The organism is Pseudomonas sp. FGI182 (assembly GCF_000511325.1).
Lineage (GTDB): Bacteria > Pseudomonadota > Gammaproteobacteria > Pseudomonadales > Pseudomonadaceae > Aquipseudomonas > Aquipseudomonas putida_Z.
In genome coordinates, this window is the sequence record NZ_CP007012.1 from 4998430 (window position 1) to 5054376 (window position 55947).

Here is a 55947-nt window from a genome sequence, read left to right on the forward strand (position 1 = left end):
CAAAAGGCCGCCTCTACCAAAGTCACCCTCCTCAGCCCTGCTTCGCACCCTTGTTTATTCAATGGCCCGAACATGATCAACGCGCAATTACTGCAATCCATGGTCGATGCGTCCAATGACGGCATCGTGGTCGCCGAACAGGAAGGCGACGACACCATCCTCATCTACGTGAACGCGGCCTTCGAACGCCTGACCGGCTACAGCCGTGACGAAATCCTCTACCAGGATTGCCGCTTCCTGCAGGCCGACGACCGCGACCAGCTTGGCCGCGCCCGCATCCGCAAGGCCCTGGCCGAAGGCCGACCGTGCCGCGAAGTGCTGCGCAACTACCGCAAGGATGGCAGCGCTTTCTGGAACGAACTGTCGATCACCCCGGTAAGGCGCGACGCCGAACAGCGCACCTACTTCATCGGTATCCAGAAAGACGTTACTCGCCAGGTCGAACTGGAGCGGGAACTGGCGCAACTGCGCGTTCGTCCGAAACCCGACGAACGCACCTGAACCAAGTACGCCAAGCACGGTCAATCCCGTTGAAGAAATCGCCATCGAGTTCGATCATGCAAGCAGAAGCGCTCCTGACCCAGGACGAGCTGGATTTCATACAGAACATGCAGCATTCGCCGCAGTTGAACCTGGCCGACCCCATGTCGAGCCTGCTGGTCAATGGCGACCGCCGCATCCAGAGCTTGCTTACCCGCTTGGTGGCCAACGAGCAGGTAACCCTGCAGGCCCAGTTCAACAACCAGCAGATCAGCTTCCCGCTGCAACTGGTGGAAGACGAGTTCCATGCCCTGCACCTGCAACTGGGCTCACCGGAAATCTACGAAGACGGGCCCATGCTGCGCCCCTGGCGCCTGTCGATGGAGCAGCCGAGCGCGCTGCTCGATGCCCATGGGCAGGAAAGCGGCCTGTGGGTTCGCGATATTTCGTTCAAGGGTACATTGCTGGAAGTCCGTGGCCTGCCAGCGGCACCAGCCCGCTTCGAACTGCGCTTCGCCCCTGGCGGCATCCCCCCCATCGAACTGCATGGTGTGCTGGGCCGGCGCATCGGCCCGGACCTGGCCGCCTACGACCTCAGCCAAAGCCCGGCCGAAGAGATCGAACGCCTGCGCGACTACATTCTCCAGGCCCATCGCCGGGCCCACCCCGAGCTACACACTCAGGTATCGAACTGACCGGCCAGAAACTGCCGCAAACGCTGGCGCATCACACTACCCTGTGCGCCCAGGCAGGCGATCGGGCTGCCAGCCAGGCTGTCCTGTGCCAGTTCCGCCGCTTCACCCGCCAGTAACAACGGGCATTCCAGCCCTGCCACCAGGCGCGTCAGGCGCCGGGTGAGTTCCGCCGTGGGCGGCTGGTGGGAGAACAGCACCAAGGCATCCGGTTTCAGGCGCTCGCAGACCAGCGCCAGTTCTGCCAGCGGCTGCCCGCTCGCCAGTGGTGTCACGCCAACTTCATCACTGCCCAGGATCAGGCTGGTCACCAGCAACTCCAGTTCGTGGCACTGCCCCGGCAACGGTGCCAGCAGCACCATGCGGCTGCGCAGTACACGGGCAAGTTGCAAGCGAGCGAACACCCGGCCACGCAGGAACTGATCGAGGAACAGCCACTCGCTGGCCTGCCCGTAGCCGCCCTGCCCGACCGCCAGGTCATGCCACACCGGCATGAACACTTCGCTGAATACCTGGTCCAGGGTGCAGGCGGCAAACACTTCGTCGAACAGGCGGTCCAGGCCGGCCAGGTCAAAACGTTGCAGCGCCTGGCGAATCTGCTGCTGCCAGCGCACCCAGGCGCCCGTCGCGCCACCTGCCTGCCCGGCTAGGGCATGGTCGCGGGCGAGGATGCTGGCGACCTTGCTTACCGCCACGCCGCGCTCCAGCCAGCCAAGGATGCGGCGGATGTCATCGATGTCGGCCTGGGAGTACAGGCGGTGACCACTGTCGGTGCGGGTTGGCTGGATCAGGCCATGGCGGCGCTCCCAGGCGCGCAAGGTCACGGCGTTGACGCCGGTCAGGCGGGAAACCTCACGGATCGGAAACAGGTCCTGCTGCGCGAGGCTCGCATCGATTACCGGGTTCAGTCCCTGTTCGTTCATCTGCAAGGGGTACCCTGTGTGCCCAAGTTGAACACCTAGTCTACTACGGCAACCGTTTGCCGGCTGACAGTTGCCGAAGATCGCACATGGGCGATAATCCGCGCCCGATTCTTGCATGCACGCCTGCGTCGCCCACCACCCCGGGCCACACAGCCAAAAGGGCCGGCTACCCGCCAGCCCCGTTGCCAGGAGATACACGATGTCTACCCCACCCGTCACCCTGATGGTGTCGCGCCGCGCCGCCCATGGCCGCTACCAGGACCTGCTGGCCTGGCTGCATGAAGGCGAACAGCTGGCCACCGACTTCCCCGGCTACCTTGGCTCGGGCATCCTGGCGCCACCCCGCGACAGCGACGAATTCCAGATCATTTTCCGTTTCAGCGACGAGCCGACCCTGCATGCCTGGGAGCATTCCGCCTCGCGCCGGGCCTGGTTGCAGCGCGGCAACGGCTTGTTCGAACGCCCCAAAGAGGCGCGCGTAAGCGGCATCGACGACTGGTTTGGCACCAATATGGTGCAAAAACCACCACGTTGGAAGCAGGCCGTGGCCATCTGGCTGGCCTTCTTCCCCGTCTCGCTGGTGTTCAACCTGGTGTTCGGCCACTGGCTCGCAGCACTGGACCTGGTGCCCCGGGTACTGCTCAGCACCCTGGGCCTGACGCCGGTGATGGTCTACCTGTTCATCCCCCTTTCCACCCGCCTGCTGGCCGGATGGCTGCATGCATCCCCGGCCCCTGCTGGCGCCCTGCGCAGCCGCTGAGGCCAGGCCGTACACGCGGTAGACAGTTCGGGTATGCTGGGCGGCAACCAAAGGACAGACAAGTTGACCGCCCCGAACATGAACAGCCCCATTCTCGTTACCGGAGCCAGCCAGCGCGTCGGGCTGGCCCTGGCCCTTGAACTGGCACAGGCCGGCCATACGGTGGTCAGTGCCAGCCGCAGCGTCCAGCCACAGGCGGCCCACCCGAACATCGTGCAGTTCCAGGCCGACCTGTGCCAGGCGGCCGACCGCCAGGCCCTGATCGACTATCTGCACAACCATTACGACGGCCTGCGCGCGATCATCCACAACGCCTCGCTGTGGCTCGACGATGGCCTTGACAACCTCGAGACCATGTTCCGCCTGCACGTCGAAGCGCCCTACCACCTCAACCTGGCCCTGGGCGACCTGCTGGCCAAGGTGGAAAAGGCCGACATCATCCACATTTGCGACGAAACCTCTTCACGCGGCAGCAAAAGCCACATCGGCTACGCCGCGACCAAGGCCGCGTTGCAGAACATGGTGCTGTCGTTCGCCGAAAAATATGCGCCCAAGGTGCATGTGAACGGTATCCTGCCGGGGCTGCTGATCCTCAAGGAAGGGGGTGACGAAAGCTACCGCCAGCAGACCCTGAAAAAGGCCCTGCTGGAGTTCGAACCCGGCGCCGGCCCGCTGATCGAGACGGTCAAGTACCTGCTCGCCAGCCAGTACAGCACCGGCAGCCAGGTGGTCATCAACGGTGGCCGCCACCTGAAGAACCGCATGACCTGAGAGAAGCCCATGACCCCACAGCAACAGCTCGAACTCGAGGCCGCCGCGTTCCGGCGCCTGGTCGAACACCTGCAGAAGCGCACCGACGTGCAGAACATCGACCTGATGAACCTGTCCGGCTTCTGCCGCAACTGCCTGTCCAAGTGGTACAAGGCCGCGGCTGACGAGCGCCAGCTCGACCTGAGCCTGGATGACGCCCGCGAAGCGGTGTACGGCATGCCTTACGCCGAGTGGAAAGCCCAATACCAGAAAGAAGCCAGCGCCGACCAACAAGCGGCGTTCGAAAAAGGAAAACCCCGTGACTGACCTGAACACCCTGCGCGCCAGCCTGGCCAGCGGCCAACACGTGTTTGCCGACACCCTGGCGTTCATTGCCGACAACTACAGCTACCAGCCACAGGCCTTCGACAATGGCGGCGTGGCGAATGCGGCCGGGCAGAACGAAGGTTCGTGCAAGACCCTGGGCCTGGCGCTGCTGGAAGGGCTGAGCGACCAGGAAGCACTGCTGGCCTTTGGCGAGCACTACCGTGACGTGGTGGCCACGCCCGAGGGCAGCGACCATGGCAATATCCGTGCGCTGATCAAGCATGGGCTGGCGGGCGTCAAGTTTGCCGAGCTGCCGCTTGCGCGCAAGGCTTGAGATAGCCGGGGCTGCTTTGCAGCCCATCGCGACACAAGGCCGCTCCTACAGAAGACCGCGTTCCCTTGTAGGAGCGGCCTTGTGTCGCGATAGGGCCGCAGAGCGGCCCCAAAATCTCGAAACCAACCTCAGCTGATGATGGTTCCCGGCACCCCACCCGCCAACCCACCCTGCCGCAACCACTGCAAGGCCACCGGCCACAAACTTTCGCGAAAGCGGTCATGGAAGAACGCGAAATGGCCAATTTCATCGACCGAGATATCCACAGGCGCAATGCGCAGGTGCTGGCGCTCGGCGCCCTGCAGATAACCCAGCAAACGCTCGGTCGCCGCCACGGTACCAAAGGGGTCATCGGTCAGGCTGATGGCCAGCGTCGCCGCCCGCACCTGGGCGAACGGTAGTGCCTCCAGTGCACGCCCGCTGGGGCGGTGCTCATAGCGCGGGGTACGGGTGGTCCAGTCGTGCACCACGCCGGATGGCGTGTCCTCCAGCCAACCCAGGCGCTTGCCGGGAAAGTAACCGAACACCCGGGTGAGCAGCGGCATTACCACATGCCACTTGCCGAACAGCTGCCAACGCTGGTCAGCCGCGTAATCGCGCCAATAGGCGAATTGCGCACCAACCATCACCACCCGGCGAACCTTGCTCGCCGACGGTGCCAGCCCCACTGCGCAGCCGCCAAAACTGTGCCCCACCACATCCACCGGCTGGCCGGGGAAATGTTCTGCGGCATGCACCAGCATGGCTTCGAAATCCAGCCGGCCCCAGTCGCTCCAGGATGCCTGGAAGCCACGCAGCGAGGCCGGGCGGGATTCGCCGATGCCACGGTAGTCGTAGGTCAGCACATCGCAACCTTGGGCGAACAGGTAGTCGGCGAAACGCGAGTAGTAGCGGCAGCGTACCGAGGTGGCAGCGTTGATGATCACCAGCGGGCGCTGGGGGTCAGGTCGGGCGTGGCGCCAGCGGAAGCCGCCGAGGCTGTAGCCGTCGGCTGCGGTGTGGCGAAAGGCAGTGGCGGGTTGGGTGAGGCTGCTCATGGCACATTCCCTGTTGTTGTGCGCCAAAGCTAGCAAAGATTTTATAGCCTGTACCGGCCTCTTCGCGGATAAACCCGCTCCTACAGGTACTCCATTTCCCTCAATTTAAAAGGGATCCCTGTGGGAGCGGGTTTACCCGCGAAAGGGCCGGTACAGGCCGACAGCGATTACAGCTCGACGCAGTCGAACTTCACATCGGTAGCCACGTCTTCGTCGTAGTTGACGTCAGCGCGCTCGAAGCCGAACAGGTTGAGGAACTGCTTCTTGTAGCCGGCATAGTCGGTCAGCTCGAACAGGTTCTCGGTGGTCACCTGTGGCCACAGCGCCTTGCAGGCGTCCTGTACGTCATCACGCAGTTCCCAGTCGTCCAGGCGCAGGCGGCCCTTCTCGTCGACCTCGGCCGGCGCGCCGTCGGCACGGTACATGCGGTCGCGATACATGCGGTCCAGCTGGTCCTGGGTGCCTTCGTGAACACCCTTCTCCTGCATGATCTTGAACACCATGGACAGGTACAGCGGCATCACCGGGATGGCCGAGCTGGCCTGGGTAACCACCGACTTCAGCACCGCCACGTTGGCGCCGCCCTTGACTTCACCGGCCAGTTTCTTGTCCAGGCGCAGGGCGGTTTCGTCCAGGTCCTGCTTGGCCTGGCCCAGCGCACCGTGCCAGTAGATCGGCCAGGTGATGTCGCTGCCGATGTAGCTGAAGGCCACGGTGCGGGCGCCTTCGGCCAGCACGTTGGCGCCAGCCAGGGCGTCGATCCACAGCTGCCAGTCCTGGCCACCCATGACGGTGACGGTGTCGGCGATTTCCTGCTCGGTAGCCGGCTCGATGCTGGCCTCGATGATGGTGTCCTTGTTGGTGTCGATGGCGGTCGACTTGTACGGCTGGCCGATCGGCTTCAGGGCCGAACGCACCAGTTCACCGGTCTGCGGCAGCTTGCGCACTGGCGAGGCCAGCGAGTAGACGACCAGGTCGACCTTGCCGCCCATTTCGTTCTTGATCAGTTCGATGACCTTGGCACGGGCTTCGTCGGAGAAAGCGTCACCATTGATCGACTTGCTGTACAGGCCTTCGGCCTTGGCGAACTTGTCGAAGGCTGCAGCGTTGTACCAGCCAGCGGTGCCGGCCTTGGTCTCGGTGCCTGGCTTTTCGAAGAACACGCCCAGGGTGTCGGCCTTGAAGCCGAACGCCGCGGTGATGCGGGCTGCCAGGCCGTAGCCGCTGGAAGCACCGATGACCAGGACCTTCTTCGGGCCATCCTCGCGCACGCCCAGCTTGCGGGTGGCTTCGATCTGGTCACGGACGTTGAGCTCGCAGCCCTTCGGGTGAGTCGTGGTGCAGATGAAGCCGCGGACCTTAGGATGAATGATGGCCAATGTCTGTACCTCGTCAGGTTTATGCCGGGGGAAGCGCCGCCTTGGGCGATTCCGGTTGATCAGAGGGTAAGACTACCCCCGCAGGTTATCCGACACATATTACGGGGTGATCTTGGGGATGCAAAACGGTGGATTACCTGTACCGGCCCTATCGCCGGCAAGCCAGCTCCCACAAAGACGGCGCAAAACTTGAGCCCTGTGAGGGACCTGTGGGAGCTGGCTTGCCGGCGATAGGGCCAGTGCAGGCAACATCAATCTGACAAGAGAGCCCCTTTCAGCCATTCCAGGAACTGCCGGGCCAGCGGATCATCCTGGCTATCCCGATGCACCAGGCACGCCCACGCCGGCCCACGCACGCGCTGCGCCGACAAAGCCTGCAAACGCCCCTCCTCCACCGCCCGCCGCGCCAGCAACTGGCTGACCAGGGCCACCCCCAACCCCTCGCTCGCCGCATCCAGCAGCAGCCCGGGGTCGGAAAAATTCAGCCCCTTGCCCTGCTGCCCCACATCCTCGCCACCCTCCAGCTGCCAGTGGCTCCAGTCCATCTCGCGCTCGCCATGCAAGGTGGTGCGCCGCGACATCGGCGTCTGCAGCAACGCCGGGTGGCAGGCCGGGTACAGCTGGTCCTGGTGCAGCACGTTGAAGCTGCACTCGGCCTGGGCACTGAGGTCGTCGCGGATGGCCAGGTCGATGGTCTCGGTCGCCATGTCCGGCACCTCGAAACTGGTGAACAGCCACAAGTCGACATCCGGGCAGCGCTGGTGAAAGTCGGCCAGCCGCGGCAGCAGCCAGTGCCTGGCAAAGGCCGGGCTGGTGTTGACCACCAGTTGGTTGGGCTTGCGGTACTGGTCGAGCCGGCGAATGCCCACCGCCAGGTGCTGCAGCAGCGACTGCGTGGTGCTGAGCAGGTCGTGCCCGGCGTCGGTCAGGCTCACGCTGCGGCCACTGCGGTGGAACAGCGGCTGCTCCAGGTAGGTTTCCAGGCTGCGAATCTGCTGGCTGATGGCCGACTGGGTCAGGTTCAGCGCTTCGGCGGCCTTGTGGAAGCTGCCCAGCCGCGCAGCGGCTTCGAAGCCGCGCAGGGCATTCAGGGGTGGCCAGTGTTTGAGCATGATTGATAAGCCCCGCTGATCAGATGTGCGCTAAATCTATCGTTTGTCGCAGGCCAAGCCTAGCCATAGCATGGACATCAACACCCGCGACGGCGGGCTTCGTTGATAAAAATCCTTAATTGATCGGAGTTCTCTATGCACCTGTCCCTCGACAGCGGCTGGCGCATGCCCGCCGAATGGGCCCGCCACGCTGCCACCTGGATGGTCTGGCCACACAACCAGGCCCTGTGGGAAAGCGGCTGGCACGTGCGCCTGGCCGACGTACAGCAGGACTACGCCCGGGTCGCGGCGGCCATCGCCCGTTTCGAGCCGGTGAAGATGGTGGTCGACCCTTCGGCCTTGCAAAGCGCACGTGCCCTCTGCGGCGCCAATATCGAACTGGTCGAAATGGCCGTGGACGACAGCTGGTGCCGGGACAGCGGCCCTAGCTTCGTCTGCCACCCACAGCATGGCCTGGCCGGCCTGAGCTGGCGCTTCAACGCCTGGGGAGGCAAGTCGCAACACGGCCAGGACCGCAGCCTCGGCCGGCGCATCCTCGACCACTTGGGCCTGGATGGCTTCAGCACGGCGCTGTGCAACGAAGGCGGGGCGATTCATGTGGACGGCGAAGGCACCCTGATCACCACCGAGTCGGTGCTGCTCAACCCCAACCGCAACCCTGGCGTGAGCAAGGCCGAGTTCGAGGCCTGCTTCGCCCGCTACCTGGGCATCCGCAAGACCATCTGGCTACCGGGCGACCCACAATACATCACCGGCGACATGACCGACGGCCACGTCGACGGTGTATGCGCCTTCGCCCGCCCTGGCGTGCTGCTGGTCGACGCCACCCATGACCCGCATTCGGTGTACGCCGAAGTCGTGCGGGAAAACCGCCGCGCCCTGGAACTGGCCACCGACGCGCAAGGCCGGCACTTCGAGCTGCTCGACCTGTATGAAGCCAGCGCCGCCGTCGACCAGGACGCCGAGGTATTCTGCGCCTCGTACACCAACTTCTACATCGCCAACGGCGCGATCATCATGCCGGCCTATGGCATCGCCGCCGACCAGGAAGCCGCCGCGCAACTGGCCCACGCCTTCCCGGGCCGGGAGATCGTACCGGTGCGCATCGACCACATCGCCCATGGCGGTGGCGGCATTCATTGCATCACCCAGCAACAACCCGAGGTGCAGCCATGAGCCTGCTGCGCATCGCCACCACCCAGATGCCATGCAGCTGGGACCTGCCTGGCAACCTCGACCGCGCCGAACAGCTGGTTCGCCAGGCTGCCGCCAAGGGGGCCCAGGTGATCCTGCTGCAGGAGCTGTTCGCCACCCCGTACTTCTGCATCGAACAGGACCACCAGCACCAGGCACTCGCCCAGCCCTACCCTGCCAGCCCGATCCTGCAGCGCTTCGCCGCACTGGCCGGCGAGCTGGGCGTGGTGCTGCCGCTGAGCTGGTACGAGCGCGCCGGCAATGCCTTCTTCAACTCGTTGACCGTGGCCGATGCCGATGGCCGCCTGCTTGGCGTCTACCGCAAGACCCACATCCCCAACGCCATCGGCTACCAGGAGAAGGAATACTTCAGCCCCGGCGATACCGGCTTCAAGGTCTGGGACACCGCCTTCGGCCGCCTGGGCATCGGCATCTGCTGGGACCAGTGGTTCCCCGAGACCGCCCGCTGCCTGGCACTGATGGGCGCCGAAGTGCTGCTGTTCCCCACCGCCATCGGCTCCGAGCCCGGCTGTGCCGAACTGGACTCGCGCGACCACTGGCAGGTGGCCATGCGCGGCCACGCCGCCGCCAACCTGTTGCCGGTGGTGGCGGCCAATCGGGTGGGCGAAGAAGTCGCAGCCAGCGACGCATCGTTGGCCATGCGCTTCTATGGCTCGTCGTTCATCTGCGACCACAAGGGCGCCATGCTCGCCGAAGCCGACCGCGACAGCAGTGGCATCTGGCTGCACGACCTGGATCTGGCCGGCATGCGGGAAGACCGCCTGAGCTGGGGCATCTACCGCGATCGCCGCCCGGAGATGTACGCACCGCTGCTGACCCTGGACGGCACCCACCCACACACCCTGAGGGCATGAGCATGAAACGCCACGTTCTGGCCGCCTTGGCGCTGGCCGTCTGCGCCTGCCAGGCTCAGGCCGAGCAGCCCGTGCTGCGCCTGTACAACTGGGCCGACTATTTTGCCGAGGACACCCTCAAGCAGTTCACGGCCGAAACCGGCATCCAGGTGATCTACGACGTGATGGATGGCAGCGAAGTGCTCGAGGCCAAGCTGATGTCCGGGCGCAGTGGCTACGACCTGGTCTTCCCCGGTGATACCGTCGCCGAGCGCCTGATGCGCGCCGGCAGCCTGCAGCCACTGGACCACAGCCGCCTGGAGGCCCTGGACGACATCGAGCCCGGGCTGCGTCAGCTGCACGCCCGGTACCCCAAGGCCAGCCAGGCGACCGTGCCCTACACCTGGGGCACCATCGGCCTGACGGTGAATGCCGACAAAGTCCGCCAGCGCATGCCCGATGCACCGCTGGACAACCTCGACCTGCTGTTCAAGCCGGAGCTGGCAGCCAGGTTCGCCGACTGCGGTATTTCGGTCATCGACTCGCCCGACGAAGTGCTGGCAGTGGTCCTCAACTACCTGGGCCGCGAGCCACGCAGTGCCAAGCGCGAGGACCTGGCCGCAGCCAGCGAACTGCTCAAGGCGATTCGCCCGTACGTGCGCAAGTTCCAGTCGCAACCAGTGACCGAACTGGTCAACGAGAACCTGTGCCTGTCACTGGGCTACAGTGGCGACGTGATCCAGGCGCAGCGTACCGCCGACGCCGCGGGCAAGCAGCTCGACTTCCAGTACCGCGTGCCGCGCCAAGGCACCACGGTGTGGATGGATACCATGGCCATCCCGGCCGATGCCAAGCACCCGGATTACGCCTATCGTTTCATCAACTTCGTCATGCGCCCGGCGAACATGGCGGCCATCAGCAACTTCACCGGTTACCCTACCGCCAGCGCCAAGGCACGCCAGGCAGTGGACCCGCGCATGCGCGACAACCCCGATATCTACCTCGACCAAGCCACCTATGCCCGGCTGATCCCGGGCCGCGATATCCCACAGGCCGACATGCGTGCACGCATGCGCGTGTGGACCCGCTTCAAGACTGCACAGGACTGAGCCATGCCAAGCCGTAGAACCTTCCTGCAACTTTCGCTCGCCGCCGGCCTCGGTGCCAGCCTCGGCCTGCCGCTGGGCCTGGCCCGCGCCGAAGAACCGGGGCGCTGGTTCATGCCGGACGAAGGCGAGCCGCAGCAACGCGCATTCATCGCCTTCGGCGCCCAGGATGCGATCTGGGAGGACTTCACCGCCGATGTGCAGGCCGCCCTCGGTCGCATCGCCCAGGCCATTGCGCGCTATCAGCCAGTGACGGTGTTCTGCCGGGCCAGCGAGCGCGAACTGGCCGAGCAACACTGTGCCAGCCAGCGCACAAGTTTCGTCGAGTGCGAGCTGGACGACATCTGGATGCGCGACATCGGCGCCAACTTCGTCGTCGATGATGACGGAGCCCTGGCGGCGGTGGACTTCAATTTCAATGGCTGGGGCAACAAGCAACGTCACCGCAACGATGCCCAACTGGCCAGGCGCGTAACCACGCTGGCCGGTGCCCGCTACCAGCGCAGCGACCTGGTGGGTGAAGGCGGCGCCATAGAGGTGGACGGCCACGGCACGGGCATCATGACCGAGAGCAGCTGGGTCAACGCCAACCGCAACAAGGGCTGGAGCAAGGCCGAGGTCGAGGCGGAGCTCAAGGAACGGCTGGGGCTGAGCAAGATCATCTGGCTACCGGGCATCGCCGGCCAGGACATCACCGACGGGCACGTGGACTTCTATGCCCGCTTCGTCAGGCCGGGGGTGGTGATTGCCAACCTGGATAACGACCCGGACTCGTATGACTACGCCGTGACGCGCAAGCACCTGGAGATCCTCAAGCGAACCACCGATGCCGAGGGCCGCAGGTTGCAGGTGCACGTCGTGTCGCCGCCGCTGCACGGGCGGCGCAACAGGTTCAGCAAAGGCAATGACGACTTTGCCGCTGGGTACATCAACTACTTCGTGATCAATGGCGCGATCATTGCGCCACAGTTTGGCGATGGGGCAGCGGACGAGAAAGCGCGGGGGCTGCTGGCGGCGTTGTATCCGGGGCGGGATATCGTACAGCTGGATATCGATGCCATTGCTGCGGGGGGCGGGGGGATTCACTGTGTGACCCATCAGTGCCCGGCGGTGTAGCAGGTGTTGCCTGTGCTGGCCTCTTCGCGGGTAAACCCGCTCCCACAGGTACTGCGCAAACCTTGAGTTTTGCACAGTCCTTGTGGGAGCGGGCTTGCCCGCGAAGAGCCCGCCACAGTCAATCGCGGTGCCGACGGCGCCCCGTGATCATCGACCACGGCAGGTTTTCCCGCATGCGCACGCTCTCGTAGATGGCCGCCAGCACATGCACGCAAACCAGCACCAGCAGCGCGTTGGCCAGCCAGCTGTGCAGGTCCATCGGCCAGTCGACACCAAACAGCGCGTCCACCTCCTGCGACGCCCACCCGGTAAGGCCCAGGCCGGCAATGCAGGTCAACATCAGCATCATCACCAGGGCGCCAATCGGCGAATGCCCCATGTGATGGTCAAGCTCCCCATGCAGCAGCGCCCGGGCATGCCCGACCAGGCTTGCCGGGGTTGGCCAGAAGTCGGCCCAACGCGCGCTGCGTGGCCCGACAAAGCCCCAGATCACACGCACCACCACAACGGCCAGTGCGTAGTAACCCAGCCACTGGTGCCAGTCTTCACCTTCTTCGTTGAAGAAGTAGTTGGCGAAGAACACCACGGCGATCGACCAGTGGCACAGCCGCAGTAGGGGGTCCCACAGCTGTACCGTGCCGTCGCTGTTCAATCGTGGTACTCGGTCTTGACTGCCTTGCCCGTCACTGGGTCATGGTAGATCTCGACCTTCTTGCCATCCTTGTCGAAACCGTAGATCTCGTAGCAGTTACCCTTGGTGACCTTGAACTTGTTGATCTTGTAGCCCTGCTCCTTGAGCTGCGCCTGGAATTTTTCCTGATCCTGCCAGGTGCTTTTGTCAGCGGTGGTGCATTCGGTGGCCGCGAATGCGGTGCTGCTGGCGATCAAGAGGGTCATGGCGATCAATGTACGCATGGGCATGAACTCCATTCAGATGAGTGTAAAAGCGCATCCCTCAGCATAGTTCTGCAGGCCGCTTTACGCTCATTCATTTGCTTTACACATCAATCGCAAAGAAAAACAAACTTAACAAATGAGCCAAAGCCACCGATGCTTGAGGCATCACGCCCATCGCACGGAGAACAACAACATGAACGACGTGGTCATCGTCGCCGCAACCCGTACCGCCATCGGCAGCTTCCAGGGCGCCTTGGCCACTGTGCCCGCAGTAGACCTCGGTGCCGCAGTGATCAAACGCCTGCTGGAACAGACCGGGCTGGCCCCGGCGCAGGTCGACGAAGTCATCCTCGGCCAGGTGCTTACCGCCGGTGCCGGGCAGAACCCGGCACGCCAGGCCGCGATCAAGGCCGGCCTGCCCTTCAGCGTACCGGCAATGACCCTGAACAAGGTTTGCGGCTCGGGCCTTAAGGCACTGCACCTGGCCGCTCAGGCCATCCGCTGCGGCGACGCCGAGGTAGTCATCGCCGGCGGCCAGGAGAACATGAGCCTTGCCCCCTACGTGATGCCGTCGGCCCGCACCGGCCAGCGCATGGGCCATGGCCAGTTGATCGACAGCATGATCACCGACGGCCTGTGGGATGCCTTCAACGACTACCACATGGGTATCACTGCCGAAAACCTGGTGGACCAGTACGGCCTCAGCCGTGAGCAGCAGGATGCCTTTGCCGCCGAGTCGCAGCGCAAGGCGGTAGCGGCGATGGAGGCCGGCCGCTTCGATGATGAAATCACCCCGATCGTGCTGCCGCAGAAAAAGGGAGAACCCAAGGTGTTCGCGCGGGACGAGCAGCCACGCCCGGATACCACCGCCGAATCCCTGGGCAAACTGCGCCCGGCGTTCAAGAAGGATGGCAGCGTCACCGCTGGCAACGCCTCGAGCCTGAATGACGGCGCCGCCGCCGTACTGCTGATGAGCGCCGCCAAGGCAAAGGCCCTGGGCCTGCCAGTGCTGGCCAGGATCGCGGCTTACGCCAGTGCCGGTGTAGACCCGGCGATCATGGGCATCGGCCCGGTTTCGGCCACCCAGCGCTGCCTGGACAAGGCCGGCTGGAAATTGGCTGAACTGGACCTGATCGAAGCCAACGAAGCCTTTGCCGCGCAGGCGCTAGCCGTGGGCAAGGCGCTGGAATGGGATGCCGCGCGGGTCAACGTGAATGGCGGGGCGATTGCCCTTGGCCACCCGATTGGTGCGTCCGGGTGCCGGGTGCTGGTGACCCTGCTGCACGAGATGATCAAGCGGGACGCCAGGAAAGGCCTGGCAACCCTGTGCATTGGTGGCGGGCAAGGCGTGGCCTTGGCAATCGAGCGTTGATCTCGGGCTGATTCAAGCAGGCCCGGCCTCTTCGCGGGCTTGCCCGCTCCCACAGGGCCCCCACTGAAGCTGAATCCAGTGGGGGCCCTGTGGGTTTACCCGCGAAGAGGCCGGTACAGCCAGCGAAGAATCAGGCAGTGGCACGCAGCTCGCGGGCAGCTGCGACCATGTTCACCAGCGCTGCCTCGGTCTCCGGCCAGCCACGGGTCTTCAGCCCGCAATCCGGGTTGACCCACAGGCGCTCGGCCGGGATACGCCGGGCGGCCTTGCGCAGCAGCTTGACCATTTCCTCACGGGTCGGCACCCGTGGCGAATGAATGTCATATACTCCCGGGCCGATCTCGTTGGGGTAGGCGAACCGCTCGAACGCCGCCAGCAGCTCCATGTCCGAGCGCGAGGTCTCGATGGTGATCACGTCGGCATCCATCGCCGCGATCGACTCGATCACGTCGTTGAACTCGCTGTAGCACATGTGAGTGTGGATCTGGGTTTCGTCACGCACCCCCGAGGCACACAGGCGGAAGGCCTCGGTGGCCCACTCCAGGTAATGGGCCCAGGCGCCGTGGCGCAGCGGCAGGCCTTCACGGAAGGCCGCTTCGTCGATCTGCACGATCCTGATACCCGCTGCTTCCAGGTCGACCACTTCGTCGCGGATCGCCAGCGCCAGCTGGCGCGCCTGCACTTCGCGGCTCACGTCTTCACGCGGGAACGACCACATCAGCATGGTCACCGGGCCGGTCAGCATGCCCTTCATCACCTTGCTGGTCAGGCCCTGGGCGTACTTTATCCATTCCACGGTCATGGCCTTCGGCCGGCTCAGGTCGCCAACGATCACCGCAGGCTTCACGCAGCGCGAACCATAGCTCTGCACCCAGCCGAAGCGGGTGAACACATAGCCATCGATCTGCTCGGCGAAGTACTCGACCATATCGTTGCGCTCAGCCTCGCCGTGCACCAGCACATCCAGGCCCAGGTCCTCCTGGATTTTCACCGCATGGCGGATCTCGCTGTGCATGGCCTCGACGTAATCGGCCTCGGTCAGCTTGCCCTGCCTGTAGGCCTGGCGTGCCAGGCGAATCGCCGAGGTCTGCGGGAACGAACCGATGGTGGTGGTCGGGAACGCCGGCAGGTCGAGCCCCGCACGCTGCTTGGCGATACGTTGGGCAAACGCCGACTGACGCTGGCTATCAGCGGGCTTGATGGCCGCCAGGCGGGCCTGCACGGCCGGCTTGTGAATACGCGGCGAAGCGGCGCGGCTGGCCTGCACGGCCTGGCTCTGGGCCAATGCGGCGGCCACGTCGTCGGCTTGTGGGGCATTGATGGCCTTGGCCAGCAGCGCTACTTCCTGGCATTTCTGCACGGCGAAGGCAAGCCAGCTGTGCAGTTCGGCATCGAGCTGGTCTTCACGGTCCAGGTCCACCGGGCTGTGCAGCAGCGAGCAGGATGGCGCCACCCACAGCCGCTCACCCAGGCGCTCATGGGCATGGCGCAGCACCTCCAGCGCCTTTTCCAGGTCGCAGCGCCAGACGTTGCGGCCATTGACCAGGCCCAGCGACAGCACCTTGTAGGCCGGCAGGCGGTCGAGGATGGTCGGGTACTGCTCGGGCGCACGTACCAGGTCGATGTGCAGGCCATCGACCGGCAGGTTGGCGGCCAGGCCCAGATTGTCTTCCAGGCCGCCGAAGTAGGTGGCGATCAGCTTCTTCAGTGGCGCCCGCTGAAGGATGTTGTAGACCCGCTCGTAGGCATTCTTCCAGTCCTGAGGCAGGTCCAGGGCCAGGATCGGCTCATCGATCTGCACCCATTCCACGCCTTGGGCAGCCAGGCGGTTGAGGATCTGGTCATACAGCGGCAGCAGGCGATCGAGCAGCTCCAGCTTGTCGAAATCGCCACCCTTGGCCTTGCCCAGCCACAGGTAGGTCAGCGGGCCGATAACCACCGGCTTGACCGCGTGGCCCAGGGCCTGGGCTTCTGCCACTTCTTCGAACAGCTGCTCCCAGCTCAGGGCGAACTGCTGGTCGGCGGTGAATTCGGGGACCAGGTAGTGGTAGTTGGTGTCGAACCACTTGGTCATTTCCTGGGCGTGCGCGCCGCCGCAGCAATTGTCACCCACTGCGCCACGGGCCATGGCGAACAGGGTCTGGAGAGTGGGCCTGGCTGCGTCGTGGCTGCGGAAGCGCTGCGGGATCACGCCGAAGGTCAGCGAGTGGGTCAGCACCTGGTCGTACCAGGCGAAGTCGCCGACCGGCAGCAGTTCAATGCCGGCGTCTTTCTGCACTTGCCAGTGGCGGGCACGCAGCTCGCGGCCGACGGCGCGCAGGCCGGCTTCGTCGAGTTCACCCTTCCAGAAGGCTTCCTGGGCCTTTTTCAGCTCGCGGTCGCGGCCGATACGTGGAAAGCCCAGGTTGTGTGCCAGTGCCATGTCTTGTCCCTCAGCATGCATAAATGAATGAGGGGATTTTCCGGGCGCCGGTATCTTGAGACAAACTCATTAAATTTAAGATGAACTCAAGGTTTTCTCATGTTCATGTTGTTGTGCTGCCTGTACGGGCCCTTTCGCGGCTAAAGCCGCTCCTACAGGTACCGCGCCACCCTGTGGGAGCGGCTTTAGCCGCGAAAGGGCCGGCACAGGCAAACCCGGATGTCTCATTCAGAGCACCACCCTGCGCATCCGGACATGACCCCACCCGCCTTCTGCCGCACAATGCCACCCTGACCAAACCAGGTACCCGGCCCCATGAGCCTGCTGAAAACCGCGCTGCGCGAAAACACCTTCGTCTGCGTCATGGAGTTCGTCCCCAAGCCCTCCGCCGAACGCTTCGCCGCCATGGAGGCGATCCTGGCCCGTTCGCACCTGTGCGGCTGGCCGATGACCGTGGCCATCGGCGACCGCGTCGGCAGCCCGCTGGACATGTCGCCACTAGACGCCCTCGCCTCGTTCAGCAACCCGGTACCCGCCCTGCCGCACTTCTCCGGCAAGGACCGCGAACGCCACCACCTGCTCGCCCAACTGCAACGCATGGATGCCGCCGGCCTCGACCAGCTGTTGCTGCTCACCGGCGACCGCCTGCCGGGCCACCAGCCCGGCCAGCGCCCGGTGCGCTACCTGGAATCGGTCGCAGCCCTGCAGATCGCCCGCCAGGCCTGCCCGCACTGGCTGCTTGGCGCGGCGCTCAACCCGTTCAAGTACTGCGAGGAAGAAGGCGGCGCCCAATACTTCAAGGCTGAGAAAAAACTGGCGGCGGGCGCCGACTTCCTCACCCTGCAACTGGGTTTCGATGCCGGCAAACACCAGGAAGCCATGCACTGGATGAACCGCCAGGCCGCGCCCAGGCCGATGCTGGCCTGCCTGATGAGCCTCACTCACGGGCGCGCGACGATGCTCGAGCACGTGGCCGGCGTGACCGTCACGCCGTCCATGCGCGACATGCTGGAAGCGGAAGCGGCGCAGTCCAAGGCCTTTGCCCAGGCACGCAGCGTCGACCGCCTGGCCTTGCAGATCATCGGCGTGAAGCTGATGGGCTACGCCGGCGTGCATCTGTCGGGGGTTCACGAACTCAAGCAACTGCTGGCCCTGGAGGCACGCATCGAGCATTGGCAGGCGCAAATCCACACACTGGAACAATGGGCGCCGGCCTGGCAGGCCAGCTGGCAGATGCCCGGCCTGCCGGCAGTCAGCTTCCATCCGCCGCAGGCAAGCTGGCGCCAGGGCGAGTCACGGGTCGATGCCTCGTTCAAGGAGAAAGCGCGCTATCACCTGATGCACGGCATGCATTCGCTGCTGTTCAGCCGCCGCAATGGCCTGAGCAAGACATTTGGCTGGGCCGTGCGCCAACCGATGTGGGCTACCCGCCTTGGCGCGCAGGTGCTGCACAAGGTGGAGCACGCGGTGAAGCACCCGCTGGTAGGCTGCGACACCTGCGGCCGCTGCCGCCTGGAAGACACCCTGTACATCTGCCCGGAAACCTGCCCCAAGGGCCTGGCCAACGGCCCCTGCGGCGGCACCGCGCTGAACCGCTGCGAGTTCGGCGACCGCGAGTGCATCCACAGCGTCAAGTATCGCACCGCCAAGGCGGTGCGGCAGACGGCGCTGCTGACCGAGCGCCTGATCCCGTGCATCGAGCTCGAGACACGCCACCGCAGCTCATGGCCGCAGTGGTTTCAGGCCCAGACGCCGCGTCAGCTCAGCCCGCAGCCAGCGCCTCGAACCCAGCCCGAATCGTAGCTTCGGGCAGTTCGTCTGCAATGAACACCATCACGCTCTCGCGGGTTTCACCCTCGGCCCATTCGGCGTCCCAGTCGAAGCCATAGAGCTTGAGCACACCCTGGAACACCAGCTTGCGCGCTTCACCGGCAATGTTCAGCACGCCCTTGTAGCGCAGCAGCTGCTTGCCGTGGGTTTCCAGCAGTTCGTTCATGAAGTCGCTGAGGCGGTCGATATCCAGCGCGCTTTCCGTGCGCAGCACCAAGGTGGAGATCCGGTCCGGGGTAGCGGGCTTGAGCAGCGGGCGTAGCGCTGGCTTCAGGTTCGCGCCCAGATCGGGGTTGAGGTTGAAACCACGCACATCCAGCAGCTCGGCCAGGTCGATGCGACCATGCTCGACCACGCGGATCGCAGCCCGGCCATTGATGCGGGCCAGGCGCTCGCGCAGGGCCTCGACCGCAGCGGGCTGGACCAGGTCGGTCTTGCTCAGCAGCAGGCGATCGGCAAAGCCGACCTGGGCCTGGGCGATGGTCTGGGTCAGGTGCAGCTCGGCGTGGGCGGCATCGACCAGGGTGATGATGCCGTCGAGGATGTAGCGCTCACGCAGCTCTTCGTCGATGAAGAAGGTCTGTGCCACTGGCGCCGGGTCGGCCAGGCCGGTGCATTCGATTACCAGGCGGTCGAAGGCGATCTCGCCGGCATCCAGGCGTTCGAGCAGCAGGTACAAGGCGCGGGTCAGGTCGCCGTGGATGCTGCAGCACACGCAGCCATTGGCCAGGGTCATCACCTGCACCGGCTCGTCGCCCAGCAGCTGGCTGTCGATGCCGGCCTCGCTGAATTCGTTTTCGATCACGGCGATCTTCAGGCCGTGCTCGGCCTTGAGCATGTGCTTGAGCAAGGTGGTCTTGCCGGCACCGAGGAAGCCAGTGAGTACGGTTACGGGAATAGGCGTCTGCACGCAGAACATCTCCTGTGCAGTGAAATGGACGGGGGGAGCGCGATCCCTGTAGGAGCGGCCTTGTGTCGCGATCGGGCCGCAACGCGGCCCCGGCTTTTCAGCTTCGCAGCCAAAATTGCCAGGGCCGCGTTGCGGCCCGATCGCGACACAAGGCCGCTCCTACACAGTACCGCGCTAGCCTGGACTTAGCAGCACTTGGGCCCGGACTTGCCGCCATAACGCGCTTCCTGGCGTTCGCGGAAGAACTCCTCGTACGTCATGACCGGCTTGTCCGGGTGCTTGGTCTGCATGTGCTCGACGTAGTTGTCGTAGTCGGGCATGCCGACCATCAGGCGGGCTGCCTGCCCTAGGTACTTACCCAGTCGACCCAGGTCGTTGAACATCGCAGCAGTCCTCTCAAGCGTCAGGCAGGGCCTGGAACGGGGTTTCCTTGTCGGTGCGCTCCTTGCGGCCGAGGGCGGCGAAACCGACCTTGACAGCGAAGAACAGCACGCTGAACACCACCACCAGGAACAGCACGGTCAGGCCGGCGTTGGTGTAGGCGTTGAAGATCACGTGCTGCATCTGCCCGATGTCCTTGGCCGGGGCCAGTACCTGGCCGGCGTCCAGCGCGGTGCTGTACTTCTTGGCCAGGGCCAGGAAGCCGACTGCCGGGTTCGGGTCGAACAGCTTGATCAGGCCTGCGGTGGTGGTGCAGATCAGCAGCCACACGGCCGGCAGCAGGGTGACCCAGACGTAGCGCTGGCGCTTCATCTTGATCAGTACCACGGTGCCGAGCATCAGGGCGATACCGGCCAGCATCTGGTTGGAGATACCGAACAGCGGCCATAGGGTGTTGATGCCACCCAGCGGGTCGATCACGCCCTGGTACAGCAGGTAGCCCCACAGGGCCACGCAACCGGCAGTACCGATCAGGTTGGCAGTCCACGACTCGGTGCGCTTGAGCGCCGGCACGAAGCTGCCCAGCAGGTCCTGCAGCATGAAGCGCCCGGCACGGGTGCCGGCGTCCACTGCGGTGAGGATGAACAGCGCCTCGAACAGGATCGCGAAGTGGTACCAGAAGGCCATGGTGTTTTCACCCGGCAGCACCTGGTGCAGGATCTGCGCGATACCCACGGCCAGGGTCGGCGCACCACCGGCACGGGCCAGCACGGTGTGCTCGCCAATGTCGCGGGCGGTGGCCTCGAGCTGCTCAGGGGTGATCAGGAAGCCCCAGCTGCTCACCGTTTGCGCAACCGACGCCACGTCGGCACCGACCACTGCGGCCGGGCTGTTCATGGCGAAGTACACGCCTGGCTCGATCACCGAGGCGGCGACCATGGCCATGATGGCAACGAACGATTCCATCAGCATGCCGCCGTAGCCGATGTAGCGGGCGTTGGTTTCGTTGTCCAGCAGCTTCGGCGTGGTCCCCGAGGAGATCAGCGCGTGGAAGCCGGACACCGCGCCACAGGCAATGGTGATGAACAGGAACGGGAACAGGGTGCCCTTCCACACCGGGCCGGTGCCGTCGGTGAACTGGGTCAGCGCCGGCATCTTCAGCTCGGGCGCGATGATCAGGATACCGATGGCCAGGCCGACGATGGTGCCGATCTTGAGGAAGGTCGACAGGTAGTCACGTGGCGCCAGTACCAGCCATACCGGCAGTACCGCGGCGACAAAGCCATAGCCCACCAGCATCCAGGTGATCTGCACGCCGGTGAAGGTGAACGCCGGGCCCCAGGTCGGATCTGCGGCAATCTGGCCCCCCAGCCAGATCGAAGCCAGCAGCAGCACCACGCCGATGACCGAGATCTCACCGATATGGCCCGGGCGGATGTAGCGCATGTAGATGCCCATGAACATCGCGATCGGGATGGTCGCCATCACCGTGAACATGCCCCACGGGCTTTCGGCCAGGGCCTTGACCACGATCAGCGCCAGCACCGCGAGGATGATGATCATGATCAGGAAGCAGCCGAACAGGGCGATGGTGCCCGGGATGCGGCCCATCTCCTCGCGCACCATGTCGCCCAGCGAACGGCCGTTGCGGCGGGTGGACAGGAACAGGACCATGAAGTCCTGCACCGCACCAGCCAGCACCACGCCGGCGATCAGCCACAGCGTGCCGGGCAGGTAGCCCATCTGCGCGGCGAGTACCGGGCCGACCAAGGGCCCTGCACCAGCGATGGCGGCGAAGTGGTGGCCGAAGAGGATGTGTTTGTTGGTCGGGACGTAGTCCAGGCCGTCGTTGTTGAGCACCGCCGGGGTGGCACGGCGTGGGTCGAGCTGCATCACCTTGGTGGCGATGAACAGACTGTAGTAGCGATAGGCGACCAGGTAGATGGCCACTGCCGCGACCACGATCCACAAGGCATTGATCGCCTCGCCGCGACGCAGGGCAACCACACCCAGCGCACAGGCTCCTATGACTGCCAGCGCCAGCCACGGAATGTGGCGTAGCAGGCTATTATTGTTGTTCATGGTTTGCTTCCAGCTGGTGGATTGGAAAAGACCGCCCATCGAGTCTAGGGCGAGTCATCGCGCATTGCCACACTTGCTTTGGTCTAGAGCCTCTGCGGCCAGATTGCGGTACCTGATGTACATACCACTCTAACTATAGTCAGGATGTCACCTGAGGACCTATGCGAGGATCTACCCCATGAGCGATCACGACGAACGCCGCCGTTTCCAGCGCATCGACTTCGACGCCCCAACCGAACTGCGCCAGGGCGTGCAACGCTGGCCTGCCAAGCTGCTGGACCTTTCACTCAAAGGTTTGCTGATCGAACGCCCGGCAAATTGGGATGCCGACCTGACCCAGGATTTCGATGCCATCATTCACCTGGCCCCCGATGCACGGGTACAGATGCAGGTTGAACTGCGCCATGAGGAACCAGACCGCCTGGGTTTCATCTGCCTGTACATCGACGTCGAGTCGATGAGCCATTTGCACCGTCTTGTGGAATTGAACGTGGCCGACAGCACCGAAATGATGCGTGAGCTGCGCGAACTCATCGAATAATGAAATCTCTTAGCTAGCTAATGGCTTCCCCACCTTGTGTTTCCTGTCTACCCAGACAGCTTTAAGCCTGGGTAGCAGCGTTTTGTACACACCCCTCTAGCACAGCCTCTGACGAGTTGGTACGCCTTCTGCATTGGGTTCTCGCACACCTTGCGGGCGCTCTTGTGCGCGCTCCGATCAAAATATTGTATACAATTCTTGTGGCAATCATTTGTAGGAAGTGTCTACAGTAGCACCACAACAATAAACAGAGAGCCTGCTCCATGACTACGTCCCCTAGCACGTCTCCCGCCAAGCGCCCCGAGGATGAAAACCTCGGCCTTGGTGCCAACCTGGCCTATGGTCTGCAGCATGTGCTGACCATGTATGGGGGGATCGTCGCGGTACCCCTGATCCTGGGGCAGGCCGCGGGCCTGAACGGTGCCGAAATCGGCATGCTGATCGCCGCTTCGTTGTTTGCCGGTGGCCTCGCCACCCTGCTGCAAACCCTCGGCCTGCCGTTCTTCGGCTGCCAGTTGCCGCTGGTGCAGGGCGTTTCGTTCGCCGGTGTGGCAACCATGGGTGCAATCCTCAGTAGCGAGGGCGGCGGTGGCCTGCCAGGCGTGCTCGGCGCGGTCATGGCAGCCTCGCTGATCGGTTTTCTGATCACCCCGGTATTCTCGCGCATCACCAAGTTCTTCCCGCCGCTGGTAACCGGCATCGTCATCACCACCATCGGCCTGACCCTGATGCCCGTGGCCGCTCGCTGGGTGATGGGTGGCAACAGCGCCTCACCGGAATTCGGCAGCGTGGCCAACATCGGCCTGGCAGCCCTGACCTTCGCCATCGTGCTGCTGCTGAGCAAGCTGGGCAGCGCGGCGATCTCGCGCCTGTCGATCCTGCTGGCCATGGTGGTCGGTACCCTGATCGCCTGGGCGCTGGGCATGGCCGACTTCAGCAAGGTCACCGAAGGCCCGATGCTCGCCTTCCCCACGCCGTTCCATTTCGGCATGCCGGAATTCCACATCGCCGCGATCCTGTCGATGTGCATCGTGATCATGGTGACCCTGGTGGAAACCTCGGCCGACATCCTCGCCGTGGGTGAGATCATCGACACCAAGGTCGACTCCAAGCGCCTGGGCAACGGCCTGCGCGCCGACATGGCCTCGAGCATCCTGGCGCCGATCTTCGGCTCGTTCACCCAGAGCGCGTTCGCCCAGAACGTCGGCCTGGTAGCCGTGACCGGGGTCAAGAGCCGCTACGTGGTGGCCACAGGTGGCGTGATCCTGGTGGTGCTCGGCCTGCTGCCGATCATGGGCCGGGTGATTGCCGCAGTCCCTACTCCGGTACTGGGTGGCGCGGGCATCGTGCTGTTCGGCACCGTGGCGGCCAGCGGTATCCGCACCCTGTCCAAGGTCAGCTACAAGAACAACGTCAACCTGATCATCGTCGCTGCCTCGCTGGGCTTCGGCATGATCCCGATTGCCGCACCGACCTTCTACCACCACTTCCCGAACTGGTTCGAGACCATTTTCCACTCGGGCATCAGCTCGGCGGCGATCATGGCCATCCTGCTGAACCTGATCTTCAACCACTTCACCGCCGGCAACTCGGACCAGCAGTCGGTGTTTGCCGCCGCGTACGAGCGCACCATCCAGTACTCGGACATTTCAGCGCTGCGTGATGGCGACTACTTCAAGGATGGCAAGCTGTTCGATGCCGAGGGTAATGAAGTGCCGATGCTGGAACTGGACGAGCATGGCAATGAAACGGTCAGGCGCAGTGCGGTTGCCGAGCATTGACCGCTGACTGAGCGGTGAGGTGGGGGGGCCGACGCGCATCGTCGGCCCCTTTTTCGTTTTGCCTGTGCCGGCCCTTTCGCGGGTAAACCCGCTCCCACAGGGTTTGCGCAATCCTGAAGCTGATGCGGTACCTGTGGGAGCGGGTTTACCCGCGAAGAGGCCGGTACAGGCCACGAATTATTCGAACAGCGCATCCAGGGCCTGCTCCAGCCGGGTAACGGCAATCACCTGCAACCCTGCCGGAGCCTCTTTCGGCGCATTGCCCTTGGGCACGATGGCCCGCTTGAAACCATGCTTGGCGGCTTCCTTCAAACGCTCCTGGCCACTGGGCACCGGCCGCACCTCGCCCGACAGGCCGATCTCGCCAAACACCAGCAGGCCATGGGCCAGGGGCCGGTTGCGCAGGCTGGACATCACCGCCGCCAGCAGCGCCAGGTCCGAGGCGGTTTCCAGCACCTTCACCCCGCCCACCACGTTGAGGAACACATCCTGGTCATGGGTGGGAATACCGCCGTGGCGGTGCAGCACTGCCAGCAACATGGCCAGGCGGTTCTGGTCCAGGCCCAGGGTCACCCGGCGCGGGTTGGCCAGGTGGCTGTCGTCGACCAGCGCCTGCACCTCCACCAGCATCGGCCGGGTGCCCTCCCAGGTCGCCATCACCACGCTGCCCGGTACTTCCTCCTGGGTGCGGTTGAGGAAGATCGCCGAGGGGTTGGACACCTCCTTCAGGCCACGATCGGTCATGCCGAACACACCCAGCTCGTTGACCGCGCCAAAGCGGTTCTTCACCGCCCGCAGCAGGCGCAGGCGGCCATCGGACTCGCCCTCGAAATACAGCACGGTGTCGACCATGTGCTCGAGTACCCGCGGGCCGGCCAGCGAGCCTTCCTTGGTCACGTGGCCGACCAGGAAGATCGCCGTGCCGCTCTGCTTGGCGTAGCGCACCAGCAACGCCGTGCTTTCGCGCACCTGGGCCACGCCGCCGGGTGCCGATTGCAGCTGCTCGGTGAAAATGGTCTGGATCGAGTCGATCACCATGACCCGCGGTTTCTCGACGCGGGCCGTGGCGATGATGGTCTCGATGCAGGTTTCGGTCATCACCTTGAGCTGGTCCTGGGGCAGGCCCAGGCGCCGGGAGCGCATGGCCACCTGCTGCTGCGACTCCTCGCCGGTGACGTACAGCGCCGGCATGCCCACGGCAATGTTGCACAAGGTCTGCAGCAGGATGGTCGACTTGCCGATGCCGGGGTCACCACCGATCAACACCACCGAGCCATCCACCAGGCCACCGCCCAGCACGCGGTCCAGTTCGGTGCTGCTGGTGGTGAAGCGCGGGATTTCCTCGACACTGACTTCGGCCAGGGTCTTGATCTGCGCCTGCTGCCCGGTCCAGCCGGCACGGCCGCTACTGGGCGCAGCGGCACCGCCGCTTTCGATCATGGTTTCGACCAAGGTGTTCCAGGCGCCGCATTCGCCACACTGGCCGGCCCATTTGGGGAAGGTCGCACCGCACTCGGTGCAGCCATACAAGCGCTTGGCCTTGGCCATGGCTGGGGTCTCCTGGAAAAAAACCGCCATGATAGCCGAGCCGGACGTGCCTCGAACGCCTCGGGATGCGACAAAACTATTCGTTCTAACAGCAGTCTGTGGCCCTGAGCACAACGCATGAAGCGTTTGAGTGGCTTACACTGCGTAAACCTTACCTTTTGTTACAAGGAACCAAACATGGGCATGATCAGTGAATTCAAGGCCTTCGCGGTCAAAGGCAATGTCGTCGACATGGCGGTTGGTATCATCATCGGCGCGGCCTTCGGCAAGATCGTCTCGTCTTTCGTCGGTGACGTGGTCATGCCGCCACTGGGCCTGTTGATCGGTGGCGTGGACTTCAGCGACCTGGCAATTACTCTGAAGGCTGCCGAAGGTGACATTCCGGCCGTGGTGCTGGCGTATGGCAAGTTCATCCAGACCGTGATCGACTTCGTGATCGTGGCCTTTGCCATCTTCATGGGGGTGAAGGCGATCAACCAGCTCAAGCGTGAAGAGGCCGTGGCGCCGACTGCACCGCCTGTGCCGACTGCAGAAGAGACCTTGCTGACCGAGATCCGCGACTTGCTCAAGGCGCAGAATCAGAACCGCTTGCCTTGAGATTGCCAGGGGCTGCCTTGCAGCCCTGTCGCGACACAAGGCCGCTCCTACAAGGTTTTTGCATCTCCCAGGAAATAGCGGTTCCTGTAGGAGCGGCCTTGTGTCGCGATGGGCCGCAAAGCGGCCCCCACGGCCTTACCAGTAGTTCTCCACAGCCACCTGCCCCGGCCGCTTGCTCAGGCTCAATTGCAGGTCGCGCGCCTTCAGTACCTTGCGCGTTTCATCAATCATCTCTGGGTTGCCACACAGCATCACTCGCGAATGTTCCGGCGACAGTTCCAACCCCGCCGCCTTCTCCAACTCGCCATTCTCGATCAGCGTGGTAATCCGCTGGTTCAACGCCCCCGGGTGCGGTTCACGGGTCACCACCGGAATGAACTGCAACTTGCCGGCGAATTCGGCCAGGTAATCGCGCTGCTCCAGCCCGGCGATTTCATCCACATAAGCCAGCTCTTTCGCTTCGCGCACCGAATACACCAGCTTGATGTTGTCGAAACGCTCCCAGGCCTCGAAGTCCTGCAGGATCGACATGAACGGCGCAATGCCAGTACCGGTCGCCAGCAACCACAGGTCGCGGCCACCGACGAAGCGGTCGAGGGTGAGGAAGCCGAAGGCCTGGCGGTCGATCAACAGGGTATCGCCTGCCCCCAACCGGCTCAGCTCGCTGGTGAATTCCCCACCTGGCACCACGATGGAGAAGAAGTCGAGGTGCTCGTCATGGGGCGCGCTGACCATGGAATAGGCGCGCCACACCACGCTGCCATCGGCCTTGGTCACGCCAAGGCGGGCAAACTGGCCGGAACGGAAGCGGAACCCCGCATCGCGCGTAACCCGCAGGCTGAAGAGGTTCGGCGTAAGTGGCTGAACATCGAGCAGGGTCTGGCGGGTGAACTTTTCGGCGCTAGCGGTCATATCGGGCTCCAGGTTTGGCGTGCGCACAGTGTCGCGCAAAGTGGCGCGGATAAAAACCACTGCTTTGTAGGGCCTCATCTGCGGCGATCCTGCCGAAGTCGCATCGGATCCTGACCGCTATAACAAAAAAATCTCAGCACATTGGTAGGTCTTTTCCTACAATCATCCGGGCATCCAAACGGACTGGACCTGAGGCACAAGGAGTATTTCAGATGCGCCACTGGAAACCCGAGTATCTTCGTGCGTTCGCCGAAGAACATTGCCCACAGAAGTTGTTCGGCATGGCCGTGAATATGGTGCAGGATCTGGGCATGCAGTACGTGGCGCTGAACATTCGCATCCAGATCGCTACGCAAACACCCCACCTGTTCCTGTACAGCAACTACCCCCAGGAATGGATCGAGCGCTACCAGCGCGATGACCTCTACAAGCAGGATTCAGCCGCAAATGCGAGCCACGGCTCGACCATGCCAGTGCTGTGGACCGATGACCTGTACCGCGAGGCTCCGCAATTTCGTAAAGCTGCCTGCCAGAGTGGTTTGCGCCATGGCTGGACGCAGTCATTGCACGACCAGCAGCACAACGAAAGCCAGATAAGCGTGGCCAGGTCCACAAGGTCCATCAGCATTACCGAACTCTACAGAAAGGCCGGCAATGTGCAGTGGCTGAGTCACAAACTGCATGAGGTGATCAGCGCACATCACCTCGCTGCACTATGCCCGCCGCAGCCGAAAATGAGCGAGCGGGAGCTGGAAGTGCTGAAATGGTCGGCCGCCGGCAAGACCGCCGCCGACGTTGCCTGCATCCTGTCACTGTCGCAAAGCACGGTAAACTTCCATATCCGCAGTGTCATCACCAAGACCAACGCCGCCAACAAGGCCGCCGCCATCGCCATCGCCGTCATGCGTGGCTGGATCTGACCCTGCGACCTTGGGCAAAGCCCTGTAGAATCGCCCGGCAAAGCCCGGGGCGAACCGCAACGGGCAGTTTCGTACCCGAGCCAGACGCCATGCCCCTGTTGACCACCCCCTACGCCGAACTCGACCTGATCCGCCAGCCGGAACAGGCCAACGACCCGCTGCAGGCTTTCGATGCCGCCGACGAGTACCTGCTTGCGCAGCTGCACGAACAGGCCCCAGGGGCCGACTGCCGGGTACTGGTGCTCAATGACAGCTTCGGCGCCCTGGCCGCCAGCCTGGCGGGCAAGCTGCAGGTAGTCAGCAGTGGCGATTCGCACCTGGCGCACCTGGCCCTGGAAAAGAACCTGGCACGCAACGGCCTGCCATTCGACAGTGTGCCGTTCGTGCCGGCCAGCGAGCAGTGGCAAGGCCCGTTCGACCGGGTACTGGTGCGCGTGCCCAAGACCCTGGCCCTGCTCGAAGAACAGCTGATCCGCCTGCAAGGCCACCTGGCGCCCGGTGCGCAGGTGATTGCCGGGGCGATGATCAAGCACCTGCCACGGGCGGCCGGTGACCTGATGGAGAAGTACATCGGCCCGGTGCAAGCCTCGCTGGCGCAGAAAAAGGCCCGCTTGCTGACCGCGACGGTGGCCGAACGGCCGGTCGCCCGCTCGCCCTACCCTAGCCGCTACCGCCTCGACGCGCCGGCGCTGGAGCTGCTGAACCACGCCAACGTGTTCTGTCGTGAGGGGTTGGATATCGGCACGCGGGCGTTCCTGCCGCACCTGCCTCGCGAACTGGGCCGCGCGCGGGTGGCGGACCTGGGCTGTGGCAACGGCGTGCTGGCGATCGCCAGCGCCCTGGCCAACCCGGATGCCCAGTACACCCTGGTCGACGAGTCGTACATGGCGGTGCAATCGGCGCGGGAGAACTGGCAGGCCGCGCTGGGCGAGCGCCCGGCGGTGTTCGAGGCAGCCGATGGGTTGGCGGGGGTAGAGAAGCAGTCGCTGGACGTGGTGCTGTGCAATCCGCCGTTCCACCAGCAGCAGGTGGTGGGCGATTTCCTCGCCTGGCGCATGTTCCAGCAGGCGCGTGAAGCGTTGGTGGTGGGTGGGGCGCTGTATATCGTGGGTAACCGGCACCTGGGCTATCACAGCAAGCTGGCGCGGTTGTTCCGGGGGGTGGAGCAGGTGGCGGCAACGCCCAAGTTCGTCATCCTTAAAGCTCGTAAATAGGCTTTGGGGGCTGCTTTGCAGCCCATCGCGACACAAGGCCGCTCCTACAGGGAGACGCGACAATCTGAATGATCGCGGTCCCTGTAGGAGCGGCCTTGTGTCGCGAAAGGGGCGCAAAGCGCCCCCATTGGTTCAATGGGTGGTCAGCCCCGCAGCCCCCATGAACAGGCGCATCACGTAGGCCGCCACGCCCAGGGCCGCCACGCTCATCGCCCAGATCAGCAGCAGCCAGCCCAGCCGCTGCCACAGGGGTTTCTTCTCGTCCAAGCCATGCTTGCCGGTCATCATGCACCCCTCCTAGTGATAGCCGTCTTCATGGGTCACCTTGCCGCGGAACACGTAGTAGCTCCAGAAGGTATACATGAGGATGAACGGCAGGATGAACAGTGTGCCCACCAGCATGAAGCCCTGGCTCTGCGGAGGCGCCGCGGCATCCCAGATCGAGATCGACGGTGGGATGATGTTCGGCCACAGGCTGATGCCCAGGCCGCTGTAACCGAGGAAGATCAGCACCAACGTCAGCAGGAACGGCGTGTAGTGCGCATTGCGCGCCACCGCCTTGAGCAACCCGTAGAAGGTCACCAGCACCAGGATCGGCACCGGCATGAACCAGACCAGGTTAGGCATGCTGAACCAGCGGTCGGCGATCTGCGGGTAGGCGATCGGTGTCCACAGGCTGACGATGCCGATCACTACCAGCAGCACCAGCGCCAGCGGCCGGGCGATGTCGTGCATCTTCTGCTGCAGCGACCCTTCGGTCTTCATGATCAGCCAGGTGCAGCCCAGCAGGGTGTAGGCAACGATCAGCCCCAGGCCACAGAACAGGCTGAACGGGGTCAGCCAGTCAAGGGTGCCACCGGCGAAATGCCGGTCGACCACCTTGAAGCCTTCGAGGAAGGCACCCAGCGCCACGCCCTGGAAGAAAGTGGCGATCAACGAACCCCAGATGAACGCCTTGTCCCAGATGTGGCGCTTGTCGGCCTTGGCCTTGAAGCGGAACTCGAAGGCCACGCCGCGGAAGATCAGGCCGATCAGCATCAGGATCAATGGCAGGTACAGGGCCTCCAGCACTACCGAGTAAGCCATCGGGAACGCCCCGAACAGCCCGGCACCGCCCAGCACCAGCCAGGTCTCGTTACCGTCCCACACGGGGGCGACGGTGTTCATCATCACATCTCGGTCCTGCTCGCCCTTGACGAACGGGAAGAGCATGCCGATCCCCAGGTCGAAACCATCCATCACCACGTACATCATGACGCCGAAGATGATGATCACGGCCCAGATCAGCGAAAGGTCGATACCCATGGCTCAGTTCCCCTTGCTCAGGCTGGCGGAGTTGGCCTCTCGGCCATCATCGGCGGCGGACAGCGGCCGCGCCGGCGTGCGTTTGGTGCCAGGGCCACCAGGTTTGTGCTCGTCACCCTCACCGGTCTGCGGCCCTTTGCGCACCAGGCGCATCATGTAGCCAAGGCCGGTGCCGAACAGGGCGAAGTACACCACCACGAAGGCCACCAGGGTGAAGCCGAGCTGGGCGTAACTGTGGTTGGACACACCGTCTGCCGTGCGCATCAGGCCATACACCACCCAGGGCTGGCGGCCGATTTCGGTGGTGAACCAGCCGGCCAGCAGCGCGATCAGCCCGGAAGGGCCCATCCACAGGGCCAGGTACAGGAACGGCCGCGAGGTGTAGAGCGTGCCGCGCTTGCGCAGCCAGAGGCTCCACAGGCCGACGAAGATCATCAGGAAGCCCAGCCCGACCATGATCCGGAACGACCAGAAGACGATGGTCGAGTTGGGCCGGTCTTCGGGCGGGAACTCCTTCATCGCCGGCACCTGCTTGTCCAGGCTATGGGTCAGGATCAGGCTGCCGAGCGCCGGGATCTCGAGCTTGAAGCGGGTGGTTTCGGCCTGCATGTCGGGAATGCCGAACAAGATCAGCGGGGTCGGCTCGCCGGGCACGTTCTCCCAGTGGCCTTCGATCGCGGCGATTTTCACCGGCTGGTGCTTGAGCGTGTTGAGGCCATGGAAGTCACCGATCACCGCCTGGATCGGGGCGACGATCAGCGCCATCCACATGGCCATCGACAGCATCTTGCGCACCGCCGGGTTGTCACGCCCGCGCAGCAGGTGCCAGGCCGCCGAGGCGCCGACGAAGAACGCGGTGGCAACGAACGCGGCCGTGGCCATGTGCATCAGGCGGTAGGGGAACGAGGGGTTGAATACCACCGCCAGCCAGTCCACCGGCACCACCCGGCCATCGATGATCTCGTGGCCTTGCGGGGTCTGCATCCAACTGTTGGAGGCAAGGATCCAGAAGGTCGAGACCAGGGTGCCGAGCGCCACCATCACCGTGGAAAAGAAGTGCAGGCCACGGCCGACGCGGTTCCAGCCAAACAGCATGACCCCCAGGAAGCCAGCCTCGAGGAAGAACGCGGTCAGCACCTCGTAGGTGAGCAGCGGACCGGTAATGGCGCCGGCGAAGTCGGAGAAGCGGCTCCAGTTGGTACCGAACTGGTAGGCCATGACCAGGCCGGAAACCACCCCCATGCCGAAGTTGACGGCGAAGATTTTCGACCAGAAGTGATAAAGGTCACGGTAGACCTGGTTGTTGGTCCGCAGCCAGAGGCCTTCGAGGACTGCCAGGTAGCTCGCCAGGCCAATGGTGATGGCCGGGAACAGGATATGGAACGACACGGTAAAGGCAAACTGCATTCGGGCGAGCTCTAAGGCCTCTATTCCGAACATGGTGCTTCCTCTTCAGATAATCCGGCGTCCGGGCCGCTGGCCCCGTCGCCCACTGCCCCCACGGTAGTCGAGTGCGGCGCGTTGGAATTGTTCTGTTCGATCGCAGGGATTTCGGCCCAAGGGCCCGATCGTTACATCTGGAACGATTGACCCAGATCAACGATTGCTAGGAAGCATAGTCCTGAATGGCCCGCCGGGCCGTGTGGTTGATTGCCGCGTGACCGGTTGCCCCACCCCCTTTCATGACGCGTGAAAAAGTGCCGACCCCGGCAAACAGTAACCGTTTGTTACAAACAGATGATACGCTGCGCACCCCTCTACTGCGCCGAGGCCCCTGGTTTCCGATGTCCGATTCCGCACCGCAGTTGTTGCGTCACCACCGCCCTTTCCTGGCCTTCTGGCTGGCCCGCGTGTTCACCGCCAGCGGCTTCCAGATGCTCACCGTGGCCATTGGCTGGCACCTCTACCAATTGACCGGCAATGTGCTGGACCTGGGCCTGGTCGGCCTGGTCGAGTTCGCCCCACGGGTGCTGTTCATGCTCCACACCGGGCATGTCGCCGACCGCTATGACCGGCGCAAGGTCGCTGCGCTGTGCCAGAGCCTGCAGGGGCTGATAGCCCTGGCACTGGCGCTGGGCAGTGCCACCGACAACGTCACCCGCGAGCTGATCTTCGCCCTCGCCTTCCTGCTCGGTGCCACGCGTTCGTTCGAAATGCCGGCGACCCAGGCGCTGCTGCCCAACGTGGTACCGGCCGGGCTGTTCCCACGCGCGGTGGCGGCTTCGGCCTCGGCCACCCAGTCGGCAACCATTGTGGCGCCGGCGGTGGGCGGTTTCCTGTATGCCTTCGGCAGCATCTGGGTATACGGCCCCACCGTGGCCCTGTACGCCATCGCCTGCGTGCTGACCCTGAGCCTGCAGGCACGCGGCCAGGTGGCCCAGCGCGGGCGCGCCAGCATCGAATCGCTGCTGGCCGGCATCCGCTTCATTCGCAGCCGGCCCGACATCCTCGGCGCCATCTCGCTGGACCTGTTCGCCGTACTGCTGGGCGGGGCCACCGCGCTGCTGCCGGTGTTCGCCAAGGACATCCTGCTGACCGGCCCGCTGGGCCTCGGCCTGCTGCGCTCGGCGCCAGCGGTGGGGGCATTGCTGATGTCGCTGTGGCTGGCGCGCTTCCCGTTCGAGCGCAACGTGGGGCGGACCATGTTCACGGCAGTGGGCGTGTTCGGCGTGGCGACCATTGCCTTCGGCCTTTCGACCTCGTTCTGGTTCTCGCTGGCAGTGCTGGTGGTGCTGGGCGCGGCGGACATGATCAGCATGGTTATCCGAGGCGCCTTCGTGCAGCTGGAGACGCCGGATGAAATGCGCGGGCGGGTGAGCGCGGTGAACGGCTTGTTCATTGGTGCTTCGAACCAGCTCGGCGAGTTCGAATCGGGGGTGACCGCGCACTGGTTTGGCACAGTGCCAGCGGTGGTGCTGGGTGGGGTGGGCACTTTGGTGGTGACCGGGGTGTGGATAAAGCTGTTCCCGACACTGGCCAAGCGGGACCGGTTGCATAACGGTTGATCGCTCGCCTGTGCCGGCCTCTTCGCGGGCTTGCCCGCTCCCACAAGGACCGCGCCGCCCTCAGGCCCTGTGGTGTCCCTGTGGGAGCGGGCAAGCCCGCGAAAGGGCCGGTACAGGCTATAGAGAACCCATTCCCCAACGGCCATAGGCCCCCGCCAAGCATGCTGGTATGATGCGCGGCTTTTTTCCGCCCCACACAAAACCACGGCAACCGGTACGGTCTGTGCTTTGCTGATGGGGTCGATACATTCATGGCGCCGGGGGCGCCTTGGGGAGCGGGCATGCTGGAAAGGCTGTTTCAACTAAAAGCACACAACACCAATGTGCGCACCGAGATTCTCGCGGGCGTCACCACCTTCCTGGCCATGGCCTACATCCTGTTCGTCAACCCGAGCATCCTCGGCGAGACCGGCATGGACAAGGGCGCGATCTTCGTCGCCACCTGCCTGGCCGCGGCCATCGGCTCGGTGACCATGGGCCTGATCGCCAACTACCCGATCGCCCTGGCGCCGGGCATGGGCCTGAACGCGTTCTTCACCTACACCGTGGTCCTGCACATGGGCCACACCTGGCAGGTGGCACTGGGTGCGGTGTTCCTGTCGGCGGTGATGTTCTTCCTGCTGTCGATCTTCCGCATCCGCGAATGGATCGTGAACAGCATCCCGCTGCCGCTGCGTTCGGCCATTGCCGCGGGTATCGGCCTGTTCCTGGCATTGATCGCCCTGCATAACGCAGGCATCGTCGTCGATAACCCAGCCACCCTGGTGGGCCTGGGCGACCTCAAGCAGCCGGCACCGATCCTCGCCACCCTGGGCTTCTTCCTGATCGTCGGCCTCGAGTCGCTGAAAGTGCGCGGCGCCGTGCTGATCGGCATTCTCGCCGTAACCATCGCCTCGATCCTGATGGGCGTGACGCCCTTCGGCGGCGTGGTCTCGATGCCGCCATCGCTGGCCCCGACCTTCCTGCAGCTGGACATCGCCGGCGCGCTGGACGTGGGCCTGGTCAGCGTGATCTTCGCCTTCCTGTTCGTCGACCTGTTCGACAACTCCGGCACCCTGATCGGCGTGGCCAAGCGCGCAGGGCTGATGGGCAAGGACGGCCACATGCCGAAGATGGGCCGTGCCCTGATCGCCGACAGTACCGCAGCCATGGCCGGCTCCCTGCTGGGCACCTCGACCACCACCAGCTACATCGAATCCGCCGCGGGCGTGAGCGCCGGTGGCCGCACCGGCCTGACCGCCATCGTGGTCGCCGTGCTGTTCCTGCTGGCGCTGTTCTTCGCCCCGCTGGCCGGTAGCGTGCCGGCCTTCGCCACCGCCCCGGCGCTGCTGTTCGTCGCGGTGCTGATGGCCTCGGGCCTGGCAGAAATAAACTGGGACGACGTCACCGAAGCCGCACCGGTGGTAGTGACCGCCCTGGCCATGCCGCTGACCTACTCGATCGCCAACGGCATCGCCTTCGGCTTCATTTCCTGGACCGCCGTCAAGCTGATCTCCGGCCGCCACCGCGACCTGAACCCGGCCCTGGTGATCCTTTCCATCCTGTTCGTCATCAAGCTGGGCTGGTTCAACGCATGAGTGCTGCTTTCGACCCCTCCTCCTACACCACCCAGCTGGACGCCAAGGTGGCCCGGCTGCGCGAGCTGCTGGCGCCGTTCGGCGCGCCGGAGCCGGCCGTTTTCGACTCGCCGCGCGAGCATTACCGCCTGCGCGCCGAATTCCGCCTGTGGCGCGAGGATGGCCAGCGCCACTACGCCATGTTCGCCCCGGGCGAGAAGCACAAGGCGATCCTGATCGACGACTTCCCCATCGCCAGCCAGCGCATCAATGCACTGATGCCGCGCCTGAAGGCGGCCTGGCAGGCCAGCGAGGAACTGGGCAACCGCCTGTTCCAGGTGGAGTTTCTCACCACCCTGGCTGGCGATGCCATGGTCACCCTGTGCTACCACCGCCCACTGGACGAGGCCTGGGAAACGGCCGCACGGCAGCTGGCCGAGGACCTGGGCGTGAGCATCATCGGCCGCTCCAAGGGCAAGCGCCTGGTCATCGGCCGTGACTACGCGGTGGAAAAACTCGACGTCGCTGGCCGTGTGTTCAGCTACCGCCAGCCGGAAGGCGCGTTCACCCAGCCCAACGGCGCGGTGAACCAGAAGATGCTGAGCTGGGCCTTCGAGGCCATCGGCGAGCGCGATGACGACCTGCTGGAGCTGTACTGCGGCAACGGCAACTTCACCCTGCCGCTGGCCACCCGCGTGCGCCAGGTGCTGGCCACGGAAATCAGCAAGACCTCGGTCAATGCCGCGCTGAGCAACCTCGACGAGAACGCTGTGGATAACGTGCGGCTGGTGCGCCTGTCGGCAGAAGAGCTGACCCAGGCGCTGAATGAGGTGCGGCCGTTCCGCCGTCTGGAAGGCATCGACCTGAAGAGCTACGCGTTCGGTACGGTGTTCGTCGACCCGCCACGGGCGGGGATGGACCCGGACACCTGCGAGCTGACCCGGCGTTTCGAGCGGATCCTGTACATCTCGTGCAACCCGGAAACGCTGGCGGCGAACATTGCCCAGTTGCAGGACACCCACCGCATCGAACGGTGTGCGTTGTTTGACCAGTTCCCCTATACCCACCATATGGAGAGTGGGGTTTTGCTGGTTCGGCGCTGACCTTCAGATCGCCGGGGCTGCTTTGCAGCCCATCGCGACACAAGGCCGCTCCTACAGGAAGAACGCGATTCCCTGTAGGAGCGGCCTTGTGTCGCGATGGGCCGCAAAGCGGCCCCGAGGCCCGACTCAGAAGTCGAAGAACACCGTCTCCCCTTCCCCCTGAATACGGATATCGAAGCGATACGCCGTCTTCCCGTCCACCTCGCAACGCTTGGCCACCAGGGTCTCGCGCCGCTGCGGCTGCTCGATCAGGTTGAGCACCGGGCACTTGGCATTGGCCTCGGCCTCGTCATCGAAATACAGCCGCGTGTGCAGGTGGATGTTGATCCCCCGGGCAAACAGGCTGATGTTGATGTGCGGTGCCATCGGCACGCCCGCAGCGTTGTTCACCACACCCGGCTTGACCGTGTGCAGGGTCCACTCACCGGCATCGAAGGTGGTGGCGGTGCGGCCGAAGCTGTTGAAGGCGTTTTCCAGGTTGTAGGCATCCTGGTACTCGCCGTTGGCATCGGCTTGCCACACTTCCAGGAACGAATCGCGCACCAGGTGGCCGTTACCGTCATACACCTGGCCGATCAGCAGGATGTGCTCGCCCGGCGCGTCCGGCTTGGCCAGGCGGTTCCAGATTTCCTGGTCGCGGGTCGGGTTGCCGGCCGCTTCCAGGGCCAGGCCGATGTGCACGTAGGGGCCGGCGGTCTGCGAAGGGGTTTCCGGCAGCAGTTCGATTGGCATGGCGGGGTCCTCAGCAGTTTTCGAAGTGGGTCTTGCGCTGGCCGCGCAGCACGATGTCGAAGCGGTAGGCCAGGCAGTCCATCGGGTTGGCGTTGCTCATGTCGAGCTTGGCGATCAACTGCTGCACGGCTTGCGGGTTGGCGATCGACTTGACGATCGGGCACATCGGGATCAGCGGGTCACCCTCGAAGTACAGCTGGGTGATCAGCTTGGTGGCGATCGACGGGCCGCTGATGGCGAAGTGGATGTGCGCCGGGCGCCAGTCGTTCGGGCCGTTGCGCCATGGGTACGGGCCCGGCTTGATGGTGCGGAAGCTGTAGTAGCCATCACGGTCGGTCAGGCAACGGCCGACGCCACCGAAGTTCGGGTCCAGCGGCGCCAGGTAGCGGTCGTTCTTGTGACGGTAGCGGCCGCCGGCATTGGCCTGCCACATTTCCACCAGGGTATTCGGCACAGGCTTGCCGTACTGGTCGACCACACGGCCGGCGACGATGATGCGCTCGCCGATCGGCAAGCCGCCGTTGTTGAAGTTCAGCAGCAGGTCATGGTCATGGGCGCCGAAGCCCAGGTGGGAAAAGTCCGGGCCGGTGGTTTCGCTGATCGACTGCGGGATGCTGACCAGCGCCTGGCGCGGCGAGCGGGCAATGGACGTCTTGTAGTCAGGCGTAAGGGCTTTCGGGTGCCAGTTGCGATCACGGATCACGAAGCGGCTGTTGTCCTGGGCGGGCATGCCGGTTTCCTCTCTTGGAATTATGGAAATGCGCGGGGGGTTCTTTGAAACCCTGTCGCGGGCAAGCCCGCTCCCACATGCAGTTTCAGGCAGGTAGCGTGCAATGAATATTGAAATCAGCCACATCAAACATAACCATTTGGTTATGCATAAGCACCTTGGCCTGACACTCGTCGCCGTCGTGGACTAATCTTTGTCTTCTTGTTTCACGCTCCGGAGAGCATTCATGGATTGGCGAAAAGGCCGACGCAGCGACAATGTGGTCGATGCCCGAGGCGAAGGTGGTGGCGGCGGCATGCGTTTCGGCGGCGGCAAGGGGCTGGGGCTTGGTGCGGTGCTGCTGATTGTCGGCATTGGCTGGCTCACCGGCCAGGACCCGTTGCAGATTCTTGGCCAGCTCGCCGGCCAGATGGAGCAGCAACAACAGCAGGCCCCCAGCAGCGCGGGCGGCAAGGCCCCGCCGGCCAACGACCAGCAGGCCGAGTTCGTCGCCTCGATCCTGGGCGACACCGAAGACACCTGGAAAGCCCTGTTCGCCGAGGGCGGCAAGCAGTACCGCGACCCCAAGCTGGTGCTGTTCAGCGGCCAGGTCAATTCGGCCTGTGGCTTTGCCTCGGCGGCGGTGGGGCCGTTCTACTGCCCGGCAGACCAACGGGTCTACCTGGACATGTCGTTCTTCCGCGAAATGGAAACCCGCTTCGCCGCAGCCGGCGACTTTGCCCAGGCCTACGTGATCGCCCACGAAATCGGCCATCACGTACAGACCCTGCTGGGCGTGTCGGCCAAAGTCGATGCCGCGCGCCGCAGTGGCCAACGCATGGAAGGCGACAATGGCCTGCTGGTGCGCCAAGAGCTGCAGGCCGACTGCCTGGCCGGTGTATGGGCCTACCAGGCGCAGAAGCGCCTGAACTGGCTGGAACCGGGCGACGTCGAAGAGGCACTGAACGCGGCCAATGCCATTGGCGATGACCGCCTGCAGCAGCAAGGCCGCGGGCGCGTGGTACCAGACTCGTTCACCCACGGCACCTCGGCGCAGCGGGTGCGCTGGTTCAAGGCCGGGTTTGCCGAGGGCGAAGTGAACCGCTGCGATACCTTCAGCGCGCGCAACCTCTGAGGCTTCATGGGGCTGCAAGGCAGCCCCAATCAAGCCAGTTACAAATCTGCTGAAAAAGCGTTTCAGCTTCCTCCATCACTGCCGATAACCCCTGCACGAATCAGCGGGCATCCAGAACAACAACGCCTGGCGATCGAAGATCAAGCGAGCGAAAACAACTTCTGGAGAGCGTGCATGAACAGCTGGTTCGCCAACATCAGCGTCAACCTCAAACTCGGCCTGGGGTTCGGCCTGGTACTGATCCTCACCGGCCTGCTGGCCCTGACCGGCTGGACCAGCCTGGGCAGCCTGATCGACCGCAGCAACTGGATGGGCGATATCGGCCAGCTCAACAAGGACCTGACCGACCTGCGCATTGCCCGCCTGCAGTACATGATCGCCAACGGCGACGATGCCGCCGCCGCCAACACCCAGACCAAGCTGGACGCCTTCAGCAAACAGCAGGCCTACCTGGCCAGCACCTTCAAGAGCCCGGAAAACATCAAGCTGCTGGGTGAACTGGGCGAGACCATCAGCGCCTACAAGGTGTCGCTGAACAAGATGCGCCAGGGCTACGACGCCACCCGCACCGCGCGCACGGCCATGGACGGTTCGGCCAGCCGCGCCGACCAGGCCATGGACGCCCTCAGCCAGGAAGTCATGGCGCGCCCCGAAGCCGACAGCGTGCGCCTGGCCCAGTACCAGCTGATCAGCAAGGCCCGCCAGCAACTGCTGCAGGTGCGCATCGACGTACGCGGCTACATTGCCGAAAACAGCGCTGCCAACGAGCAGGCCGCCCTGCGCCAGCTGGACGCCGCCCTGGCCGAAATCGACAACCTCAAGCGCCAGCTGCCGGCCGAAGACACGCGCCTGCAACAGTTCGAAGGCTCGGTGCTGGCCTACCGTGACGCCGTGCGCCAGTTCCGCGATGCGGTCGCCAACATCACCACTGCGCGCGCCGAAATGACCGTGCAGGGTGCGGACATCGTCAAGCGCAGCGACGCGCTGTACCAGATCCAGCTGCAGCGCCGCGACATCGAGAGCACCCAGGCCCGCAGCCTGCAGGCCATCGCCACGCTGCTGGCGCTGCTGGTCGGCGTGCTGGCGGCAGTGCTGATCACCCGGCAAATCACCCGCCCGCTGCGCGACACCATGGTGGCAGTGGAAAAGATCGCCAGCGGCGACCTCACCCAGCATCTGCGCGTCACCCGCCGCGACGAACTGGGCGTGCTGCAACAAGGCATCGCCCGCATGGGCACCACCTTGCGCGAACTGATCAGCGGCATCCGCGACGGCGTCACCCAGATCGCCAGCGCTGCCGAGGAACTGTCGGCGGTGACCGAGCAGACCAGCGCCGGCGCCAACAGCCAGAAGGTCGAGACCGACCAGGTAGCCACCGCCATGCACGAAATGGCCGCTACCGTTCAGGAAGTGGCGCGCAATGCCGAACAGGCCTCGCATGCCGCGACCGGTGCCGATGACGAAGCCCGTGCCGGCGACCGCGTGGTGGGCGAAGCAATTGGCCAGATCGAACGCCTGGCCGAGGACATGCACCGCTCCACCGAAGCCATGAACCTGCTGCAGCAGGAAAGCCAGAAGATCGGCAGCGTGATGGACGTGATCAAGTCGGTGGCCGAACAGACCAACCTGCTGGCGCTGAACGCAGCGATCGAGGCGGCGCGTGCCGGCGAGGCCGGGCGTGGTTTTGCCGTGGTGGCCGATGAAGTGCGCGGCCTGGCCCAGCGCACGCAGAAATCTACCGAAGAGATCGAAGAGCTGATCGCCAGCCTGCAGCATGGGACCCAGCAAGTAGCTACGGCCATGCACGGCAGCCGTACCCTGACCGACAGCAGCGTCGAGCTGGCGCGCAAGGCCGGGGCTTCGCTGGAGAGCATCACCAGCACGGTGTCGAGCATCCAGTCGATGAACCAGCAGATTGCCGCAGCGGCGGAACAGCAGAGTGCGGTGGCGGAGGAGATCAGCCGCAGCATCCTGAATGTGCGCGATGTGTCGGAGCAGACGGCGGCGGCCAGTGACGAGACGGCGGCGTCCAGCGTGGAGCTGGCGCGGTTGGGTGGGCAGTTGCAGACGTTGGTCAGCCAGTTCCGCGTCTGATCCTGGAATCTGGGGCCGCTTTGCGGCCCATCGCGACACAAGGCCGCTCCTACAAGGGACCGCGATCTCCTGTAGGAGCGGCCTTGTGTCGCGAAAGGAGGGTAAAGCCCTCCCAGCGATGGAACAGGTATTACTTGACGATCATCCCTACCCCACGCCCACGCGGATCCGAAGCGGTCTCCAGCTTCGTCCCATCAACCCGGATCGCCTGGATATCCCCCATTTCCCAGCCCTGGTCCTCCAGCACATAGCCCATCTTCTTCAGTTCATCAGCCACCGGCCCGGTCAGCGGCGCATAGCTGTCGAAGTAGATGGTGTCCTTGGGCAGCAACTGATGGTGCACGCGCTGCGCCGCCACCGCCTTGTCCAGCGGCATGTCGTAGTCGTACAGGTTGTTCATCACCTGGAAGATCGAGGTGAAGATCCGCGAGCCACCCGGGGTACCGATGACCAGCTCGACCTTGCCATCACGGGTCATCAGGCTGGGGCTCATGGACGACAGCATGCGCTTGCCCGGGGCGATGGCATTGGCATCGCCGCCAACCACACCAAAGGCGTTCGCCGCACCCGGCTTGGCGCTGAAATCGTCCATCTCGTCGTTGAGCAGGAAGCCGGCGCCTTTCACCACCACACCACTGCCGTAGTCGAGGTTGAGGGTGTAGGTGTTGCTGACCGCATTGCCCTGCTTGTCGACGATCGAGAAGTGCGTGGTCTGGTGCGGCTCCAGGCCCGGCTTGACCTTGTCGGTGTCGGAAATGGCCTTCGGGTTGACCTGCGCGGCGCGCTTGGCCAGGTAATCCTTGGCCACCAGCTGATCCACTGGCACTTTGGTGAAGGCCGGGTCGCCAAGGTAATCGGCGCGGTCGGCGAACACACGCTTCTCGATCTCGGCCAACAGGTGTATGTACTGCGCCGAGTTGTGCGCCACACCCTTGAAGTCCGCCGCGCGGTTTTCCTTGATGCCCAGCAGCTGGGCCAGGGCGACGCCACCGGAGCTTGGCGGTGGCGCGGTATACACCACGTTGCCACGCCAGCTCACAGCCATCGGCTCACGCCAAACGGCCTTGTAGTCCTTGAGGTCCTGTTTGGTGATCAGGCCCTTGTCGGCCTGCATCTGCGCCACCAGCAGGTCGGCGGTCTTGCCCTGGTAGAACTCGCTCACGCCCTTGTCGGCGATGCGTTCCAGGGTCTGGGCCATTTCCGGTTGCTTGAACAGCTCGCCGACCTTCATGTTGCCGAAGTAGTCGTTGAAATTGGTCGCGGTCTTGAACATGCCCTGGGCATCGTTGCGGTACTGGTACTGCTTTGCGGCCACCTTGAAGCCGTTTTTCGCATAGCCGATGGCTGGGGTCAGCAGCTCGCTCCAGGGCAGCTTGCCGAACTTCTGGTGCGCCTCCCACAACCCCATCACCGTGCCCGGTACGCCAGCAGCGCGTGCCCCGACCAGGCTGAGGTTCTCGATGACCTCACCCTTTTCGTCCAGGTACATGTTGCGCGTGGCGGCCTGGGGCGCGACTTCGCGGTAGTCGAGGAAGTAGGGTTTGCCGTCGACGAACAGGGTCATGAACCCGCCACCGCCGATGTTGCCGGCCTCGGGATAAGTCACCGCCAGGGTGAAAGCCGTGGCCACTGCCGCATCCACCGCGTTGCCGCCTTTCTTGAGGATGTCGGCGGCCACCTGTGCACCATATTGATCGGGCGCGGCCACCGCGCCGCCCTCAAGGTTGGCGGCATGAACCGAGGAACAGCTCAGGATCGCGGCTGCGAGAGCCAGGTACTGGAACGGAGCAATACGCATGACACTTCCTTGGTGTTGTTTTTGTTGAGCAGTCAGTAAGGCCGAAGCGCTTCGACTGTGCAATCAACCGCAGGAAGTTTCGCCGCCTGTGGGCAGGATCTGTCGCGTTCAGACAACTCAGCTGGCGTACATCGCCAACTTGCGCTGGATGAAATCGAGGAAGCACTGGATACGCAGCGCCAGCTGGGTGTTGCGGTAGTACACCGCATGGATCGGCTGGCGGTAGCCGTTGTTGGCTTCGCTCAGCAGCACTTGCAGGCGCCCGGTGCGGATGTCCTCGTGGGTCATGAAGTGCGACAGGCTGACGATGCCCTCGCCGGCCAGCGCCAGTTGGCGCAAGGTCTCGCCGCTGGAGGCGATCAGCGCCGGGCGGATGCTCCAGCGGTCACCCTGGGCATGGCGCAGTGGCCAGTGGTTGAGCGATTCGGGCTGGCTGAAGCCAAGCAGGCAGTGGTTGGCCAGGTCCTCGACCCGCTGCGGCGTGCCGTGCTGCTCGAGGTAGGCCGGGCTGGCCAGCACCTGTACCGGGCTGCAACCCAGGCTGCGTGCGTGCAGGCTGGAGTCGGCCAGTTCACCGATGCGGATCGCCACATCGGTGCTCTGCTCCAGCAGGTCGATGATCAGGTCGTCGGTATTGAGTTCCAGTTCGATGCCAGGGTATTGGCGGCGGAACTCGCCGATCCACGGCAGGATGGCGTGCAGCATGAACGGCGCGGCGGCGTTGATGCGCAGGCGCCCGGTGGGGGTCTGGCGGTTCATCGACAGGCGCTCTTCCATCTCGTCCATCTGCTCCAGGATCAGCCGCGCGCGTTCGAGGAAGAAGCGGCCCTCCTCGGTCAGGTCCATGCGCCGAGTGGTGCGGTTGACCAGCGTGGTACCCAGCTTGCCCTCAAGGCGCGACAGGGTACGGCTGACGGCGGACGGGGTCTGGCCCATCTGCTCGGCAGCAGCGGAAATCGAGCCGCAGTCGATGACGGCGACGAATACCTGGAGTTCTTCGGATCGGGTTTTCACATCTGCGCCTGTGGTTGGTCTCTGCAGGGATTAGATAGCCGCTTGTCGAGGCCAAGTCCAGCGGTGCCTGTACGGGCCTCTTCGCGGGTTTACCCGCGAAGAGGCCAGCACAGGAAAAACCTTACTGTGCCTTGCCAAATACCTTGTCCAGATGCGCCTCATAGGCCGCCAAAGCAGCCGGCACATCCGGCCGCTTCATCACATCCACTGCCAGGAAAGTCGGCAGCCCGGTCATGCCGAGGAACTGGTTGGCCTTGTGGAACGGGAAGTACACCGCGTCCACCCCCTTGCCCTCGAAGAAATCGCTCGGGTCGTCGAATGCCTGCTGCGGTGCATTCCAGGTCAGCGAAAGCATGTACTGCTTGCCGTGCACCAGGCCTCCGCTGCCGTACTTCTGCGAGTAGTCCGCACGGGTACGGCCGTCGTTGGCATACAGGCTGCCGTGGCCTGCGGTGAACACCTCGTCGATGTACTTCTTCACGGTCCATGGCGCGCCCATCCACCAGCCGGGCATCTGGTAGATCACCACATCGGCCCAGAGGAACTTCTCCACCTCTTCCCGGGCGTCGTAGCCGCCGTCGATGAAGGTCTGGCGTACATCGAAACCGGCCCGGTCCAGGTGAGCGATGGCCGCTTCGTGCAAGGTCGCGTTGAGGCGACCGCCGGAGTGAGCGAACTGTTTACCACCGTTGAGCAAAAGGATCTTCTTCATGCGGGCCTCGCGGAAAATTCAGGCCGGCAGGTTAGGGGCTCGCGGGCGCGGGATACAGTAATGCATAGGCAAAATACAATTGACCTGAAGTCACGAATCAACAATACATTATTGCCTTAGAATCGCATCACCTCCCATCAACGAGTAGCGACCCATGAGTGAGCAGTACGCCTTCATCCTCAAAGCCAAGACCCGCCCGGAAATGGCTGAAGCGTTCGAAACCCTGTTCCGCGCCTACGTCGAAGCAAGCCGCCAGGAGCCGGGCTGCATCGAATACCACATGCTGCGCGACAAGCAGGACCCGAGCCTGTTCGTGTTCTTCGAGGTCTGGGCCGACAAGGCCGCGCTGGATGTGCATTCGGCCCTGCCGCACATGACCGCGTTCTTCGAAAAGCGCATGGACTACCTGGAACGCGACTTCGACATCCAGATGATCGACATGCTCAGCGCATCAAGCGCTAACCGCTGATCAGCAAATGGCCGCCGAGTGCGGCCAGGCCGATGAAGAAGCAGCGTTTGAACAGCAGCGCGCTGATGCGCTGACGCAGCCACTGGCCGGCCAGCATGCCGAGCAAGGCCGGCGCCAGCATCAGCAGCGAAGCCCCCAGTGCCTGGCCACCCAGGGCATCCTGCCCGGCCAGGCCAACGGCCAAGGCCAGGGTCGAAACCGTGAACGACAGGCCCAGGGCCTGGATCATCTGTTCCCGGCTCAAACCCAGGCTCTGCAGGTAGGGCACAGCCGGTATCACGAATACCCCGGTCGCCGCCGTGACCACGCCCGTAACCAGCCCGCAAAGCGGCCCCAGCCAAGGCTCCCGCCCCGGTGCCAGGCGCAGGCCCGGGCCGACCAGCCCGTACAGCGCATACACCATCAAGGCCGCGCCCAGTGCATGTGCGGCCCAAGGGCCGCTGTTGATCCCCAGCCAGGCACTGCCCAGCAAGGTACCGACGAAGATCATCGCCAGCATTGGCCACAGGCGTGCCAGCAAGCCCCGCAGGTGCCCACCGCTGGCCAGCTGCCACAGGTTGGTGAGGGTCGAAGGCACGATCAGCAACGCCGCAGCCTGCGCCGGTGACATAGCCAGGCCCAGCAGGCCCATGGCGATCGTTGGCAGGCCGAGGCCGATCACGCCCTTCACCGCGCCGGCCAGCAGGAAAGTCAGTACCACCAGCAGCGACAGCGCTGGGCCAATGTTCTGGTAGAAAGCGAGCAAGGTATTCATGGGCCGATGATGGCGTGCGCCGGCCGGGGTGAAAATCTGCCATATACTCAGCCAGACTCTTGCCAGGACAGAGCCACATGCATTTCGACCTGATCGACCTCAGGCTGTTCCAGCACACCCTGGAGTGCGGCAACATCACCGCCGGTGCCAGCCGCAGCCATCTGTCGCTGGCAGCAGCCAGTGCGCGCATCCGCGCCATGGAGGCATCGCTGGGCATCCCTTTGCTGGAACGCAACCGCCGTGGCGTGCAGCCGACCCCGGCAGGCCAGGCGCTGCTGCAGCATGCCCGGCTGATAACGCAGCAGGTCGAGCGCCTGCAGTTCGACCTGGGCCAGTACGCGCAAGGGCAGCAGGGCCAGGTGCGCCTGCTGTGCAACACGGCTGCGCTCACGGAGTACCTGCCGGAACTACTGGCCGGCTACCTGGCTGAAAACCCTGGAGTCAGCGTGGATGTGCAGGAGTTGCCGAGCCTGCGCATCGTGCAGTCGATTACCCAAGGCATGGCAGACCTGGGCATCGTTTCGACCGCCGCACCCAGCGCGCACCTGCAGACCCGACCGTTTCGCGAAGACCCGTTGGTGCTGGTAACGCCGCAGCACCACCCGCTGGCCAACGAGGTCGCGCCGAGCTTCATCGATAGCCTGGCCCATGGCTATGTCGGCCTGGGGGCTGGCAGTGCACTGGCGTTGTACCTGGAAGAGCAGGCACTGCGCGAGGGGCGGCGCATGCGGGTTCGAGTGCGTGCCGAGGGGTTCGATGGCGTGATCCGCATGGTTGCGGGCGGGGCCGGGGTGGGGGTGGTGCCGCTGGCTGCGGTGAAGCGTTGGCAAGGGGTGTTGCCGTTGCACTGGGTGGCGCTGACGGAACCATGGGCCAATCGCCGGTTGCTGGTGTGTGCACGCGATTTTGCGGCATTGCCGGGGTATGCCGCAGGGTTGGTAACCACCCTCACCCGCTGACGCGATCAGTATGTTGCCTGTGCTGCGCATGACTTGAAGCCAACGCGATCGATGTAGGAGCGGCCTTGCGTCGCGAAAGGGTCGCGAAGCGGCCCCAGATTTTCAGCGTTGCAGCAGAAATTGCCGGGGCTGCTGCGCAGCCCTTTCGCGACACAAGGCCGCTCCCACACAGTAAGTGCATTTTTTCGGCCGCTCGCACACAATCCTCCCATCGCACCACCGAAAAGGACTTTCCAGTGGCATCGATCTACCAGCTCAAACCGCGCTTCCAGGCCCTGCTCCGCCCTGCTGTCCAGCGCCTCTACGACCGCGGTGTCACCGCCAACCAGGTCACTGTCGCCGCCGCCCTGCTGTCAATCCTGCTGGGCCTGCTGCTGGCCGCCCTGCCCCATCTCACCTGGCTATTCATCCTGACTCCAGTCTGGATGCTGCTGCGCATGGCACTGAACGCCGTCGACGGCATGCTCGCCCGGGAGTTCGGCCAGCAATCCACCCTCGGCGCCTACCTCAACGAACTGTGCGACGTGATCGCCGATGCCGCGCTGTACCTGCCCTTCGCCCTGCTGGCCGGTGTATCGCCAACCTTGGTCGTACTCGTGGTGCTCAGCGCCACCTTCAGCGAATACGCCGGTGTCATGGGCCCGCTGGCCGGCGCCTCACGGCGCTACGACGGCCCCATGGGCAAGAGCGACCGGGCGTTCGCCTTCGGCGTGCTGGGTACCGGCGTCGCCTTCGGCGTGCTGAACGGCGCCTGGATCAACGGCTTGTTGCTGGTCATCCTCGCACTCTCGCTCTATACCCTCTACAACCGGGTTCGCCAGGGGCTGGCCGAAACCCGCTGAGCCCACTGCCGTCGTAAAAGGATGTCGACCATGCGCCAAGCGCAAGCGCTGCACTTCTCCACCCATGACGGCGTCGAGCTGCACTACCGTCACTGGCCTGCCACCCGTAACCAACACCAACCACGCCGGGCCGTGGTGATGTTCCACCGCGGCCACGAACACGGCGGGCGCATGGCCCACCTGGCCGATGAGCTGGACATGCCGGGCTACGATTTCTTCGCCTGGGATGCCCGTGGCCACGGCCAGTCGCCGGGCGCGCGCGGCGACAGCCCGGGGTTCGCCACCAGCGTGCGCGACGTGCAGACCTTCATCGAGCACATCCAGGCCCGCCATGGCATTGCCGAACAGGACCTGGTGGTGCTGGCGCAGAGCGTCGGGGCCGTGCTGGTCGCCACCTGGGCCCACGACTACGCGCCGAAGGTGCGCTGCCTGGTGCTGGCCTCGCCAGCGTTCAAGGTAAAGCTGTACGTGCCGTTCGCCCGCCCCGGCCTGAAACTGCTGAAGGCCCTGCGCGGCAACTTCTTCGTCAACAGCTACGTCAAGCCTCGCCTGCTCACCCACGACCCCGAACGGGTCATGTCGTATGTGGCCGACCCGCTGATCAGCCGGCCGATTTCGGTAACCATGTTGCTGGGCCTGTACGAAGCCGCCGACCGGGTGGTGGCGGATGCCCAGGCCATCCAGCTGCCGACCCAGCTGCTGGTGTCCGGTGCCGACTTCGTGGTCGAACGCCAGCCGCAGGAACGCTTCTTCGAACGCCTGGGCAGTGCGCGCAAGGAAATGCACATCCTGCCAGGCTTCTTCCACGACACCCTTGGCGAGCGTGATCGGGCCCATGCCTTGCGGCGTATCGAGCGGTTCGTCGAACATTGCTTCGCCAGCCCCGCTGCCCTGCCGTCACTGCTCGATGCCGACAAGACCGGCGCCAGCTGCGCCGAGGCCGAAAGCCTGGCCGCACCGCTGCCGCGCAACTCGCCCCGCGACCTTTACTGGCGCGCTACCCGCGCCGGGCTGCGCCTGGGCAAGGGGCTGTCCGAAGGTGTGAAGCTGGGTTTCGATACCGGTTTCGATTCGGGCAGTACCCTGGACTACGTGTACCGCAACCAGCCGACCGGCAAAGGCAAGCTCGGCCGCCTGGTCGACCAGAACTACCTCGACGCCATCGGCTGGCGCGGCATCCGCCAACGCAAGCTGCACGTAGAGGAACTGCTGCGCCTGGCCATCGCCCGCCTGCGCGAACAGCAGCGGCCGGTGCACATCGTCGATATCGCCGCCGGCCATGGCCGCTACATCCTCGAGTCCCTGCAGGGACTCGAACAACTGCCGGACTCGATCCTGCTGCGCGACTACAGCGAACTGAACGTGCAGCAAGGCAGCGCACTGATTGCCGAAAAGGGCCTGGCCGACATCGCCCGCTTCGTCCAGGGCGATGCCTTCGACCGCCAGAGCCTGGCCACCCTTGAACAACCACCGACCCTGGCCGTGGTCTCCGGCCTGTACGAACTGTTCGCCAGCAACCAGTTGGTAGGCAACTCGCTGGCCGGCCTGGCCGATGCGCTGGAAGATGGCGGTTACCTGGTCTACACCGGCCAGCCGTGGCACCCGCAACTGGAAATGATCGCCCGCGCCCTCACCAGCCACCGCGGCGGCGAGGCCTGGGTGATGCGCCGCCGCAGCCAGGCCGAAATGGACCAACTGATAGAGGCGGCGGGGTTCCGCAAGCTGGCCCAGCGCATCGATGAATGGGGCATTTTCAGCGTCAGCCTGGCACAACGGGTGCGCTGAATGAGCCCATCACGCGAGCCCGGGCTGATCCGCCGGGGCGTATTCTGGCTTCTGCTGCTGGGGCCGCTGTTTTTCCTCAGCTACGGGCTGGCGAACAACCACACCGCCGGGCGCAGTGATGTCGGCAGCCTGGTGTTCGGCTGGGAAAGCCGCATGCCGTTGTGGCCGTGGACGATCATCCCGTACTGGTCGATCGACCTGCTCTACGGCTTGTCTTTCCTGCTGCCGCGTACGCGCCAGGAAATGGACCGGCACGCGCTGGCGCTGCTAACCGCACAGCTGATCAGCGTCAGCTGCTTCCTGCTCTGGCCGCTGCGCTTCACCTTCGAGCGGCCGGAACTGGGCGGGGTGTTCGGCTGGATGTTCGATGTGCTGATGGGCTTCGACAAGCCGTTCAACCAGGCGCCTTCACTGCATATCGCCCTGCTGGTGATCATCTGGACGATGTTTGCCCGGCACGTACAACGCCAGCCCTGGCGTTGGCTGATGCATGGCTGGATGGCACTGATCGGGGTGTCGGTGCTGACCACCTGGCAGCACCATTTCATCGACGTGCCGACCGGGGCATTGGCGGGGTTCGTCTGCGTCTGGTTGTGGCCACATCAAGGGCAACTGCCCTGGCAGCAGGTGCGCCTTGCGCGGGATGCCAAGCGTTGGCGGTTGGCGTTGTTCTATACAGTGGGTGGGCTGCTGTGCGCAGTGCCTGTCGTTGCGTTGGGCGGCACCTGGCTGTGGTTGACCTGGCCGGCCGTGTCGCTGGCTTTGGTGGCGCTGAACTATGGCGTGCTCGGTGCAGGCGGGTTTCAGAAAGGCGCCGATGGGCGCTTGTCGAATGCAGCCAGCTGGCTGCTGGCGCCATACTTGGTGGGGGCGTGGGTCAACTCGAGGTTGTGGACCTGGCGGCACCCGCAGGCGGATGAAGTGTGTGATGGTGTCTACCTTGGGCGGATTCCTGGGTGTGCCGCGCATTTCGCTGCGGTGGTCGATTTGTGCGCAGAGCTACCGTGTCATGTTCAGGACAGCGCGGACAATTGTAGGAGCGGCCTTGTGTCGCGAAAGGGCTGCGAAGCGGCCCCAGCAATATCTGCTGCGAAGCTGAAAATCTGGGGCCGCTTCGCAGCCCTTTCGCGACACAAGGCCGCTCCTACACAGGTCGCGTCCGCCGTTGGCTACGCATGTTTTCCTACCCTGGATCTGATCGCCCCGGAAAGCCCATTGCTGCACCAGGCCGCCATCGCCATCGAACGCCTGCGCTCCCAAGGCCCGGTGCTGGTCTGTTGCGCCCTGGGCTATTCGCGCAGTGCCAGCGCCGTGGCCGCCTGGCTGGTGCTCACGGGCCGCTGCACTGATGCTCGCCAGGCCGAGGCGCTGATCCGCAAGGCCCGCCCCGGCGTGGTCCTGCACAGCGCACATCGCCAAGCCTTGCAACAGCTAGGGACACAACCATGACGCTGTACGTGGTGGCCAGCCTGCTGGGCCGTGGCAAACAACTGGAACGCCTGTCGGACAGCCTCACCCTGCTGGCCCTGGCCTACGGCCTGGCGCCCTTGCTGGGTGCACAGTTGCAACCACTGGCCAACCTGCTGTGCATTGCGCTGCTGGTACTAGGCCTGCTGCACAAGTACTGGGCCATTCGCGTGGCCCTGGATGCCGAACTGTTCGCCCGCCTCGCCGCCAGCCGCGACCTGGCGGCGGACACCCAGGCCCTGGACCATGCCCTGTTCGAGCTGAAACTCAAACCGCAGGCCACCGATTCCCGCGCCTGGCCTGCCCGCAGCCAGGCCGCGCTGGCCCTGTTACGCCGCCAGGCAGTGTGCCTGGGCCTGCAGCTGTCGCTGGTCTTGGCTACCCTGCTGACACTGCCTTTGAAGGGATGACTACCGATCCATGCTCGCCAACCTGACCGCCTACCTCATCACTTCCGCCGCCCGCCTGATCACCGGCGCCCGCGCCCTGTGGCTGGGCTGCACGCCGCTGCCGGTGCAGCGCCTGTATTTCGCCAACCACAGCAGCCATGGCGACTTCGTACTGCTGTGGGCCTCGCTGCCGCAACCGCTGCGCAAGCGTACCCGTCCGGTAGCCGGCGCCGACTACTGGGCCAAGCCGGGCATTCGCGACTTTCTCATCCGCAAGGTCTTCAATGGTGTGCTGATCAACCGGCAACACAGCGCCGGCCAGGGCAGCCCGTTGCAGCCGATCCTCGAAGCCGTGGCCCAGGGCGACTCGCTGATCTTCTTCCCGGAGGGCACTCGCAATCTCGGCGACGAGCCGCTGATGCCGTTCAGGAGCGGGCTGTACCACCTGGCAGCAGCCAACCCCGAAGTCGAACTGGTGCCGGTATGGATCGCCAACCTCAACCGGGTGATGCCCAAGGGTCGCGCCCTGCCGTTGCCGTTGTTGTGCACATTGAGCTTTGGCGAGCCGCTGCACCTGCAGGCGGATGAAAGCAAGCAAGCCTTTCTCGAGCGGGCCAGCCAGGCCCTGCTGAACCTGGCCCCCAAGGATGCCTGAGATGGACGACAACACCCTTTCCCTGTTCGCCGGCATCGGCGCCCTGCTGCTGCTCGCCAGCGTGATCGGCCGCCTGCTCAAATGGCGCGCCGGCCCGGCACCGCACGCGGTGATCGACAACCTCAACGCCCGCATCAACGCCTGGTGGGTGATGGTACTGGTGATCGGCATCGCCTTCCTGTTCGGCAAGTACGGCGTGATCGTGCTGTTCTACGGCGTATCGTTCTATGCCTTGCGCGAGTTCATGACGCTCACCCCGACCCGGCGCAGCGACTACCCGGCACTGGTGGCGGCGTTCTATGTGGCGCTGCCGGTGCAGTACGTGCTGATCGCCATGGACTGGTACGGGTTGTTCAGCATCTTCATCCCGGTGTACCTGTTCCTGTTGCTGCCGATCCTGGCCAGCTTCGGCGGCGACACCACGCGCTTTCTCGAGCGCGCCTCGAAGGTGCAGTGGGGGCTGATGATCGCGGTGTACTGCGTGTCGTCGGTGCCGGCATTGATGACCCTGGACATCCCGGGTTACGAGGGCCGCAACCTGCTGCTGATTGCCTGGCTGATCCTGGTGGTGCAGATCAGCGACGTGCTGCAGTACGTGTGCGGCAAGCTGTTCGGCAAGCACAAGGTAGCGCCCAACCTGTCACCATCCAAGACCGTCGAAGGCCTGGCCGGCGGCGTGGCACTGGCCACCTTGATCGGCGCCCTGCTCTGCTGGATCACCCCCTTCACCTTCTGGCAGGCCGCACTCATGGCGTTAGCGGTGAACGCCATGGGTTTCTTCGGCGGGCTGGTGATGTCGGCGATCAAGCGCGACCGTGGGGTGAAGGACTGGGGGCATATGATCGAAGGCCACGGCGGCATGCTCGACCGCATGGATTCGGTGTGCTTTGCCGCGCCGGTATTCTTCCACTTTGTGCGGTATTGGTGGGCGTAGCGAAAGTGAGCGTACCGATCAGTGCGAAAGGGCCAACTCTCGCAGTGCAGCCGACGCCAGAAAACCGGAGCGGGACGCATAGCGATGATCACGCTTCACTTTTTCGTCGATTCGTTGAAGCAGGTTTTCCGGCAGCGTTGCATTGAAGCGAACCGCCTTGCCCAGGTACGGGGTGACATCAAAATCCACAACAGCCCAGACCCCACCTTCATAGTCAGGGTTCGCCACATGGACATCGACTTCCTGTGCCTGCGGCAACGCCTCGTTATCTGCGACCAACCCTTCAAAATGCAGCGCCAGCGCTTCCTGAACATTCTCCAATGCTTTTGCAACAGTGGCACCGGCGCTGAAGCAACCGGGCACATCAGGTACGGTCACGCCGTAGTCCGAGTCGGCGTCTTTGTGCAATACGACCGGGAATTTCATTGACTACCTCCGTTGACATACACACCGAATTGACCAGAACAAAGCGCACTACACACTATGCACACGCGTCGCGACTAGCGGACAGATTGGATGGCAAAGTAAGAACATGCCTTCTGACACGTAGGAAATCAGCAAGTACCTTCGGGTACCAATACCCCCTAGGGTATCGGTGCCGCCGGTCTGCTACTTGAGATACGACCGCAGCAACGTCGCCACCTTGTCCGCCTCCTCCTGCCGCTCCTCGGCACTCAGCCCGTCCGCCACCAGGTGTTCGCGGATATGCCCTTCCATCACTTCGGCCATCAGCCCGTTCACCGCACCGCGCACGGCGGCGATCTGCTGCAGTATCGCCAGGCAGTCCTTGTCCTGCTCCAGCGCTGTCTCCAGGGCGGTGGCCTGGCCTTTGATCTTGCGCACCCGGGTCAGCAGCTGCTTCTTGCTCTTCAGGGTATGTGCCATTGGGTTTCACACCATGCTAGGTATACTGGGGTATAGTATATTTCTCGACGTTCCGGGAGCATGATAAACCATGGCGACACAAACCTCAGACCGCTGGCAGCACAGTCACCAGTTCCATACCAGCAACCTGGGGGCCGAGCGCAAGACGCGCCTGGCCGTGTGGCTGACCGCCGTGATGATGGTGGCGGAAATTACCGGGGGCTGGTTCTTCAATTCCATGGCGTTGCTGGCCGACGGCTGGCACATGAGCTCCCACGCCCTGGCCCTGGGCCTGTCGCTGCTGGCCTATGCCGCCGCGCGGCGTTATGCCGGCGACCGGCGCTTTGCCTTCGGCACCTGGAAGATCGAGATTCTCGGCGGCTACTCCAGCGCCCTGCTGTTGCTGGGCGTGGCCGGGCTGATGGTATTCCAGTCGGTGGAGCGCCTGCTGGCACCGGGGCCGATCCACTATGACGAGGCGATCTTCATCGCCGTCGTGGGCCTGGCCGTCAACCTGATCTGCGCCTGGCTGCTGCGTGACGACCATCACCATCACGTTCATCATCACCATGGCCACGACCATCACCATGACCATGGCCATGGCCACCATCACCACGACCTGAACCTGCGCTCGGCCTACCTGCACGTGATGGCCGACGCCGCCACCTCGGTGCTGGCTATCGTCGCCCTGCTGGCCGGCAAGTACTGGGGCGCCGGCTGGCTCGACCCGGTCATGGGCCTGGTCGGTGCGCTGCTGGTGGCGCTGTGGGCCCGCGGGCTGCTGCGCGATACCGGGCGGGTGCTGCTGGATGCGGAGATGGACGCGCCGGTAGTGGAGGAAATCCGCGAGGTGGTCGCGCAGCTGCCGGTGCCGGCCAGTATCACCGACCTGCACGTGTGGCGCGTGGGCAAGGACCAGTACGCCTGCATTCTCGGCCTGGCCGCCCGGGCCGAACTCAGCGCCGACAGCGTGCGCCAGGCCCTGGGCGTACATGAAGAACTGGCGCACATCACCGTCGAGGTCAACCGCCTGGCATAGCGCGACCAGACAGCTGGACGTCGAGCCCAGGCAACTGCGGCTCGGCCGATGGCCCTATGGTGACGAGTCATTCAGCCAGTCACCAGGAGTTGTGCCATGTCCGATTTCATCACCGTCCTGCGCGAAACCTGCCCGACGCCGGTCGTGGACGCCACCAAGTGGAAGCGCATCGGCGGCGATCCGCACACCGTCAACCTCAACGCCTATCTGTCGGCCGACGGCAGCAAGATCATGGGCACCTGGATCTGCACCCCAGGCAAGTTCGAGGTCAACTACGAGAAGTGGGAGTTCTGCCACTTCCTCGATGGCTACTGCATCATCACCCCGGAAGGCGAAGAGCCGAAGCACCTGAAAGCGGGTGATGTGTTCGTGATCGAACCGGGGATGAAAGGCACCTGGGAAGTGGTCGAGACCGTGCGCAAGTACTTTGTCTTTGCCTGATCTCACACGCCGCACATAGCCCTGTAGGAGCAGCCTTGTGCTGCGAAGAGGCCAGTCATGGCAACACATGTGCTGGGCCGGATCAGGCCTCTTCGCAGCACAAGGCTGCTCCTACAAGCTAATCCGAGCCTGGCATTCGGGCAAAAAAAATCGCGGATCAGACGCCCTTCCCTCTGGTGCGCAGTTACAGAGGGAAGGCCGCCTGGCCCGCGATGAAGTCCTCGCTCGTCAATCCTTCTTGCGGTAACCCTCGACGATCGCCGAGAAGTCCTTGCCACCCTCGCCGCGCAGGCTCATGGCCTGGTACAGCTGCTGGGCCACGGCCCCCAGGATTACCGGTTGATGCGCCTGGCGTGCAGCCTCGGTGGCCAGCCCCAGGTCCTTGAGCATCAGCTCGGCGCCAAAGCCTCCGGTATAGCCACGCGATGCCGGCGCGGTTTCGATGATGCCCGGCCATGGGTTGTAGGTGTCCGAGCTCCAGCAACGCCCGGTCGAACTGTTGATGATGCCGGCCAGCACTTTGGTGTCGATGCCCAGCGCATTGCCCAGGGCCATGGCCTCGGACACGCCGATCATCGAGATGCCCAGCAGCAGGTTGTTGCAGATCTTGGCGATCTGCCCTGTGCCGACTTCACCGCAGTGCACGATGTTGCGGCCCATCTGCTCCAGTACCGGCTTGAGGGTGGCAAACAGCTCGGTGCTGGCGCCGACCATG

The 55947-nt window shown here is 64.2% G+C and carries 56 protein-coding genes (1 of these 56 only partly in view); 32 read left to right on the forward strand and 24 right to left on the reverse strand.

Going from position 1 to position 55947, the window contains the following annotated elements; all coding sequences use genetic code 11:
* Positions 1-72 precede the first annotated feature (72 nt).
* Positions 73-501 carry a PAS domain S-box protein gene (locus C163_RS21995; RefSeq protein WP_025340621.1) on the forward strand — a complete coding sequence of 143 codons (429 nt, stop codon included), beginning with the start codon at positions 73-75 and terminating at the stop codon, positions 499-501.
* 56 nt (positions 502-557) lie between these two features.
* A complete protein-coding gene (locus C163_RS22000; protein WP_025340622.1) occupies positions 558-1175 on the forward strand; it encodes a hypothetical protein in 618 nt (205 codons plus the stop codon).
* Here the strand turns inward: C163_RS22000 and C163_RS22005 are convergent.
* Positions 1160-2095, reverse strand: a complete 936-nt coding sequence (locus C163_RS22005; RefSeq protein ID WP_025340623.1) for a MerR family transcriptional regulator — start codon at positions 2093-2095, stop codon at positions 1160-1162. The two genes, C163_RS22000 and C163_RS22005, sit on opposite strands and share 16 nt — an antisense overlap.
* Positions 2096-2294: 199 nt before the next feature.
* Here C163_RS22005 and C163_RS22010 point away from each other — a divergent pair, with 199 nt between their 5' ends.
* Genes C163_RS22010 through C163_RS22025 form a run of 4 tightly spaced genes read left to right on the forward strand, consistent with a single transcriptional unit; the run spans position 2295 to position 4266 of the window.
* Complete coding sequence (locus C163_RS22010) at positions 2295-2855, forward strand: hypothetical protein (RefSeq protein ID WP_015271784.1); 561 nt, start codon at positions 2295-2297, stop codon at positions 2853-2855.
* Between the two features lie 33 nt (positions 2856-2888).
* Positions 2889-3626, forward strand: coding sequence for a dihydromonapterin reductase (gene folM, locus C163_RS22015; RefSeq protein WP_025340624.1), 738 nt, complete (start codon positions 2889-2891; stop codon positions 3624-3626).
* Positions 3627-3635: 9 nt separating this feature from the next.
* On the forward strand, positions 3636-3932 hold the full coding sequence (locus tag C163_RS22020; RefSeq protein WP_003260708.1) for a DUF1244 domain-containing protein: 297 nt from the start codon (positions 3636-3638) through the stop codon (positions 3930-3932).
* Positions 3925-4266: a HopJ type III effector protein gene (locus C163_RS22025; RefSeq protein ID WP_003260709.1), complete on the forward strand. Its 342-nt coding sequence runs from the start codon at positions 3925-3927 to the stop codon at positions 4264-4266. The genes C163_RS22020 and C163_RS22025 overlap by 8 nt, the downstream gene beginning before the upstream one ends.
* 128 nt (positions 4267-4394) lie before the next feature.
* Here the strand turns inward: C163_RS22025 and C163_RS22030 are convergent, their stop codons facing one another.
* From C163_RS22030 to C163_RS22040, 3 genes are all read right to left on the reverse strand, one after another.
* Complete coding sequence (locus C163_RS22030; RefSeq protein ID WP_025340625.1) at positions 4395-5303, reverse strand: alpha/beta fold hydrolase; 909 nt, start codon at positions 5301-5303, stop codon at positions 4395-4397.
* Between the two features lie 167 nt (positions 5304-5470).
* Positions 5471-6682 (reverse strand): enoyl-ACP reductase FabV, encoded by a 1212-nt coding sequence (gene fabV / locus C163_RS22035; RefSeq protein ID WP_025340626.1) that lies wholly within the window; start codon positions 6680-6682, stop codon positions 5471-5473.
* Between the two features lie 251 nt (positions 6683-6933).
* Positions 6934-7794, reverse strand: coding sequence for a LysR substrate-binding domain-containing protein (locus tag C163_RS22040; protein WP_025340627.1), 861 nt, complete (start codon positions 7792-7794; stop codon positions 6934-6936).
* Positions 7795-7929: 135 nt separating this feature from the next.
* Here C163_RS22040 and C163_RS22045 point away from each other — a divergent pair, with 135 nt between their 5' ends.
* Genes C163_RS22045 through C163_RS22060 form a run of 4 tightly spaced genes read left to right on the forward strand, consistent with a single transcriptional unit; the run spans position 7930 to position 12064 of the window.
* The gene (locus tag C163_RS22045; RefSeq protein WP_025340628.1) at positions 7930-8970 is read left to right on the forward strand and encodes an agmatine/peptidylarginine deiminase; all 1041 of its coding nucleotides are present in this window, start codon (positions 7930-7932) and stop codon (positions 8968-8970) included.
* Positions 8967-9863, forward strand: coding sequence for an N-carbamoylputrescine amidase (gene aguB / locus C163_RS22050; RefSeq protein ID WP_025340629.1), 897 nt, complete (start codon positions 8967-8969; stop codon positions 9861-9863). The genes C163_RS22045 and aguB overlap by 4 nt, the downstream gene beginning before the upstream one ends.
* Positions 9864-9865: 2 nt before the next feature.
* The gene (locus C163_RS22055; RefSeq protein WP_049866779.1) at positions 9866-10951 is read left to right on the forward strand and encodes an extracellular solute-binding protein; all 1086 of its coding nucleotides are present in this window, start codon (positions 9866-9868) and stop codon (positions 10949-10951) included.
* 3 nt (positions 10952-10954) lie between these two features.
* On the forward strand, positions 10955-12064 hold the full coding sequence (locus C163_RS22060; RefSeq protein ID WP_025340631.1) for an agmatine/peptidylarginine deiminase: 1110 nt from the start codon (positions 10955-10957) through the stop codon (positions 12062-12064).
* Between the two features lie 118 nt (positions 12065-12182).
* Here the strand turns inward: C163_RS22060 and C163_RS22065 are convergent, their stop codons facing one another.
* Together C163_RS22065 and C163_RS22070 are read right to left on the reverse strand one after the other, a co-directional pair.
* Positions 12183-12716, reverse strand: coding sequence for a cytochrome b/b6 domain-containing protein (locus C163_RS22065; RefSeq protein ID WP_025340632.1), 534 nt, complete (start codon positions 12714-12716; stop codon positions 12183-12185).
* Positions 12713-12979, reverse strand: coding sequence for a PepSY domain-containing protein (locus C163_RS22070; RefSeq protein WP_025340633.1), 267 nt, complete (start codon positions 12977-12979; stop codon positions 12713-12715). Before C163_RS22070 ends, C163_RS22065 begins: the two co-directional genes overlap by 4 nt.
* A gap of 175 nt (positions 12980-13154) precedes the next feature.
* Between C163_RS22070 and C163_RS22075 the strand changes: the two genes are divergently transcribed.
* Complete coding sequence (locus C163_RS22075; RefSeq protein ID WP_025340634.1) at positions 13155-14333, forward strand: acetyl-CoA C-acetyltransferase; 1179 nt, start codon at positions 13155-13157, stop codon at positions 14331-14333.
* 130 nt (positions 14334-14463) lie between these two features.
* On the opposite strand, the gene metE is transcribed toward C163_RS22075, so the two are convergent.
* Entirely contained in the window at positions 14464-16755 is a 2292-nt protein-coding gene (gene metE / locus C163_RS22080; protein WP_025340635.1) for a 5-methyltetrahydropteroyltriglutamate--homocysteine S-methyltransferase, read from the reverse strand.
* Positions 16756-17070: 315 nt separating this feature from the next.
* Here metE and C163_RS22085 point away from each other — a divergent pair, with 315 nt between their 5' ends.
* A complete protein-coding gene (locus C163_RS22085; RefSeq protein WP_025340636.1) occupies positions 17071-18558 on the forward strand; it encodes a methylenetetrahydrofolate reductase C-terminal domain-containing protein in 1488 nt (495 codons plus the stop codon).
* Here the strand turns inward: C163_RS22085 and yjiA are convergent.
* The 3 genes from yjiA to C163_RS22100 all read right to left on the reverse strand — a co-directional run bounded on the left by yjiA (position 18518) and on the right by C163_RS22100 (position 21958).
* Positions 18518-19495: a GTPase gene (yjiA, locus tag C163_RS22090; RefSeq protein ID WP_025340637.1), complete on the reverse strand. Its 978-nt coding sequence runs from the start codon at positions 19493-19495 to the stop codon at positions 18518-18520. The genes C163_RS22085 and yjiA overlap by 41 nt on opposite strands.
* Positions 19496-19680: 185 nt before the next feature.
* Positions 19681-19878 carry a YbdD/YjiX family protein gene (locus tag C163_RS22095; RefSeq protein WP_013974210.1) on the reverse strand — a complete coding sequence of 66 codons (198 nt, stop codon included), beginning with the start codon at positions 19876-19878 and terminating at the stop codon, positions 19681-19683.
* A gap of 13 nt (positions 19879-19891) precedes the next feature.
* Positions 19892-21958, reverse strand: coding sequence for a carbon starvation CstA family protein (locus C163_RS22100; RefSeq protein WP_024087740.1), 2067 nt, complete (start codon positions 21956-21958; stop codon positions 19892-19894).
* A gap of 178 nt (positions 21959-22136) precedes the next feature.
* On the opposite strand from C163_RS22100, the gene C163_RS22105 reads away from it, so the two are divergent.
* Together C163_RS22105 and C163_RS22110 are read left to right on the forward strand one after the other, a co-directional pair.
* Entirely contained in the window at positions 22137-22499 is a 363-nt protein-coding gene (locus C163_RS22105; RefSeq protein WP_025340638.1) for a PilZ domain-containing protein, read from the forward strand.
* Between the two features lie 263 nt (positions 22500-22762).
* Complete coding sequence (locus C163_RS22110; protein ID WP_025340639.1) at positions 22763-24280, forward strand: nucleobase:cation symporter-2 family protein; 1518 nt, start codon at positions 22763-22765, stop codon at positions 24278-24280.
* A 177-nt stretch (positions 24281-24457) separates the two neighbouring features.
* Here the strand turns inward: C163_RS22110 and radA are convergent, their stop codons facing one another.
* Positions 24458-25828: a DNA repair protein RadA gene (gene radA, locus C163_RS22115; protein WP_003251626.1), complete on the reverse strand. Its 1371-nt coding sequence runs from the start codon at positions 25826-25828 to the stop codon at positions 24458-24460.
* A 177-nt stretch (positions 25829-26005) separates the two neighbouring features.
* On the opposite strand from radA, the gene mscL reads away from it, so the two are divergent.
* Complete coding sequence (gene mscL, locus C163_RS22120; protein WP_025340640.1) at positions 26006-26425, forward strand: large-conductance mechanosensitive channel protein MscL; 420 nt, start codon at positions 26006-26008, stop codon at positions 26423-26425.
* Positions 26426-26560: 135 nt separating this feature from the next.
* Here mscL and C163_RS22125 read toward each other — a convergent pair whose 3' ends face one another.
* Positions 26561-27337, reverse strand: a complete 777-nt coding sequence (locus C163_RS22125) for a ferredoxin--NADP reductase (RefSeq protein WP_025340641.1) — start codon at positions 27335-27337, stop codon at positions 26561-26563.
* Positions 27338-27549: 212 nt separating this feature from the next.
* Here C163_RS22125 and C163_RS22130 point away from each other — a divergent pair, with 212 nt between their 5' ends.
* On the forward strand, positions 27550-28257 hold the full coding sequence (locus tag C163_RS22130) for an autoinducer binding domain-containing protein (protein WP_025340642.1): 708 nt from the start codon (positions 27550-27552) through the stop codon (positions 28255-28257).
* An 89-nt stretch (positions 28258-28346) separates the two neighbouring features.
* Positions 28347-29471: a methyltransferase gene (locus C163_RS22135; protein WP_025340643.1), complete on the forward strand. Its 1125-nt coding sequence runs from the start codon at positions 28347-28349 to the stop codon at positions 29469-29471.
* 132 nt (positions 29472-29603) lie between these two features.
* Here the strand turns inward: C163_RS22135 and C163_RS22140 are convergent, their stop codons facing one another.
* Genes C163_RS22140 through C163_RS22150 form a run of 3 tightly spaced genes read right to left on the reverse strand, consistent with a single transcriptional unit; the run spans position 29604 to position 32216 of the window.
* A complete protein-coding gene (locus C163_RS22140; protein WP_008094148.1) occupies positions 29604-29759 on the reverse strand; it encodes a DUF2474 domain-containing protein in 156 nt (51 codons plus the stop codon).
* A 9-nt stretch (positions 29760-29768) separates the two neighbouring features.
* Positions 29769-30776 (reverse strand): cytochrome d ubiquinol oxidase subunit II, encoded by a 1008-nt coding sequence (gene cydB, locus C163_RS22145; protein ID WP_025340644.1) that lies wholly within the window; start codon positions 30774-30776, stop codon positions 29769-29771.
* Between the two features lie 3 nt (positions 30777-30779).
* A complete protein-coding gene (locus C163_RS22150; protein ID WP_025340645.1) occupies positions 30780-32216 on the reverse strand; it encodes a cytochrome ubiquinol oxidase subunit I in 1437 nt (478 codons plus the stop codon).
* A gap of 344 nt (positions 32217-32560) precedes the next feature.
* Between C163_RS22150 and C163_RS22155 the strand changes: the two genes are divergently transcribed.
* The 3 genes from C163_RS22155 (at position 32561) to trmA (ending at position 36440) form a co-directional block, all read left to right on the forward strand.
* A complete protein-coding gene (locus C163_RS22155; protein ID WP_025340646.1) occupies positions 32561-33781 on the forward strand; it encodes an MFS transporter in 1221 nt (406 codons plus the stop codon).
* Between the two features lie 281 nt (positions 33782-34062).
* Complete coding sequence (locus tag C163_RS22160) at positions 34063-35358, forward strand: NCS2 family permease (protein WP_015271803.1); 1296 nt, start codon at positions 34063-34065, stop codon at positions 35356-35358.
* Positions 35355-36440, forward strand: coding sequence for a tRNA (uridine(54)-C5)-methyltransferase TrmA (trmA, locus tag C163_RS22165; protein ID WP_025340647.1), 1086 nt, complete (start codon positions 35355-35357; stop codon positions 36438-36440). The genes C163_RS22160 and trmA overlap by 4 nt, the downstream gene beginning before the upstream one ends.
* A gap of 126 nt (positions 36441-36566) precedes the next feature.
* On the opposite strand, the gene pcaG is transcribed toward trmA, so the two are convergent.
* Together pcaG and pcaH are read right to left on the reverse strand one after the other, a co-directional pair.
* Positions 36567-37172: a protocatechuate 3,4-dioxygenase subunit alpha gene (pcaG, locus tag C163_RS22170; protein ID WP_015271805.1), complete on the reverse strand. Its 606-nt coding sequence runs from the start codon at positions 37170-37172 to the stop codon at positions 36567-36569.
* Positions 37173-37182: 10 nt separating this feature from the next.
* Complete coding sequence (gene pcaH / locus C163_RS22175) at positions 37183-37902, reverse strand: protocatechuate 3,4-dioxygenase subunit beta (protein ID WP_003251597.1); 720 nt, start codon at positions 37900-37902, stop codon at positions 37183-37185.
* A gap of 226 nt (positions 37903-38128) precedes the next feature.
* Here pcaH and C163_RS22180 point away from each other — a divergent pair, with 226 nt between their 5' ends.
* The gene (locus tag C163_RS22180; protein ID WP_025340648.1) at positions 38129-39016 is read left to right on the forward strand and encodes a neutral zinc metallopeptidase; all 888 of its coding nucleotides are present in this window, start codon (positions 38129-38131) and stop codon (positions 39014-39016) included.
* 174 nt (positions 39017-39190) lie between these two features.
* Positions 39191-41110: a methyl-accepting chemotaxis protein gene (locus C163_RS22185; protein ID WP_025340649.1), complete on the forward strand. Its 1920-nt coding sequence runs from the start codon at positions 39191-39193 to the stop codon at positions 41108-41110.
* 130 nt (positions 41111-41240) lie between these two features.
* Here C163_RS22185 and ggt read toward each other — a convergent pair whose 3' ends face one another.
* From ggt to C163_RS22200, 3 genes are all read right to left on the reverse strand, one after another.
* The gene (gene ggt, locus C163_RS22190) at positions 41241-42908 is read right to left on the reverse strand and encodes a gamma-glutamyltransferase (protein WP_025340650.1); all 1668 of its coding nucleotides are present in this window, start codon (positions 42906-42908) and stop codon (positions 41241-41243) included.
* A gap of 117 nt (positions 42909-43025) precedes the next feature.
* A complete protein-coding gene (locus tag C163_RS22195) occupies positions 43026-43922 on the reverse strand; it encodes a LysR family transcriptional regulator (RefSeq protein WP_025340651.1) in 897 nt (298 codons plus the stop codon).
* Positions 43923-44043: 121 nt separating this feature from the next.
* Positions 44044-44634, reverse strand: a complete 591-nt coding sequence (locus tag C163_RS22200) for an NAD(P)H-dependent oxidoreductase (RefSeq protein ID WP_025340652.1) — start codon at positions 44632-44634, stop codon at positions 44044-44046.
* Between the two features lie 154 nt (positions 44635-44788).
* Between C163_RS22200 and C163_RS22205 the strand changes: the two genes are divergently transcribed.
* Entirely contained in the window at positions 44789-45103 is a 315-nt protein-coding gene (locus C163_RS22205) for a putative quinol monooxygenase (RefSeq protein ID WP_025340653.1), read from the forward strand.
* On the opposite strand, the gene C163_RS22210 is transcribed toward C163_RS22205, so the two are convergent.
* Complete coding sequence (locus C163_RS22210) at positions 45093-45857, reverse strand: sulfite exporter TauE/SafE family protein (RefSeq protein ID WP_025340654.1); 765 nt, start codon at positions 45855-45857, stop codon at positions 45093-45095. The genes C163_RS22205 and C163_RS22210 overlap by 11 nt on opposite strands.
* 77 nt (positions 45858-45934) lie before the next feature.
* Between C163_RS22210 and C163_RS22215 the strand changes: the two genes are divergently transcribed.
* The 7 genes from C163_RS22215 (at position 45935) to C163_RS22245 (ending at position 52888) form a co-directional block, all read left to right on the forward strand.
* Complete coding sequence (locus tag C163_RS22215) at positions 45935-46816, forward strand: LysR family transcriptional regulator (protein WP_025340655.1); 882 nt, start codon at positions 45935-45937, stop codon at positions 46814-46816.
* Positions 46817-47052: 236 nt separating this feature from the next.
* The gene (locus C163_RS22220) at positions 47053-47658 is read left to right on the forward strand and encodes a CDP-alcohol phosphatidyltransferase family protein (protein WP_025340656.1); all 606 of its coding nucleotides are present in this window, start codon (positions 47053-47055) and stop codon (positions 47656-47658) included.
* Between the two features lie 30 nt (positions 47659-47688).
* Entirely contained in the window at positions 47689-49443 is a 1755-nt protein-coding gene (locus C163_RS22225; protein ID WP_025340657.1) for a bifunctional alpha/beta hydrolase/class I SAM-dependent methyltransferase, read from the forward strand.
* On the forward strand, positions 49444-50892 hold the full coding sequence (locus C163_RS22230) for a dual specificity protein phosphatase family protein (protein WP_025340658.1): 1449 nt from the start codon (positions 49444-49446) through the stop codon (positions 50890-50892). It begins immediately after the preceding gene.
* On the forward strand, positions 50889-51320 hold the full coding sequence (locus tag C163_RS22235) for a hypothetical protein (protein ID WP_025340659.1): 432 nt from the start codon (positions 50889-50891) through the stop codon (positions 51318-51320). The genes C163_RS22230 and C163_RS22235 overlap by 4 nt, the downstream gene beginning before the upstream one ends.
* Before the next feature lie 10 nt (positions 51321-51330).
* Complete coding sequence (locus tag C163_RS22240) at positions 51331-51954, forward strand: lysophospholipid acyltransferase family protein (RefSeq protein ID WP_025340660.1); 624 nt, start codon at positions 51331-51333, stop codon at positions 51952-51954.
* Between the two features lies 1 nt (position 51955).
* On the forward strand, positions 51956-52888 hold the full coding sequence (locus C163_RS22245; protein ID WP_015271818.1) for a phosphatidate cytidylyltransferase: 933 nt from the start codon (positions 51956-51958) through the stop codon (positions 52886-52888).
* A gap of 18 nt (positions 52889-52906) precedes the next feature.
* Here C163_RS22245 and C163_RS22250 read toward each other — a convergent pair whose 3' ends face one another.
* Both C163_RS22250 and C163_RS22255 read right to left on the reverse strand, forming a co-directional pair.
* A complete protein-coding gene (locus C163_RS22250) occupies positions 52907-53314 on the reverse strand; it encodes a type II toxin-antitoxin system HicB family antitoxin (protein ID WP_003258416.1) in 408 nt (135 codons plus the stop codon).
* Between the two features lie 183 nt (positions 53315-53497).
* Entirely contained in the window at positions 53498-53773 is a 276-nt protein-coding gene (locus C163_RS22255) for a metal/formaldehyde-sensitive transcriptional repressor (RefSeq protein ID WP_025340661.1), read from the reverse strand.
* Positions 53774-53843: 70 nt separating this feature from the next.
* On the opposite strand from C163_RS22255, the gene dmeF reads away from it, so the two are divergent.
* Positions 53844-54791 (forward strand): CDF family Co(II)/Ni(II) efflux transporter DmeF, encoded by a 948-nt coding sequence (dmeF, locus tag C163_RS22260; protein ID WP_025340662.1) that lies wholly within the window; start codon positions 53844-53846, stop codon positions 54789-54791.
* A 96-nt stretch (positions 54792-54887) separates the two neighbouring features.
* Positions 54888-55232 carry a cupin domain-containing protein gene (locus C163_RS22265; protein WP_003258412.1) on the forward strand — a complete coding sequence of 115 codons (345 nt, stop codon included), beginning with the start codon at positions 54888-54890 and terminating at the stop codon, positions 55230-55232.
* A 228-nt stretch (positions 55233-55460) separates the two neighbouring features.
* On the opposite strand, the gene mmsB is transcribed toward C163_RS22265, so the two are convergent.
* On the reverse strand, positions 55461-55947 hold the 3' portion of the coding sequence (gene mmsB, locus C163_RS22270) for a 3-hydroxyisobutyrate dehydrogenase (RefSeq protein WP_025340663.1). 401 nt of this gene lie beyond the right edge of the window; 487 of the gene's 888 nt are visible here — the last part of the coding sequence; its start codon lies off the right edge, out of view; its stop codon occupies positions 55461-55463.

Bases quoted from the DNA above. Each gene is read 5' to 3' on its own strand.
- C163_RS21995 (WP_025340621.1), top strand. From the start codon at position 73: ATGATCAACGCGCAATTACTGCAATCCATGGTCGATGCGTCCAATGAC.
- C163_RS22000 (WP_025340622.1), top strand. From the start codon at position 558: ATGCAAGCAGAAGCGCTCCTGACCCAGGACGAGCTGGATTTCATACAG.
- C163_RS22005 (WP_025340623.1), bottom strand. From the start codon at position 2,095: ATGAACGAACAGGGACTGAACCCGGTAATCGATGCGAGCCTCGCGCAG.
- C163_RS22010 (WP_015271784.1), top strand. From the start codon at position 2,295: ATGTCTACCCCACCCGTCACCCTGATGGTGTCGCGCCGCGCCGCCCAT.
- folM (WP_025340624.1), top strand. From the start codon at position 2,889: ATGCTGGGCGGCAACCAAAGGACAGACAAGTTGACCGCCCCGAACATG.
- C163_RS22020 (WP_003260708.1), top strand. From the start codon at position 3,636: ATGACCCCACAGCAACAGCTCGAACTCGAGGCCGCCGCGTTCCGGCGC.
- C163_RS22030 (WP_025340625.1), bottom strand. From the start codon at position 5,303: ATGAGCAGCCTCACCCAACCCGCCACTGCCTTTCGCCACACCGCAGCC.
- C163_RS22040 (WP_025340627.1), bottom strand. From the start codon at position 7,794: ATGCTCAAACACTGGCCACCCCTGAATGCCCTGCGCGGCTTCGAAGCC.
- C163_RS22045 (WP_025340628.1), top strand. From the start codon at position 7,930: ATGCACCTGTCCCTCGACAGCGGCTGGCGCATGCCCGCCGAATGGGCC.
- aguB (WP_025340629.1), top strand. From the start codon at position 8,967: ATGAGCCTGCTGCGCATCGCCACCACCCAGATGCCATGCAGCTGGGAC.
- C163_RS22055 (WP_049866779.1), top strand. From the start codon at position 9,866: ATGAAACGCCACGTTCTGGCCGCCTTGGCGCTGGCCGTCTGCGCCTGC.
- C163_RS22060 (WP_025340631.1), top strand. From the start codon at position 10,955: ATGCCAAGCCGTAGAACCTTCCTGCAACTTTCGCTCGCCGCCGGCCTC.
- C163_RS22070 (WP_025340633.1), bottom strand. From the start codon at position 12,979: ATGCGTACATTGATCGCCATGACCCTCTTGATCGCCAGCAGCACCGCA.
- C163_RS22075 (WP_025340634.1), top strand. From the start codon at position 13,155: ATGAACGACGTGGTCATCGTCGCCGCAACCCGTACCGCCATCGGCAGC.
- metE (WP_025340635.1), bottom strand. From the start codon at position 16,755: ATGGCACTGGCACACAACCTGGGCTTTCCACGTATCGGCCGCGACCGC.
- C163_RS22085 (WP_025340636.1), top strand. From the start codon at position 17,071: ATGAGCCTGCTGAAAACCGCGCTGCGCGAAAACACCTTCGTCTGCGTC.
- C163_RS22095 (WP_013974210.1), bottom strand. From the start codon at position 19,878: ATGTTCAACGACCTGGGTCGACTGGGTAAGTACCTAGGGCAGGCAGCC.
- C163_RS22100 (WP_024087740.1), bottom strand. From the start codon at position 21,958: ATGAACAACAATAATAGCCTGCTACGCCACATTCCGTGGCTGGCGCTG.
- C163_RS22105 (WP_025340638.1), top strand. From the start codon at position 22,137: ATGAGCGATCACGACGAACGCCGCCGTTTCCAGCGCATCGACTTCGAC.
- C163_RS22110 (WP_025340639.1), top strand. From the start codon at position 22,763: ATGACTACGTCCCCTAGCACGTCTCCCGCCAAGCGCCCCGAGGATGAA.
- radA (WP_003251626.1), bottom strand. From the start codon at position 25,828: ATGGCCAAGGCCAAGCGCTTGTATGGCTGCACCGAGTGCGGTGCGACC.
- mscL (WP_025340640.1), top strand. From the start codon at position 26,006: ATGGGCATGATCAGTGAATTCAAGGCCTTCGCGGTCAAAGGCAATGTC.
- C163_RS22125 (WP_025340641.1), bottom strand. From the start codon at position 27,337: ATGACCGCTAGCGCCGAAAAGTTCACCCGCCAGACCCTGCTCGATGTT.
- C163_RS22130 (WP_025340642.1), top strand. From the start codon at position 27,550: ATGCGCCACTGGAAACCCGAGTATCTTCGTGCGTTCGCCGAAGAACAT.
- C163_RS22135 (WP_025340643.1), top strand. From the start codon at position 28,347: ATGCCCCTGTTGACCACCCCCTACGCCGAACTCGACCTGATCCGCCAG.
- C163_RS22140 (WP_008094148.1), bottom strand. From the start codon at position 29,759: ATGATGACCGGCAAGCATGGCTTGGACGAGAAGAAACCCCTGTGGCAG.
- cydB (WP_025340644.1), bottom strand. From the start codon at position 30,776: ATGGGTATCGACCTTTCGCTGATCTGGGCCGTGATCATCATCTTCGGC.
- C163_RS22150 (WP_025340645.1), bottom strand. From the start codon at position 32,216: ATGTTCGGAATAGAGGCCTTAGAGCTCGCCCGAATGCAGTTTGCCTTT.
- C163_RS22155 (WP_025340646.1), top strand. From the start codon at position 32,561: ATGTCCGATTCCGCACCGCAGTTGTTGCGTCACCACCGCCCTTTCCTG.
- C163_RS22160 (WP_015271803.1), top strand. From the start codon at position 34,063: ATGCTGGAAAGGCTGTTTCAACTAAAAGCACACAACACCAATGTGCGC.
- trmA (WP_025340647.1), top strand. From the start codon at position 35,355: ATGAGTGCTGCTTTCGACCCCTCCTCCTACACCACCCAGCTGGACGCC.
- pcaG (WP_015271805.1), bottom strand. From the start codon at position 37,172: ATGCCAATCGAACTGCTGCCGGAAACCCCTTCGCAGACCGCCGGCCCC.
- pcaH (WP_003251597.1), bottom strand. From the start codon at position 37,902: ATGCCCGCCCAGGACAACAGCCGCTTCGTGATCCGTGATCGCAACTGG.
- C163_RS22180 (WP_025340648.1), top strand. From the start codon at position 38,129: ATGGATTGGCGAAAAGGCCGACGCAGCGACAATGTGGTCGATGCCCGA.
- C163_RS22185 (WP_025340649.1), top strand. From the start codon at position 39,191: ATGAACAGCTGGTTCGCCAACATCAGCGTCAACCTCAAACTCGGCCTG.
- ggt (WP_025340650.1), bottom strand. From the start codon at position 42,908: ATGCGTATTGCTCCGTTCCAGTACCTGGCTCTCGCAGCCGCGATCCTG.
- C163_RS22200 (WP_025340652.1), bottom strand. From the start codon at position 44,634: ATGAAGAAGATCCTTTTGCTCAACGGTGGTAAACAGTTCGCTCACTCC.
- C163_RS22205 (WP_025340653.1), top strand. From the start codon at position 44,789: ATGAGTGAGCAGTACGCCTTCATCCTCAAAGCCAAGACCCGCCCGGAA.
- C163_RS22210 (WP_025340654.1), bottom strand. From the start codon at position 45,857: ATGAATACCTTGCTCGCTTTCTACCAGAACATTGGCCCAGCGCTGTCG.
- C163_RS22215 (WP_025340655.1), top strand. From the start codon at position 45,935: ATGCATTTCGACCTGATCGACCTCAGGCTGTTCCAGCACACCCTGGAG.
- C163_RS22225 (WP_025340657.1), top strand. From the start codon at position 47,689: ATGCGCCAAGCGCAAGCGCTGCACTTCTCCACCCATGACGGCGTCGAG.
- C163_RS22230 (WP_025340658.1), top strand. From the start codon at position 49,444: ATGAGCCCATCACGCGAGCCCGGGCTGATCCGCCGGGGCGTATTCTGG.
- C163_RS22235 (WP_025340659.1), top strand. From the start codon at position 50,889: ATGACGCTGTACGTGGTGGCCAGCCTGCTGGGCCGTGGCAAACAACTG.
- C163_RS22240 (WP_025340660.1), top strand. From the start codon at position 51,331: ATGCTCGCCAACCTGACCGCCTACCTCATCACTTCCGCCGCCCGCCTG.
- C163_RS22245 (WP_015271818.1), top strand. From the start codon at position 51,956: ATGGACGACAACACCCTTTCCCTGTTCGCCGGCATCGGCGCCCTGCTG.
- C163_RS22250 (WP_003258416.1), bottom strand. From the start codon at position 53,314: ATGAAATTCCCGGTCGTATTGCACAAAGACGCCGACTCGGACTACGGC.
- C163_RS22255 (WP_025340661.1), bottom strand. From the start codon at position 53,773: ATGGCACATACCCTGAAGAGCAAGAAGCAGCTGCTGACCCGGGTGCGC.
- dmeF (WP_025340662.1), top strand. From the start codon at position 53,844: ATGGCGACACAAACCTCAGACCGCTGGCAGCACAGTCACCAGTTCCAT.
- C163_RS22265 (WP_003258412.1), top strand. From the start codon at position 54,888: ATGTCCGATTTCATCACCGTCCTGCGCGAAACCTGCCCGACGCCGGTC.